This is a genomic window from Shewanella sp. GutDb-MelDb (assembly GCF_002836075.1).
In the GTDB taxonomy this organism is placed as follows: Bacteria; Pseudomonadota; Gammaproteobacteria; order Enterobacterales; family Shewanellaceae; genus Shewanella.
Genome location: NZ_PJBM01000264.1, coordinates 1 through 57671 on the forward strand (window position 1 = coordinate 1; position 57671 = coordinate 57671).

A 57671-nucleotide genomic window follows, 5' to 3' on the forward strand; every position below is an offset into this window, starting at 1 on the left:
GACTCAGCTAATATTAATTACCCTAATAGATATGGCAGAATGCTCGGCTAATTTTAGCTTAGCAGTGCTAACTGCGAAGCCGATGTAACGGATAGGAGTTTCATGGATATCGTATATTCAATCGGGGAACTAGAATCATTTTTGGTCGCGATAATGGTGCTATTTATCGGGCATAGTGTTAATCGCCATGTGGGTTTCTTTAAAAAGTACAACATTCCAGAACCCATTATCGGTGGGTTAGTGGTTGCGGCCATTACCACCGCCTTACATTTTCAGAATATTACCCTTAAGTTCTCTTTGCCGATGCAGAACACCTTAATGCTAATGTTTTTTAGTACGGTGGGCTTGGCTGCAAGCTATAAGCTGTTAGCTAAAGGAGGCAAGAAGGTGTTTATCTTCCTTGGCATAGCCTCCATCTACATTGTTATTCAAAATGCCGTCGGCGTGAGTCTAGCTACAGCATTAGGCTTAGAACCATTAATGGGCTTGGTTGCAGGCTCTATTACGTTATCAGGCGGTCACGGTACTGGTGCCGCTTGGGCACAAACGTTTTCTGACAATTATGGTATGAGTACGCTAGAGTTTGCGATGGCCGCCGCAACATTTGGTCTAGTCATGGGCGGGATTATTGGTGGCCCTGTTGCACAGAGATTAATTGATAAAAACAAACTGGTATCATCTTATGGCATAGGGGGAAATCATCATAAAGATCACCCCGATCTTGTTACCTATGATCAGCTTGAAGAGGACCGAGTCACCGCCAAAAGCGTCATGGAGACCTTGTTTATTTTGTTACTTTGCGTAGTGGGTGCTAGGTGGATTGAGCACTTGGTATCGGTGTTTGAGATCCGCTGGTTAAAAATGCCTGACTTTGTCTATGCATTGTTTCTTGGTGTGGTGATAACCAATCTTACCGAATTAACTCGCGGGTATAAAACCAATAGTGAATGTGTAGATATATTGGGTACCGTTTCTTTATCACTGTTTCTAGCGATGGCATTAATGAGCTTAAAGCTATGGGAGATTTTTGATCTGGCCATTCCTCTACTGATTATCTTATTAGTGCAAACAATAGTGCTCGGATTTTTTGCTTATTTTGTCACCTTTAGATTGATGGGCTCGAATTATGATGCTGCCGTTATTGCGGGTGGTCATTGCGGGTTTGGTATGGGGGCAACCCCAACGGCAGTGATGAATATGGGGGCGTTAGTGTCTCGAAATGGCCCCTCTCCACAAGCATTTATGGTAGTGCCGATTGTGGGTGCATTTTTTATCGATATCGTTAATCTAATTGTGCTGCAGGGCTATATTGGCTTTATCCTGTAATACCAATTCCATTAAATAGTTGGTCATTCAGCGGGAATTTAAATCACTTTAGAGAAGCACGTGGGTTGTAGCTAATAGTTATTCTCGGCTCTAGCATCCTGCTTCGCTCTACCTTCTGCATCCATGCAGGCGTATATCGAAAGCCACATGCGCTGTGTTAAGGGATTTCCTATGCCTTAAACATCAGCCGCACGCAGTGAGCTTCTCAGGAGATTCACTGCTGCGTTGCATGGTCTTAAAAGGGAATAACCATTTCTTCCACAATGCGCCTTGAATTGAAAGCCCTGAGAAAGCTCTGAATTGATCACATCTTTAGTGGAATTGGTATAATTTAACGGATCAATAAAATGGCGGCGAGGGTAATAAATACCCCGCCGCTGGTGCGATCAAACCAATGCAGTTTGTTGCTGGATTTTAGTGTTGGCGCAAGCACATTTGCCATACACGCATAAATCATAACGAAGCTAAAGTCGACTATCGCCCAGGTTAGCGCCAATATAGCTAACTGTGGCCCTTGCGGCAGGGTGATATCGATAAACTGTGGGAATAAAGCAGCAAAAAAGAGTAGATCCTTTGGATTGCTTATCCCGACTAAAAAGGCCTGTTTAAATAGCTGCAGAGGCGCTCCATTTCCTTTTGCTTGCGCTAGCTTGAGGCCTTGCCCATCAGCTTTGGTGAGCAGTAGTTTTATGCCTAGAAAGAGTAAATAAGCGCCACCACACCATTTCAATATCGTGAAGCCATACTCTGTTGCATTTAATAACGCACCTAAACCCGCGGCGGATGCCATCATCAGTATGAGTGCGGAAGTCACGCTACCTAAAGCGGTCGCTAAGCAGCGGCTTTTACCATAATGAATACCGTGCCCCATCGATAACACGGCCATAGTGCCGGGAGAGATAGCAATAAGCAGAATGGCGAAAAGGTACAGCAGCCAAGTATCAAAAATCATAATATTTTATACAATGTCTAGGATCTGGCTGCACTATAGCGGGCAAATTATCTTTAGGCAATGATGCTTAGCGCTGGAAATCAGGGATCACTTTGGGATGACGTCCCTTAATGGAGCGATAGAAAGCGATGATATTATCCATATCTTGTTGGATATCATCGGTGGTGTCTTTGCCTTCAGGAATGACAACGGTCTTACTGCCAAAATCTAACCCCACAGTGACGATGGGGACTTGAGCTTTACTGGCGATATGATAAAACCCCGTTTTCCAACGTGCTACTGGGCTACGTGTACCTTCAGGTGCGAGTGCTAAGCTAAAGTTCGCATTGCTATTAAAGATCTCAACGACGGCATCGACCAAGTTATTATTCTTTCTTCTGTCTACGGGGGTGCCGCCCATTGCGCGGAAGAACCAACCCCAAGGCGGAATAAAAAGCTGATGTTTACCCAAAAAGTTAACCTTGGCTCCCATAGCGCCACGCGCGACTAGGCCAATGACAAAATCCCAATTACTGGTATGCGGACCGACGATAGCGATATATTGATGATCGGTTGGCAATGCACCCGATATTTTCCAGCCGCTGGCTTTGAGTAAGAATTTGAAAAATGATTGAAACATGTAATGAAAACCGCCCTAGCTTTATTCTTAGTATTATTGTTTTCTGTGACTTTTACCAATGAACAGCCATAATGGGTAATAAGATGCCTGAATGGTGTTTGGGTATAGTACACGCAATAGTGTGGAGAGAGTCATGTTTAAAAAAGGGTTCAGCGTTTTACTACTATGTTTAGCATTTAACGCGAATGCGGTACCGACGGATGATATTGCTAATGTTTTGGCTGGACAAGCAGCAGCTTGGAACCAGGGGGACTTAGACGAATACATGCAAGGCTATTGGCATAACGAAAAAATGCGCTTTGTATCTAATGGCAAGTTTCGCTATGGCTGGGAAGAAACCCTTGCTGCATATAAAAAGCATTACCCAGATAAAGCAACCTTGGGTAAGCTGACTTTCACTATCAAAGAAACTAAAATGTTGAGCAATTATGCGGCGATTGTTGTTGGCCGCTGGGCGCTTGAGCGAGCTAAAGATAATCCCAATGGTGTTTTTACCCTGTTAGTAGAGAAGATAGATGATCGCTGGGTGATAACCCATGATCACACTTCTGATTAGTCACTAAGCCTATAGATGGTGGTACACGTCATCACCTAGGGTGTAGAGTGCTTATAAGGTAAAATCATCCCGGCCTAGATCCCTGCCTTTGCCATCATAACGCACTTCAGAAAACTGCACTTTTCCATGCTTGTCTTTCAGAATAATACTGGTTGAACGGGTACCGTACTCTTGGTGGTGAATATAGATCGATGAAAGGTGGCGTTCCCACTCTAAACTTACTCCTGTTTTTGGTAATTCGGCATCTGGAGCCTGTGTCCCGTCCTTCATAATGGCCAACAGCGAATCAATACAGGGGATACTGTTATTGGTTATGTGCGCTTGAATCGCTTGAGTACCGCGTGACATTTTTGGCCATATATCATCAAGTGCGCCGTTACTGATAGAGTGAAATCCAGCCGTAAGTTGCATGAGTTGTTGGCTACGGCTATCAAAACAATATAGCGCCTGTTCATCGCCATATAGCAGGTTAAATGGATTATAGAATGGGCTATAACGTGTTAACCATGGCTCATCTATGCCACCGTCCATTAGCGCATTTAGGACTAATTCCCCGCGGCTTCTCATATCTGACTGAATTAACTCAGGGTCGCGAATATTGGTTAACCCCGCAACCATGCCATGTTGATTAACACCAAGCCAAGTGCCACCCGCCTCTAGATCTTTGCCTGCGAGTAGCTGGTCATGACTGGGCCAGAAATGAGCGGGTTCGGTCGGGCGATGATGAAATTCATCACGATTGGCGCAAATAATCAGTGGGTATTCAGGGTGCGCCTCGAGGGCGACAAATAGAATGCACATAAGCCAGAATAAAATGGAGTGATGAGTACAGACTAATACTCATCCCCAAGAAAAGCTATTCTGGCTTAGTGATGATGACCATTGTCGTGGTTGTGCTCATGAGCGTGCGGCTTCGTTTTAAGTAACATGAGTCGGCTCATAAATTTACGCGGACCTAAGCGAAGTAAGCTGGCTGCAAACAAGGCGGCAACCACCCAAAGACTCATACTGTTGAGTAGGTGTGGTAAATGCCCCAATGCCTGCCATTGCGGTTGGATCCATTCAATAACGGCAAGTAAGCCGAAGAGGAGAACAAACAAGGCCACTCTTTGTGGCCAACCCATTAACTTTAACTGCGCGAAGTTGATAATGGGTGCGGCAATTAATGGCAACATTACTGCTGTTGTCGTCCAGCCGCTATAAGCCAATGAAAGTGATAGTACCGCGGCGCCGAGATTACAAAAACGCATCGGTAAAAACACCAATAGTAATACAGCAACTTGCACTATTGGGTTGGATAAAGGCACTGCTGGATGACCAATTAAGTTGGCTAAAATAAGGCTAAGCACAATCCAAGGCGCACTGCGGTCAACTAAGTGGGCAAAACCAAAACGCACCGCAGAGGTTGGCAATGAGTCATGGGGATCTGTTGGTTCAACTTTGCAGTAAGTTAACAACGCACCTATCAAAACGACTGAAATCGCTTGGATGAGCGCGAAAATAGGTCCGAGCAACAAGCCGGTAATGATGATCGCTTCAGGGCCTAGTAGTCGTTGTAACCAGCGTTGACCGAGCGCCTTATTTTGAGGTGTTAGCCCAAAGTAAAAACGAATGCTCGCAACGGCATAGCTGAGTAATAAGATCGGCGCAATGGTGAGCATCCAATCCAATAGATGTTCAGTTGAATGACTGTGCTGATGATCATTTCCACCAGAGTCCATCATTAGTAGCAGAAAGAGCAGTCCGATACCGAGTAAACTTCCTATCCCCGCGTGGTACTCAAATCGACCCTGTTTATCTGTATTGGGTTGACCATGGGGTTGATGCAACACAACGTGCAATATGGAACCTGTAACAAACGCCTGTAAATAAACCGTATTCTCCAGACTTAGATGCGACAAGAACTGTTCGCCAGCAAAGTAGCCAATGCCCGTTAGCAGCATCATACCGGTCAAAACTAACATCGCCCAACGGCTGCCAACTTGAGGCTTTAGCAGCCACCAGATAGCGACACCAACAGGCAAGCGATGCAAGATAATACCGAGGGCAAGCAGCGGTGAGTTACCGTCTTGCTGGGCCAAAATCATTGCACCGCCATCAGTAATGGTATGCAGCAGTAATCCACCAACACCAAGGATAAGGGTCAGGTTATGGGTGACTTCAGAGTAACGATGAAATAAGCGTTCGCTCAGCGTGGGACCCCAAATACCAATGATGACAAACACAATAGCCAGAAAGCCACCGTGCTCTAAAAGTTCGGGTAAAATATGGATCAGCACTAAGCCGCCCAGTGAAACGAATATGAATCCGTCTAGGCCTTTTTGTAACCCCGTTCCCGATGAAAAAAACCGGTAAAACAAGGGTCCTAATAATAGTGCGATACAGCTAGCTAAGAGATACAGCATAGGGAACCCATTTAAAATCCGCGAGTGCGAAAAAGCGCCACAGTATACCAGTGTTAAGGGTAATTAGCAGAGCGATAAGCCGAATTTACATTGATATATAACTACGGCCAAATTCATGTTAATTCTTAATGTATTGTTGACGAGTGCAAATATTTTATAACTTTTTGTTAGCTTTACTGTAAAACATACTAGAATAATCTTCTTTTCAAGTCATTAGGCGTCACCCAAGCAATGGATACAATGGATACTTTCTCAGCGGCAGTCATGCTATTTCTCATTATGGACCCGTTGGGCAACTTACCCATATTTGCCTCCATCTTAAGGCACATCGAGCCAAAAAAGCGTCGTCGCGTGTTGATCCGTGAATTACTTTTTGCATTAGCTATTATGATGTTGTTCTTGTTTGCGGGTGAAGCGATCCTTAATTTCCTTAACCTACGTTCAGAATCAGTGAGTATTGCGGGCGGTATTATTCTGTTTTTGATCGCCATTAGAATGATTTTTCCACAGCCTGGTGGCGTTGTCGGACTGGCAGCAGGTGAAGAGCCCTTCATTGTGCCAATGGCTATTCCATTGATGGCGGGACCTTCGGTGTTGGCGGCGCTCATCTTGCTCGCTCATACCGATGGCAGCAGAATGATGGACTGGACCGTTGCATTACTTGCCGCGTGGGGATTAAGTGCCATCATTCTATTGTTTTATAAAGTCTTTACTAAAGTGTTAGGAGAAAAAGGTTTAACGGCAGTAGAACGGCTGATGGGCATGGTGCTAGTGATGATATCGGTGCAGATGTTCCTCGATGGCATTGCAAGTTATATGAAGGCACTCTAGCAACAACTCTTATCTTGATTGGTGTCACTTGCCGTTACGCCAATCAACATCGTAGGACTTAATCGTGAAATACAAATGTTGCAGAACAAATACTAGCCTGTAATACTCTGAATACAATATTCAAAAATTATAATAACAATCATGATTACCTGCCTACTGCTTTGTGCTGCAAGTCTGACCTCCATCGATTCTGTTGATTATCAAAATTTGCTGCCTTATCAGGGAGTGCCAACTTCAATGGAGCAGCGAGATAACAAAGGTAACTTGAGCATAGGCTCTGTATATGTCGATCAAGGCGCATGGCATGGTTTTCATCTGCCCAACTCTGCTGAGTACTATGGCAGCTTCACCGGGCCGCTGTTTATTGCGCAAGAGTATAGTCTGCACCTTAGCGATAGTTTGCAACGCTTACAGCTGATCAACGTCACTACTGATAAGTTCTTATCTTTTGATAGTGCCGCCAAAATTGATATTCACAGCCAGCCCGATGGGCTGGTTCAAACCTATACATGGTCAGATATAAAAGTCAGTTTGAAACTGAGTTATAGCGACAACCGCACTGCAACGGTGATGACTGAGCTGACAAATCTTTCAAACCGCGATCAGCAATGGCAGTTAGTATGGCGTGGCCAACCTTTTGCCAGTCATCCAGAACAACCACAACACTCGCTCATTTCTGAGACTGAATCGAGCGCAAATCATATCAGCTGGCACTTTAAGCCGGTGATGCAAACATGGCGTATGCAACTCGCGGATGCCCAATATCAGCTTTGGTTTGACCGTGATATGGCGATTAGAATTAATGCCCAGTCGGGTTATTTGGCCATTGCTGAACCTGTCACGATTGCTGCGAAGCAATCTTATTTATTCAAAAGCGCACAGCGTTATTTTCATAACGAGAAAGAGGCACAAGCGCATACGGATCCCGATTGGCAACTGATAAAGCAACAACTGGCAAATAATCGGCAGCGCTGGCAAAGCCGAATGGACAAGTTATTAGTCGGTGGCGATAAAACTGCCCGCCAACTGGCAGTCAAGAGCATGCAAACCATCATACATAATTGGCGTAGCCCTGCGGGGGCATTACAGCATGATGGTATTACCCCCTCAATCACTTATAAGTGGTTCAATGGTGTTTGGGCTTGGGATACTTGGAAGCAAGCGGTTGCAGTGGCACGATTTGAGCCTGAATTAGCTAAATCAAATGTACTGGCGATGTTTGATTATCAGTACACAGAACACGATAAAGTTCGACCGCAAGATGCGGGAAGCTTGCCCGATGCTATTTTTTATAATCAAGATGCTGAACGTGGCGGCAAAGGTGGCAATTGGAATGAACGCAATGGCAAGCCGCCATTAGCAGCATGGGCGGTATGGCAAATTTATCAGCAAGATGGTGACCGTGAGTTCATTAACAGCATGTACCCCAAACTTGTTGCCTATCATCAGTGGTGGTATCGCAACCGCGATAATAACGATAATGGTTTGGCGGAGTATGGTGCCAATCTTCATCCTGCACACATTAAAGATGGCGAACTCAATGTAGAAGCCATTATCGAAGCGGCTGCTTGGGAGTCTGGTATGGATAATGCCCCAAGGTTTGATGCTGACACTAGCTTAAATGTATGGCAAAACCGTCAAGGTGGCGAAGTCGTAGGTTACTCAGTAGCGCAAGAGTCGGTTGATCTTAATGCCTATCTTTATGCTGAAAAGCGTTTCTTACAAGAGATGGCGAAGGCACTTGAATTAACAGCAGATATCCAAAAGTGGGATGTAGAAGCAGCGCGGTTAGCCAAGCAAATCCAGATGCAGATGTATGATCCTGAATCGGGTTTCTTCTACGATATTCGCTATACCGAAACGGGTAGTGAGTTGATGATTGATAAAGGTAAAGGAGTTGAAGGTTGGTTGCCCTTATGGGCGGGTGCGGCATCGAATGCGCAAGCAAAAATCATTGTTGACCGTCATTTGAATCAACAGCAGTTTGGCACCAAAATGCCATTTCCAACCGTCAGTGCCGACAGTCCTCATTTTGCCGCAGCGCAATACTGGCGTGGCCCTGTCTGGCTCGATCAAGCTTTGTTTGGCTTACAAGGTATCGCTCGCTATGGTTACCACGAGCAGGCGCAAAGATTAGCATTGCAACTTGTGACCGAAGGCGAGGGGATTATTGGACAAAGTCCTATTCGCGAAAACTATCATCCAATCACTGGTGAAGGCTTGCATTGTACTAACTTTAGTTGGTCAGCCTCGGTGCTATTGCTCATCTACGATGCTTGGTTAAGCGGACCTGAGTAAGTATTCATCCTTCGATATTTAGAGCTTCCATCGTTTATGTTAACGATGGAAGCTCTGCAATTTGACTGCGTTATGTTGGGCTGGGCTATATATATTGATACTTATTGGCACTGATTTTGTGACTAGTATTTTTAGCCGTATTCTGTGGTTTAGGTCTTTTACTGCAAACTCTCCTAAAATAGATAGCTAAAGATGAAAACTTATTTGCAACAATGCGGTCTGATTATTAACAGAGTGACAGCATTCGAGTGGGCATAAATGATTATGCAGTACAAAGCAGCAATAAGAGGAGCGCTTGAGATGAAGGGTTTTTTCCAAAAAAGTGCCGTTATTAGCTTTTTACTGAGTGCTTTGGTCGTGATGAATACAGCGTTGGCAGTCCCCATTTATGGCACTACCGCGGATGCTAATATTGTCGATAAAGAGCGTGTTCTTTATTGGTTAATTAAGCGGGGAGAAGTCGCCAGCAGTGCATCTGATACCGAAAAAAAACAGGCTGTTGAAGCTTTTATAGCTCGTTCAAGAGGGGCGAGAAAAATATCGCTACGTGAAGCTCGGTACGAAGCGGCCCGCCTGCAGCAAAAAAAGCAAACAAATAAGTTTGTCAGTTTTACAGCTGCACAAACACAAAGTATCACCAACAAAACCGTTAAAGTGTTGGCGGTATTGATCGATTTCCCCGATCTCCCTTATGACAAAAATGGCTTAAGCAGTAGTGATACCTCTATGTATTACAGCGCTTATACTGCTGAACATTATAACAACTTACTGTTTTCGACCAATGGTTATGCTGGCCCAACAGGGCAAACGTTAATGACAGGCTATGAGTATTATCAGGCTGAATCGGGTGGTAGTTTCTTTTTTACCGGTGACGTTAAAGGCTGGTACCGAGCGGCAAATAACGCGGCAGCTTATGGTGGAAACGATGATGCAGATGATGATATTGGGGCAATAGAGCTGGTTAAAGAAGCCGTGAGTGCCGCCACAGCCCAGATGAGTAGTACTGAATTAGCGACTTATGATGTTGAAGACCCGTTTGACGTTAACCAAAATGGTAACTTAAACGAACCTGATGGTGAGATAGATCATGTGATGATTTTCCACTCCAGTATTGGTGAAGAAACAGGGGGAGGGATGTTAGGCGCCGATGCTATTTGGTCGCATCGTTCATCAATCACTCCGTACACTATCCCAGGAACCAGTATGAAGCTGTCTAGTTATACTATTCAGCCTATCGATGCGGCACTGGGGGTATGCGTACATGAATTCGGTCATGATCTTGGCCTACCAGATGAATACGATATTAGCGCTAAAGGCAAAGGCTCACCCGTCGGTTTTTGGTCAGTTATGGCTTCAGGTAGTTGGTCAGGTGCCATTCGAGGTACCGAACCCACTGGATTTAGCCCTTATGCACGTTCATACCTACAAGGTAAATATCAAGGCAATTGGGTGTCTGAGCAAAAAGTTTTGCTAAACACACTCGACTCATCGGGACTGGATATCGCCTTAGTTGAGGCGGTGAATCATGATCAAGTTAATCAGGTGTCACTGGCTATCCCTGCTGAGGAAGTTAGTTTTACCGCCCCTTATGCGGGGGATTACCAATTTTATTCTGATCAAGGTGACATGATTAATCATGCAATGTCGTTTGATATTGAACTCCCCGTGGCGACACCGTTAACACTATTGATGAAAGCGCATTGGAGTATTGAGTTAGATTATGATTATGCTCAAATTATGGTTGATGGTATTGCGCTGGAAGGGCGTTACACCAAAGCCAGCAATGGAAGAAATTCAGCACGTAACATCATAACGGGCAAGTCGAGTGATTTGGCTGCGGCCGAAGGGACCAATGGCTGGGTCGAGCTCGAGTATGATTTAAGTCCTTATGCTGGACGCAATGTACGCTTAGCAATCAATTACGTTACTGATCAAGCCGTTGGAGATTACGGTATTGTGATTGATGATATCACCATTAATCAAGCTGATACCGTGGTGTTATTCAATGGCGCGGAAACCTTAACGGATATTGCTTACGCCGGTTTTTTACGTGTCACTGATACGCGACCAGGTAAAGATCGTCGTTACATTGTTCAGCTACGGAGTCTCCAAGGCGTTGATAAAGGTTTGAAGAGTCAACGTTACGACCCTGGGGTGGTACTTTGGTTAGAGAACAATGATTACAGTTCAAATGAAGTCAGCAAACATGCAGGCTACAGCTTGATTGGAGTTGTTGATGCCGATCAGAATTTGATTGGCAGTTTAGATTCTGAGTTTCAGATCCGTGATGCTGCGTTTAGCCTCTTTAACCAATCATTTTTCAGCTATGGCGGCTCGTCTGATGAGCATTTATCGGCTAACAAGCTATTTGATGACGCCAGCGATTATACGGCGCCGCTTCAGCCTGAGTCTGGCATGGCATTACCTGAGCTCGGTTTATCGATAGAGGTGATGACACAAGCAGAAAATAGTAGCAGCGCGACTGTGCAGTTTAAATATCGTGGGATGACTGAGCCGTCGACAGAGTTGAGCGCTGTTATTTCTCAAAACCAGCAGGGCGCTCAAGTTACCTTTACGGCAGCTGTCAGTGGTGGTGATGGCACTTACCAATATGCGTGGGACTTTGGTGTCGATGGTGCAACGAGCATTGAGGCGGCGCCTAGCTATACCTACAATAATGCAGGCAGCTATTTAGTCACACTGACCATTACTGACGGCAATGGCGTTGAGTTTACCAATAGCACGACGGTGAATGTTAGCGCAGTGCTAGATGTTGGTTTTACATTAACCGTGAGTGGTCTGTCGGTGACCTTTAATAATAAATCGGTGGGTGGCAGCGGTGAGCTGAGCTATGCATGGCAATTTGGCGATGGCGCGACCAGTATCGAGACATCTCCATCACATACATACGTAGCAGCAGGCGACTATAATGTAATACTCACCGTAACGGATAGTCTAGGTAAAATCGGTGTTATGAGAGGTATGATCAACGTCGCGTCAGCAGTGACAACCACCACGACTCAGAAGAGTAGTTCCAGCGGGGGCGGTTTAGGCATGTTATCGATAGGGCTCTTATGTTTGCTTGCGAGTTATCGCCGTAAAATTATGCTGAGTGGCCGAATAGACATTTGGACTTAGATATTTAAACTTGGACAGTTTGGGCAAGCACTGTATTTGCGTAAAGTGGCTTGCCTTATTACTCTAATCTGAACAATGTAACGGGGATTAATTTGTGAGTGCCGCAATGGCCTTTTGAGCGGCTGGTAGGAATATTTCACTCACAATGAGTTGTTCTTGTTCATGTTGGAAATAACGTCGACGCCCCCAAAGTGCATGGCTGGTATCTTGGTCTAACGATTCGGCGAGTTTGGCTATTTTGCTACAAGCCTCAAAATGTGCAATTTCAATTCTGCCCGGAGTGAATTCATCTTTAGAATAGAGCAACTCCCCTAACGGTCTCGTACCTAAGCCCAGAAAGTCCTGCTGCTTTTTTTCGAGCAAACGTCCAGGGATTAATGTACGAGCAAAAATCCAAGGTACGCCATCCAAGACTAACAATACCTCACGGATCCACACTTGTTGATAATCGGGATACTCGTTGGTCAGCGGTGAAAGGGTGTCTTCACCTAGTACTTTTACTTCGAAATGTTGGCATTGAGCTTTTAGCTTTTCAGTCAAACTACTGGTGCTCAGCAACCAATCTTTAAAAGGCGGCGAAGGCAAATTAGTTATTTTTTCTGGTGAAATCCACTTAATTGATTCACCATAGGGGAAGCTTAACCTAGTCACACTCATCTAATTCTCGGTACAATGTTAGCAAACCGAAGCAGTCTAGCATGCCAGTGTCATCCCTGATAGCCGTTGTCGGCGTTGAACGGGTAGGTTGGCGTGATAAGAAAATAGCATGAGGTTTTGCCTCATAACATATCGACTAGGAGTCAGTTCCACAATGAAAACAATTATCGCGATATTACTCTTAGGTTTAAGCAGCTTTAGTCTGTTTGCTGCGAATGACAAACCGCTAGAGGAATACGCTTATTACGGTTTTGAGCCTGAAATCGTCACTAACTACATATCTAATCGAAATAAGCTGGGCTATGTCAGGCTTAGCGTTGAGTTAATGGTAAAAAATCCTGAAGATTTAGTGAGTTTGGAAAGACACGATCCGTTATTACGAGCCGCGATCGTAGAGATTTTGGGTAATCAAACTGAAGACAAAGTGAAGTCGTTGACTGGTAAAGAGGAAATTAGGCGAGAGTGCTATGAGATGGTCAATCGCTTACTAGAACAAGAAACAGGTAAAGATCTGGTGGTTAATCTACTTTTTACTAAATATCTATACGATTAAAATCACCTTAGCCGATATCGATTTTTACGTCGCCATAGTGAAGTTATGCAGCAGAGTGAACATGAATAAACCGAAGAAAACGCCTACTACGCTAGCATCTGTGATAACTGACAAGCCCGCTCCAAAGCTAAATAAAGGGATGCATCCGCGTAATCTTCACAATGCAGGCTATGACTTTCCCGCGTTAATGAACAGTTATGTCGAACTTAAGCCATTTGTGAGTACCAATGCATTTGGTAATTTATCGATAGATTTTTCTGCGCCTAAAGCGGTTAAAGCACTCAATGCTGCTTTGCTTAAGCATCATTACGCTGTAGATGCTTGGGATATTCCGTCAGGGTTTTTATGCCCGCCGATCCCGGGACGGGCAGATTACATTCATCATGTAGCTGATCTGCTAGCGATAACCAAATTGAGTAAGCAGCGTGTGCCTAAAGGTGAAAAAATTAGGGCGTTGGATGTTGGTACCGGGGCGAACGTTATTTATCCGCTGTTGGGGATCCAATCTTATGGCTGGCAATTTGTTGGTAGCGATGTTGATCCTATTTCAATCAACAATGCCCAACAAATTTTTGCTAATAACCCCGATCTTAGTAACAAGTTTTCCTCTCGATTACAGTGTAACTCCCAACATGTATTTCAAGGTGTTATTGGTAAGGGTGACCGTTTTGATGTCACTATCTGTAACCCGCCTTTTCACGCATCTCTTGCCGAAGCGAATGCCGGGACGACACGTAAACTCACTAACCTTGCCGCAAATCGTGCCGCTAAATTTGGGCAGAAAAGTACAGTTGCAGTACCACAAGATGATTCTGGAGTGCTTAATTTCGGTGGTCAAAAAGCGGAGCTTTGGTGTGAAGGCGGCGAGAGGCAGTTTTTGAGTAGCATGATCACCGAAAGCCAAATGTTTGCCGATCAATGTTTATGGTTCACTACCTTAGTATCTAAAAAAGAGAATTTAAAGCCTGCGCAATCGTTACTGCAAAAAGTTAAAGCGCGCGAGATTAAAGTGATTGAGATGCACCAAGGTAACAAAATTACCCGTATTTTGGCTTGGACATTTTTAACGCTTGAGCAGCAACAGTTATGGCAGCAATATCGGGATCAACTTTAAGCTATTAATGCGCTTTCTTACCGGTGTGTATTTAAAGTTCGAAATAACCGGCTGAACTATTTCAATTATTTCAAAACTTAGCCTAGACTGATAGCAATGTGGTTGAGTTAGTTGGGTTTAGTGGTGAATTTCAAGTTAGAACATCTACTCATAGAGTTGGAGCTATATCTGCAGAAGCCTGAGGTGAGAGCATCTCGGGGGGAGCTAGAACGTCTAATTAGTGATGACTTTATGGAGTTTACCGCAACGGGTTGTCGTTTTGGTAAAGCGGAAGTACTCGCTCGATTACCGGATGAACGCGCCCCGTATATTGAAACCAGCCATTTTGAAGTGCGAGAGCTCAAAGCTGGGTTATGTCAGGTCTTTTATCGCGCCAAGCTAAAAAAAGCTGGTAATAACATCACCAGCTTTTCTATGCGAAGCTCTATTTGGCGTAACCACCAAGAGGTTTGGCAAATGGTGTTTCACCAGGGCACACCCTGTAAACCATTTTGACAGTGGGCTTATTGTCCATTCCAAAGGAGTTTGCCACAATCCGTTAAGTCATACCCACCGAGTGTTGCTGCTAATTGCTTTGTTTGTGGCTCGGCCAGTAAATTGAATAAACGTTGCAGCTGACGTCTGAAGTAAATGCCTTGTGGCATAACAAAATCAAAAGACTCTGTTACCAATGGCACAAAGCTTAAACCACTTTCAAGTGCTACAGATTGACAACCGAAACCGATATCCGCATCACTTCTGGCAATATAACCCGCAAGTTCTCGCTCGCTTTGTGCCACTAAACTTGAGTTTAATTGCTCAAATGCAGCGCCTTGCTTCATTAACCATTGCTCTAAGTGCTGTTGACTGCCAGCACCAGCCTGACGTGCAACCCAGCGCCAAGACTGTTGGGATATTTTGTCCAGTTCTTGGCAACGGTGATGCATATCGGGGCGCATCATTAAGCCTTGTTTACGGGTATAACCATGCACCATCACCCATTGCTGGTGGTTTGCGTAACCTTGCAGTAAAGCAGGGTGACGGATTGCACGCTCTTCAACGCTGCCCCAATGTAAAGTACATACATCAGCATAACCACGAGATAATAGATCTAGCCCCAGACGGGAGCCCGTGGAGCTATAACTGATGAGCTCACTTTTACCGACCTGCGACATCATGCGAGCGACCAACATCGACAGTAAAGGGTCATCACTGCCAGTGATATGCATACGATCTGATAGCATACCGCTGTGGCAAGAGTCCATAATCCAACGGTCAATTAATATTTTAGGAAAGAGCCATTTACCAGTGATTTTAGTCGCAGGGAGAATACGATCATTCGCCATTGAGTAGACTTTTTTCTCATTGAGATCAAGATACTCCGAGACCTGTCTAGCACTCATGTAGATCAGTTCTGTTGGCTCAGTCATTTTCTGTCCTTGTGGCGCAAAATCGTTTGGTCATCATTTGGCAGGTTAAATAGCATCAAATTCAATGTTTTCAGCACCATTATAAACTAAAAAGTGGCGACCTTTAGCGCGAGCTATCATAGTAATCCCCATTTGTTGTGCTAACTCTAACCCCATTTGTGTGGCGCCACTTCGAGAAAGCAGAACGGGTATGCCCATCTTGGCAACTTTAATCACCATTTCTGAGGTTAAGCGCCCAGTGGTATAAAATAATTTGTTGTGTCCGAAATCATGATTAAGCCACATTTCACCAGCAAGTGTATCCACCGCGTTGTGACGACCGACATCTTCAACAAAACCTTTTATCTGGTCGCCTTGGCATAAACCGCAACCGTGCACGGCGCCGGCATTCTTATAAGTTTCGTTATAGGCACTTATATTATTAAGTAAGCTATAAATTGTACTTTGTTTAATTTGTGGTGTTGTCAGATTGATGTCATCGAGGCCAGCCATAAAACTGCCGTATACCGTCCCTTGGCCACAACCTGAAGTGACTGTTTTCTCAGATAGTTTTTCATCTAAATCTTCGATTGTCTCACTGGTAATAATCGCGGCTGAGCTCACATCCCAATCGACAATGACAGATTCGAGCTTACTTAGGTCAGAAATAAAGCCCTGATTCTTGAGATAACCTAACGCAAGAGCTTCTGCTCTGGCACCTAATGTCATCAAGGTTACTATCGGACGCCAGTTTAAATAAACAGTGAGTGGGCGTTCGCAAGCAATAAATTTATCCACTTTTTCGCCCTTCTCATTAATTGCTGTCACTGCAATTGTCAGGGGGACTTCGGTGTTAGTTTTGATTAAAGTTGGGTTGCTCTTGTTTGCTGTCATATAGCCCATCATCAGTTAAGAGAATTAAATGCGTCTAATACTAAGCAATATCTGTACCTAACTTTATAAGAGATAAAGTTAGTGGCAGATCACATTTATTAGCTATCAGTCGCCCTTTTATGTCCTATTGCAGATTGCTATTTGGACAAAATGTCCTAGTCTTGGATGATATTAGTTGATCCAGTTCAAACTATTTTGCCCAAACTGTGTGGCACATAAATTGCTTTGTTAGATAAGTATCTATTTAGTTGGTCTGTCATTTAGGCAGCCATCTCAGGCAAGACGGAGACTGAATGCAACATACCGAAAGCCAATGGCCAATGTACGTTTCTCTTAAAAAGATTGAGACACAAGTCGGAAGATGGACCTCAGTACAGTGGGAAGTCGATCAAATCCTTCCTGCTACCCACGCCGCACCAGAAGGTGCCACTCTCGTCTTGCTAGAACTGCATAAAGACGAACGCGGTAGTTACCGTATCAATATCGACATGGATAACGCTATGTTATACATCGTTTGTGATGAAAACCATGACGGTGACTGGATCCCCGCAGCCCTATCAGCTGATCAAAATGTTGCAGCAAGCTGCCTAGAAGGCGATACCCCGGTGCTTAATATTCTGATGCCACCCGCTATCGCGTGTTGGATTGAAGCGTTTATTACTCGTCATGGTGAAGTCGAAATCAAGGCTCATCGCCGCGCGAAACATGTTAACCGACGCAAGAATGAAGGTCCAAGTACCAATCATTTAGCGGGTAACTCATGAGTGGTTTGCTGTCACGTTGGAACTTGCGTCGACAGAAAGTAGAGCAGGAAGCTGATATAGAGGTGTCTGAAGCCGTTGAGGAACAATCGGTAACAGCTGAACTCGCACCGTCAGAGACGTTAACCACAGCAGAAAGTACTGATGCTGAGGTCATTGAGTCTGGCGAAGAAACACTGCTCACTGCGGAAGACCTTCCAGATCCAGAAAAGATTGAAGTTGGTGGCAGTTTTGCCAGCTTTATGGGCGCCAACGTAGACCCTGCTGCTAAATCTGCTGCACTAAAAGCCCTTTGGAAACAGCCTCATTTTAGTGAAATTGATGGGCTGCTTGAATATGCATTGGACTACAGTAATCAACCTAAGTTGTCGGCTGAAGTATCGGCTGAATTGGCAAAGAAAGTATTCCGTCATGTCGTTGAAGAAAAAGATGATGAGGAGGAGAACGAAATTGAAACAGTTTCAGAGCTTGAGTCAGATGAGATGACCGACGCTGAAAATACTGTTGAAACTGAAGTTGTTAGCGATACTAAACAGGTATCGGACATTTTGGACGTTGATGATGATGAATTAGCCCAAAATGAACCAGAGCACCCAGACGCCATAACAAACAAAGTTGTTTAACGTCAGTATAGAGTGTTTTTAATTCCACAATATTGGTATGTGAATTGCTGTACTTAGGGTAAAGCTGGCGTTAATGATAGACGCATTAAATAAACAGCAACTTATAAGTATAGAAGCAGCCAAAGAACTGTTCAGGAACGCAATGTGAGCAATCGTGAAACACAAGTTGGACTCAAAGAGGTTCGACAACAGGTTCTTGCTGGGACCCAGGTTATTCAAAATCTAATCCCACCGACCGTGAGTTATACCACCGAGGGCAATGTGCTCGTTATCGGGCCAGAAGACTTGGCGCGTCTAGCAGCCGACAAATTGTCCCACATGGGTAAGTGTGCCATTTTGGCAAACGAAGCCATCACTAGCCAAGACGAAGCACATCTAGAGCTCGTCATGACTTCAGCTGAAGATGTTGAGAGCTATTACAACAAGCTTATCGAGATAAAAGGTTTCCTTGGTCAATTCCAAGTTAAAGTTGAACATGAAGAGGGTAGTGCGGATTTAAGTGTTGTTGCTATTCGTAAAGCGCATTTCGACTTGATTCTTGATTTGAGCATGAGTCCTTGTATTAACCTTGAAATGCTACCGCCTGGCTATTTTTATGTTGGCCAAGATCAAGTCAAACTAGCCGAAGCAATTGAGCAGTTACCCGATCTAATCGGCGAGTTCGACAAGCCGCGTTATATCAAAGTTAATAGCGACATCTGCGCACATAATCGTAATGGTAATGAAGGTTGTACTCGTTGCTTGAATTTCTGCCCCGCAGATGCGATTGCCAGTGTTGAGAAAAAAATCGAAATCGATCCATACCTCTGCCACGGTGCGGGTAGTTGTACGAATGCGTGCCCAACAGGCGCGATTAGTTATGACCTTCCGACTCCGCAATCTATGCATACCTATCTGAATCAACTGGTGACTCGTTTTCGCTCGCAAGCGCAAATAGCCCCTGTCGTGTTGTTCCATGATATTGGTAAAGGTGCAGAACTGGTCACTGACCAATTAGCGGGCGATATTATCCCTGTTGAATTGGAAGAGATAACCGTCGCTAGTGTTGATCATTGGATGTCGTCTCTTGCCTGGGGCGCTCGTCAAATCTTGATTCTTAACACTGATGCTACAGCGCCTACACTAACTCAAATGCTGAAGGGTGAACTGGCGTTAGCCAACGACATTCTCGATGAGATGGGGCAACCACGTCGTATTAGCTTAATCAGCGAACATCACTTAACGGAAGCGGGTGCAGATGAGTTATCTGAACTGCTGACTACTAGCGCAAGCTGGCCAGTTATAGTACCTGCAGAATTTGTGGCTACAACCAAGCGTGAAACGATCTATGAGGCTATCGATCATCTCAATAATCAAGCGGCATCAGTCGACACTTGCTTGTCTCAAAGTAACATCCCTTATGGCCGTGTCAGCGTTAATGTTGAGAGCTGCACCTTGTGTATGTCTTGTGTGGCAACGTGTCCTACAGCAGCGTTAACCGACGGTGGTGACCTGCCTTCACTGCACTTTGTAGAGCAAGATTGCGTGCAATGTGGACTATGTGAAGCCGCCTGTCCTGAAAACGTCATCAGCTTAACGCCACAGGTTAATTTAGATAAAGCTGCGCGTCAGGCGCGTCAAACCTTACATGAGGAAGCCCCGTTTGAATGTATTACTTGCGGCACACCATTCGCAACGCAATCCATGGTCAAACGGATGCTAGAAGTGGTAGGAACCCACAGTGCCTTCAGTGCCAACACAGATCGTTTAAAGATGTGTGGCGACTGTCGAGTGAAAGACATGTTTGAAGACATTCTTCAAGATCCTGAAAAGCAACTGCGATAAGAGTTTAGCCATGACCGAATTAGTAAGAGAAGTTTCAGAAAACGATCAGTTGAGAGCAGATATTTATCAGCTACTAGCTGCACTATTACGTCGCCAGCCTAGCACCGAATTATTGCAGTTTTTAGCGGGATTAGAGATTGATGCTAATGACGATAGCGATATGACCAAAGCTTGGGTTGGACTCAAGTTGGCGGCAGAGCAATTCACTTCAGAGCAGCTTGAGGATGAGTATTTTGATATTTTCCTCGGTGTGGGCAGTGGTGAAATCTTACCTTATGGCAGCTGGTTTATGACAGGGTCACTAATGGATAAGCCATTAGCCTTGTTACGTAATGACCTAATGCAGCTTGGTTTCGAGCGCGAAGAGGAAGTGAAAGAACCTGAAGATCACGTTGCCGCTTTATGTGAAGTAATGGGCACTTTGATCCTTGAGGCACCTGGTTACCGCCAGCTCGCTTTCTATCAGCGCCATATGGGTAGCTGGATAGCACGTTTTTGCGAGACGTTAGCTAAAACACCGAGCGCGGCGTTTTATGCCACGGTAGCAGAACTTGCAAAAGCATTTTTTGTTATCGAAGCAAATGAGTTTGAACAGTTAAGTTTAAATATTCCAGTTAACTGCCCAGGCAGCGAAGCGGAAAAGATTGAACCAAGCACTAACGAACTGGCTTCGTAAGCCATTGTCAGTGTAAGGCTGAATTTATGTCTGCTGAGTCTTAGAGTTAGCAGGCATAGACAAAAAAAGAGAGCAATCTCTATATTAAATGAGTGATACGTTTAATCTTTATTAAGCAAATTATCTCAATATCAGTAAAACCAAAGGAGACACTATGAAGAAGCAAGCTTCCGACATGGGTCGTCGTCAACTGCTTAAAGCATTGGCGATCGGCAGTGCCGCTGGCGCAGTGGCAACGGTCAGTGGTCAAGCGCTAGCTGCGACACCTGAAGTTGCCCCCGCTGCGAAAGGCGATGGCTACCAAGAGTCCGATCATGTTCGTAGTTATTATGCGTCGTTACGCAGTAAATAAGCGTTTCGTAGTCAATAATTAAAGGAGAGTGTGTGATGCGATTAACCCGCAAAACAGACCAAGCAGCCACAACTACTAAGGCTGTCTTAGGTTTAAACCGTCGTCAATTCCTCAAGTCTGCGAGTCTCGCAACAGGTGGTATTGCTGCGGCATCAATGCTTGGCGCAGGAATGATGCGTAAAGCAGAAGCAAAAGATGTACCTCACGATGCCCCAACTGAAATTAAGCGTACTATCTGTTCTCACTGTTCAGTGGGTTGTGGTGTGTACGCCGAAGTCCAAAATGGTGTTTGGACAGGTCAAGAACCTGCATTTGATCACCCATTTAATGCGGGTGGACATTGTGCAAAAGGTGCGGCTTTACGTGAAGTAGGTCATGGAGCTAAACGTCTTAAATACCCAATGAAGCTAGAAGGCGGTAAGTGGAAACGTCTTTCATGGGAACAAGCGATTGAAGAAGTGGGACAAAAAGCGCTTGATATCCGTAAAGAGTCTGGTCCAGATTCAGTTTTCTTCATGGGAAGTGCCAAGTTCTCTAACGAACAATGTTATATGTATCGCAAATTAGCGGCAATGTGGGGCACCAACAATGTCGACCACTCAGCGCGTATTTGTCACTCTACCACTGTAGCCGGTGTTGCAAACACTTGGGGCTACGGTGCGCAAACCAACTCAATCAACGATATGCGCAACTCCAAAGTGATGATGTTTATCGGTTCTAACCCTTCAGAAGCGCATCCTGTCGCGATGCAGCATATTCTGGAAGGTAAAGAGCGTGGCGCTAAAATTATTGTTGTCGACCCTCGTTTTACTCGAACTGCAGCTAAGGCTGATGAGTTCGTACATATCCGTCCGGGTACTGATATTCCATTCATCTATGGCCTGTTATGGCACATTTTCGAAAATGGTTGGGAAGATCAAGATTTCATTAATCAGCGTGTTTACGGTATGGAACGTATCCGTGAAGAAGTGAAAAAATATGATCCAGCTGAAGTTGAAAACGTGGTTGGGATACCAAAAGCGCAGATGTACCGTGTGGCTAAGCTTTTAGCTGAAACTAAGCCTGGTACTGTTGTTTGGTGTATGGGTGGTACTCAGCATCACATCGGTAATGCGAACACTCGTTCATACTGTATTCTCCAGTTAGCCCTAGGTAATATGGGCGTGTCTGGTGGTGGTACGAATATTTTGCGTGGTCACGATAATGTTCAGGGTGCAACTGACTTTGGTTTATTATGTGATACTTTGCCAGGATATTATGGATTAAAAACAGGTTCTTGGAAGCACTGGTGTAATGTTTGGGACTTAGATTATGAGTGGGTTAAGAGCCGCTTTGATCAAGAAAAACATTTAGGCCAAGATCCAATGACCTCTGCAGGTATCCCATGTTCACGTTGGCATGATGGTGTACTTGAAGATAAAGCTAATATTGCGCAGAAAGATAATGTTCATATGGCATTTTTCTGGGGACAATCAGTTAACACTGAAACCCGTGGTCGTGAAGTGCGTGAAGCATTGAACAAGATGGAAACAGTGGTTGTAGTGGATCCATATCCAACTATGGCGGGTGTCATGCACGAACGTACGGATGGTGTTTATTTACTTCCTGCGGCAACACAGTTTGAAACTTACGGTTCTGTATCAGCGTCTAATCGCTCATTACAGTGGCGTTCACGAGTGATTGAACCACTATTCGAATGTAAGCCAGATCATGTGATTATGTATAATTTGGCGAAGAAGTGGGGCATTGAAAGTGAGCTCTGTAAGAATATCAAGGTGAATGGTGAAGAGCCGTTGATTGAAGATATGACCCGTGAATTCAACCGCGGTATGTGGACCATTGGTTACACCGGTCAAAGCCCAGAGCGTTTGAAAATGCACCAAGAAAACTGGGGCACCTTCGATATTAAATCGCTTGAAGCACCAGGTGGACCTGCTAAAGGTGAAACCTATGGCTTACCTTGGCCTTGTTGGGGTACTCCAGAGATGAAGCATCCAGGTACACAAATTTTGTACCGTACTGGTCGTGAAGTGATTAACGGTGGCGGTAATTTCCGTGCTCGTTATGGTGTTGAACATAATGGCACCAATATCTTAGCTGAAGGTTCTTACTCAAAAGGCAGTGAGATCCAAGATGGTTATCCAGAGTTTACCGACAAGATGCTTAAGCAACTTGGTTGGTGGGATGATCTAACGGCTGAAGAGAAAGTTGCTGCTGAAGGTAAAAACTGGAAGACAGATATCTTAGGTGGTATTCAGCGAGTGGCTATTAAGCACGGTTGTATTCCTTACGGTAACGCTAAAGCGCGTTGCGTCGTTTGGAACTTCCCTGATGATATTCCATTACACCGTGAGCCACTTTATACACCACGTCGTGACTTGGTTTCTAAGTATCCAACTTATGATGATCGTATGGTTTGGCGCCTTCCTACCCTGTATAAATCAATTCAGGAAAAGGATTTTGCCAAAGACTTCCCACTCGCCGTTACAACGGGTCGTTTGGTAGAGTACGAAGGTGGTGGTGAAGAGACTCGTTCAAATCCATGGCTTGCAGAACTTCAGCAAGAAATGTTTATCGAGATCAACCCTGCGGATGCTGCTGATCGCGGTTTACGTGATGGTGATGATGTTTTCGTTCATAGTCCTGAAGGGGCAAAAATCACAGTTAAAGCGATGGTAACTCCTCGAGTTACCGCTGGCGAATGTTTCATGCCATACCACTTTGCGGGTGTATTCGAAGGTAAGAGCCTTGAGAAGAACTATCCCGAAGGAACAGTACCTTACGTTATTGGCGAATCTGCCAACACTGTAATGACCTATGGCTATGACGTTGTGACTCAGATGCAAGAGACGAAAGCCTCTTTGTGTCAGATCAGCAAAGCTTAATTAACTTGATGAGGAGATAAGCCATTATGGCAGTCATGAAATTCTTATGTGACACCAAACGCTGCATCGAGTGTAACGGTTGCGTCACAGCATGTAAAAACGAAAACGATTCCGCTCTAGAGTGGGGCATTCAACGTCGTCGCGTAGTCACTATCAATGATGGTGTACCGGGTGAAGCGTCAATCTCAGTGGCATGTATGCACTGTACTGATGCACCTTGTATGGCAGTCTGTCCTGCAGATTGTTTCTACCGCACTGAAGATGGCATCGTATTACACAATAAAGATACGTGTATCGGTTGTGGTTACTGCTTCTATGCTTGTCCTTTCGGAGCGCCTCAGTTCCCTCAGAAGACAGCATTTGGTAGTCGCGGCAAGATGGATAAGTGTACTTTCTGTGCCGGTGGCCCAGAAGAGACTCATTCAGATGCAGAGCGCCAGAAGTATGGTGCTAACCGTATCGCCGAAGGCAAATTGCCAATGTGTGCAGAGCTTTGTTCAACTAAAGCACTGTTAGCGGGTGATGCTGGCGTAGTATCTGATATCTACCGTGAGCGTATTGCAGCTAGAGGAAACCCTGGCGCAATATGGGGTTATACCCCAAAGACTGGCGCGTAGGGCTGAATAGGGCTATGCACTTTGGTGTATAGCCCAATTAAGGAGTGAATATGTATATGAAATCACTGCGCAGCTTGTTCGCAATGCTAGTTATCCCTCTGGTTTTTTCTATGGGGTTGGGACTTAGCACATCAGCAATAGCAGCAGATGAACAATCGAGCCAACAGCAAGCGGGTAAAACCAGTGAAGCTGATCTTTGGCGCGCGGTAAGAGCAGGCGACTCAGGCTTTACAACAGCTCAAGGTATTGAGCCAGGTGTATTGATTAACGTTGCGGGTAACCAAGGTAAAGACGTAAGAAACCAGTACTTAACACCAGTGATGGGTATTACTGTTGTCGGTGTATTTGCTGCGTTCCTGTTTTTCTACTTGGTAAATGGTCCTTCTAAGCTGAGTAAGGGCTTTTCTGGAAAAATGGTGCTGCGTTGGACTAAAGCAGACCTGTGGATCCACTGGGTATTAGCGACATCATGTTTGGCACTGATTTTTACTGGTTTAAATATCATGCTGGGTAAATATGTATTGCAGCCTTATGTTGGGGAAGGCTTCTGGGCTGGTCTCATCTATGGTACCAAAACGATACATGATTGGGTCGGACCGATATTTATTGTGTCTTGGATCCTGTGTGTTGTTAAATGGATGCCAATGCAAACCTTCAAGATGTATGACTTAAAATGGTTCCTAGTAGTTGGTGGTTATATCAACTTTGGTCCATTTAAAGGCAAGCATCCTGATAGTGGCTTTGCTAATGCTGGTGAGAAAATGTGGTTCTGGTCATTAACCTTATTCGGGCTATTTATTGCCGCGTCAGGTTTAATGCTAGTATTGCCAGGTTTGGATCTACCACGCGAAGCCTCTATGGCTGCACTGTTAATTCATGCTATTAGTGCGATTATCATCATCGCCTTTACTATCGTGCATATTTGGATGGCGACAGTATTAAGTGAAGGTGGTATGGAGTGCATGGTTTCTGGTTATTGTGATGAAAACTGGGCCTCTCAGCACCACAATCTTTGGTATGACGAAATCAAAGAAAACGGTACCTTAGAGTATAAAGATTAAACTCTGGTTATGAGTTATAAGTCTTAAGCTGTAAGTCATAAATGCCCTTGGCCAAATAAGTCGGGGGCTTTTTTTTGCCTGTAATCCACGAACGATTTTAATGCATTTGATAAGTAATCTCCCCCTATTTCAGATTCTTTCAGAGGCTCTGTTTTGCTTAAAAATCTATCACGCTAAGTTATTCTCCTGCTAAACAATGTAACGCTTAAGTTACTATTGTTATTAACAATTAGTTATGCGCATTATTGCTTTACTTGTACCGCCTAAACACCTCCATTATATAAAACATGATTAAGCTAACACTTTAGTGGTATTGATGATGTTTTCCGCAGCTGAATTGGATTCAGATCAATTTTCCTGCTGCCTTTTTCTCATATATTGTCCGCGAAACTTATGGATGTTTTTAATAACAATCACCTTCTTTTGACTAACTCGTTTGATGATAACACTTGATTAACAAGTGGCCGTGTTATGAGCTCGTAGAAAAAGGTGCCCTGATAATTTCTAATAAAGAATATTCCTTCCATACCAGGAGCAAAAATGAAGAAGCAACAGCCTGATCTGAACCGCAGATCTTTGCTGAAAGCGCTCACAATTGGTGGCACCGCAGGTGTCGCAATCGCCGCAACAGGCGTGAGTGTAGCTCAAGCAAGTGAAAATAATGTCAGCACTAAGAGTGCTAATGGCTATCAAGAAACTGCTCACGTTCGCAGTTATTACAATAGCTTACGCGGCTAGTTTAGGAGAATTTAAGCGATGCAATTAACTCGTAAATCCAACGCGGCACCTACTGTAGAGAAAAAAACTCTAGGTATTAGCCGTCGTCAATTTATGAAGCAAGCTGGTATCACATCTGGTGGTATTGCTGCAGCTTCGTTGTTGGGTACAGGCATGATGCGCCGAGCAGAAGCCAAAGATGTCCCACATGATGCACCCACTGAAATCAAGCGCACAGTATGTAGTGCTTGTGCTGTTGGTTGTGGTTTATACGCAGAAGTACAAAATGGCGTATGGACAGGTCAAGAGCCTGCTTTTGATCACCCATTCAACAACGGTGGACACTGTGCTAAAGGTGCTGCGCTACGTGAACATGGTCACGGTGAGAAGCGTCTTAAGTACCCAATGAAACTTGTTGATGGCAAGTGGAAGAAACTATCTTGGGAACAAGCTTTGAACGAAGTTGGTGACCAGATGCTAGATATCCGTAAGGAATCTGGTCCAGATTCACTTTACTTTATGGGTAGTGCTAAGTTCTCGAACGAAGGCTGCTACATGTATCGTAAATTTGCGGCAATGTGGGGCACGAACAACGTCGACCACTCTGCACGTATTTGTCACTCTACCACGGTAGCCGGTGTTGCTAACACTTGGGGCTACGGTGCGCAAACTAACTCTTTCAACGATATTCAGAATGCAAATGCAATCTTCTTCATCGGGGCTAACCCTGCTGAAGCGCATCCTGTTGCAATGCAGCATATCCTGATCGCGAAAGAGAAAAATAACGCAAAACTTATTGTAGTTGATCCACGTTTCTCTCGTACTGCTGCGCATGCTGATTTACATTGTGATCTGCGTCCGGGTACTGATATTCCATTCATCTACGGTATGCTTTGGCACATTTTTGAAAATGGCTGGGAAGATAAGACGTTCATTCAAGAGCGTGTTTTCGAGATGGAATCAATTCGCGCAGAAGCGAAAAAATTCCCACCAAAAGAAGTGGCGAACATCACTGGTTGTCGAGAAGAAGATGTTTACCAAGCAGCTAAACTGATGGCGGATAACCGTCCAGGTACCGTTGTTTGGTGTATGGGTGGTACTCAGCATCACGTGGGTAATGCTAACACTCGTGCTTACTGTATCCTTCAACTTGCCCTTGGTAACATGGGTGTTAAAGGCGGCGGAACAAACATCTTCCGTGGACATGATAACGTACAGGGCGCGACTGACTTAGGTCTATTGTTCGATACGCTACCAGGTTACTACGGTCTAAAGACGGGCTCTTGGAAACATTGGAGCCACGTTTGGGACCTAGATTTTGATTGGGTTAAGAGTCGTTTTGACCAAAACTCATATCTTGGTCGCATTCCAATGAATACTCCTGGTATTCCTTGTTCTCGCTGGCATGACGGTGTGTTAGAAACGCCTGAAAAACTCGCACAAAAAGATCGCATTCGTATGGCATTCTTCTGGGGACAATCAGTTAACACTGAAACTCGTCAGCGCGATGTCCGTGATGCACTTGATAAGATGGATACGGTTGTTGTTGTTGATCCATTCCCAACAATGGCAGGTGTCATGCACCGTCGTAAGAATGGTGTTTATCTTCTTCCTGCAGCCACTCAGTTTGAAACTGAAGGTTCTGTGTCTAACTCTGGCCGTAGCCAGCAGTGGCGTGAGAAGGTTATCGAGCCATTATTCGAATCTAAGACTGACCTTGAGATTATGTACCGTCTATCTCAAAAGCTCGGTTTTGCTGATGAGTACACTAAGCGTATCGCTAAAGACGCAAATGATGTTCTTGTTATTGAAGACATTACTCGCGAAATTAACCGCGGTATGTGGACGATCGGCATGTCAGGCCAAAGCCCTGAGCGTTTGAAGCTGCATACTCAAAACTGGGGCACATTTAGCAACACAACTCTTGAAGCTCTTGGCGGTCCTGCTAAAGGCGATACTTATGGTCTACCTTGGCCATGTTGGGGTACACCAGAGCAGAAGCACCCTGGTACACAGATCCTTTATAACACAAGCAGACATGTTCTTGAGGGCGGTGGTAACTTCCGTGCTCGTTTTGGTGTTGAGTATAAAGGTAAGAACTTATTGGCTGAAGGTAGCTTCTCTAAAGGCGCGGAAATTCAAGACGGTTACCCAGAATTCACCGCTGACATGCTTAAGCAGCTTGGCTGGTGGGATGACCTAACAGCAGAAGAGAAAGTAGAAGCTGAAGGTAGAAACTGGAAGACTGACGTTTCTGGTGGTATCCAACGTGTAGCAATGAAGCACGGTTGCATCCCATACGGTAACGCTAAAGCTCGCTGTATTGTTTGGACATTCCCTGACGAAATACCAATTCACCGTGAGCCGCTTTATACGCCACGTCGTGATCTTGTGTCTAAGTATCCAACATATGATGACATGCAAGTTCATCGTCTACCGACGCTGTACAAGTCAATTCAAGAGAAAGACTCAGCAGCTAAGTACCCGCTAGGTCTGACTTCTGGTCGTCTAGTAGAGTATGAAGGTGGTGGTGAAGAGTCTCGTTGTAACCCTTGGCTTGCGGAGCTTCAACAAGAGATGTTTGTTGAAATTAACCCTGCTGATGCTGCTGATCGCGCAATTCGCGACGGAGACACTGTATGGCTTGAAGGTGCTGAAGGTGGCCGAATCAAGATTAAGGCTATGGTCACTCCACGCGTTAAGGTTGGTGTTACTTGGATGCCTTACCACTTCGCGGGTCATATGCACGGTGAAAGCCTTGCAGCTAACTACCCAGAGGGCACTGTACCTTATGTTCTTGGTGAGTCTTGTAACACAGCATTGACTTATGGTTATGACCCTGTGACTCAGATGCAGGAAACCAAGGCATCGTTGTGCCAGATCGTTAAAGCGTAATTGCAGAATTAGCTAGGAGAATTGCCAGAATGGCTACAATGAAATTTTTATGTGATACCAAGCGCTGCATCGAGTGTAACGGTTGTGTCACAGCATGTAAGAATGAAAACGACTCTGCTCTTGAGTGGGGAATTCAACGTCGTCGCGTAGTGACAATCAATGATGGTGTGAAGGGCGAAGCGTCAATTTCTGTCGCTTGTATGCACTGTAGTGATGCACCTTGTATGGCTGTTTGCCCTGCAAACTGTTTCTACAAGACTGAAGATGGCATCGTACTGCACGACAAAGATACTTGTATCGGTTGTGGTTACTGCTTGTACGCTTGCCCATTTGGTGCTCCTCAGTTCCCTCAAGGCGGCGCTTTTGGTGCTCGCGGTAAGATGGACAAGTGTACTTTCTGTGCTGGTGGTCCTGAAGAGAACCATTCTGACGCAGAACGTCAGAAATATGGTTCTAACCGTATCGCTGAAGGTAAGCTACCTATGTGTGCCGAACTGTGTGCAACTAAATCGCTACTAGCGGGGGATGCTGGAGTTATTTCTTCTATCTTCCGTGAACGTGTTGCATACCGTGGTTCTAAAAACGCAATTTGGGGTTGATCAACTTAGGTTGAACATCTTCCAACATACTACTTGTTGGCCTGTTTAGTTGGGCCAGCAAGCAGTAACAGAGGACGTATTATGAACAAATGGTTTAAACACATAGGTATCGCTATTGCACTGTTATTCAGTGTGACAGCTTTTGCTCATGACAGTGCAGATCATGCTGATGATGCTAAAGTGGATAATGGCCAAATTTGGTCACAGCTTAAAGCGGGTGCAGAAGGTCGTACAACATCGTTAAGTGAATTCCATGCTCAGCCAATCAACACGTATGATTTACGTGTACTTGAGCTGCGTAGTGACCTATTAGCACCGGCGTTAATGGCCGCGCTATTTGGTATGATCATTATCTTTATCCTGTTTATCAAAGTGAATGGCATCTCCAAGCTGCACGGTGGTTTCTCAGGTAAGTTAGTGTACCGTTGGTCTAAATTTGACGTGTCAATTCACTGGTTAGGCGCTATTCCATGCCTACTGTTAATTTTGACTGGCCTAACACTATTGGCGGGACGTTTCTTCTTCCAGCCATATATAGGTGAAGGTATATGGTCAAACCTTGTCTATGCTGCAAAGCAAGTGCACGACTACATGGCGATCCCGTTCATGCTTGGTTGGGCATTAATGACAACGCTTTGGGCTAAAAATCAACTACCAAAGATGTACGACATTAAGTGGATGATGGTTGTTGGTGGTTACATCAACTTCGGTCCATTTAAAGGTAAGCATCCTGATGCTGGTTTCGCTAACGCGGGTGAGAAGTTATGGTTCTGGGCCTTCGCTTTATTTGGTCTAGTGATCTCTGCTTCAGGTATGTTGCTGCTATTCCCGAACTTGTTCGAGCCTAGCCGTACATTGAGCTTGATTGCATTGGTACTTCACTCTATCAGCGCTATCATCATTACTGCTTTCTCAATCGTCCATATCTTTATGGCTACGGTTATGTCTGAAGGTGGTATGGAATGTATGGTTTCAGGTTACTGTGATGAAACTTGGGCAAGCCAGCACCACAATCTTTGGTTCGATGAGATCAAAGAGAATGGAACGCTTAAATACAAAGAGTAAATTCTTTAGTATCTAAGGCTTGAACGGCAAACACCTCAGTTGATTTATTCACTGAGGTGTTTTTGTTTTAAACGGACAAATGACGAGTTGGTCGATTTATGCGCCTTTGCTAAAACATGACTTACTTAACAAAATGCTCTACATTTCCTTGATAGGAAACGCTAAGTTATAACCAAATCACGTTTTACTGTGATTTAAAGTGTTAATTTTGCTCTCCGCTAGTTCAATTCGGTACATCTCTCTTTATTTTTGAACAGCCATCTTTGATAGGAATTTTTATGTCTTCAATTATTTTGCCCGATAGCGCTCAACCTTATAAAGCTAATATCACCACGCCAGATTGGATGATTAGTAGCATGGAAAAGGTGATGCAGTTCTATGTCGATCGCAATTTAAGGCTCGATACGGTTTCTGCCGAGATGATGCCAAACCCAATTGAAGGTAAGAAATACATGCTTTATGCGCATGTGCCTTTCTGTCATACCTTGTGCTCATACTGTACTTTCCATCGTTTTCTGTTCAATGAAGATAAGGCTCGTAGCTACTTTATCTCTTTGCGAAAAGAGATGGATATGGTCAAAAACCTCGGTTACGACTTCGAGTCTATGTATATCGGCGGTGGTACCACCACTGTTTTAGAAGATGAACTTGCCCGAACCATCGAGCATGCGAAAAAACTGTTCCCAAGTATTAAAGAAGTGTCATGTGAGTCAGATCCACAACACTTAGACCGTCCAGGCTTTAAGCAGCTTGAGGGCTTAGTTGATCGTATGTCTATTGGGGTGCAGAGTTTTAACGATGACATTTTAACCATGACTGATCGGATCGATAAGTTTGGTACTGGTCAGCAGACATTCGATAAAATCATGGCAGCTAAAGAGCTGTTTCCGATCATTAACGTCGATCTTATTTTTGGCTTTCGTGGTCAAACAGATGAAGTGATCCAAAATGACTTAGATATGGCGGCAAAGTTAGACCCACGTCAAATCACCACTTACCCGCTGATGATCACGCATCAAACACGTAAGAGTGTTAAAGGTAAGTTGGCCGCGCCTCAAGGTGACATGGTGCGCCAATATCGTCAGATTTTAAATAGCCTGAATGGCCAATACAATCAGCTTTCAGCTTGGGCATTTGGCAAAACAGATAATGAAGGTTTTGATGAATACGTTATCGACTACGACGAGTATTTAGGCGTAGGTTCAGGCTCATTCAGTTTCTTAGATGACACGCTCTACGTGAACACCTTCTCGTTGAAGAAGTATCAACAGCGAATTGGAAGTGGCCATATGGGTGTTGAGCAGCAAAAAAACTACGGTCGTAAAGAGGTGATGCAGTATCGATTCCTGCTAGGGATGTTCTCAGGGCGTTTATCACGTAAGTACTTCCGTGAGACATTTGGCGTCAACCTAGATACCGCCTTATTTAAAGAGATGACCTCGATGAAGGCTATTGGTGCTATCAAAAATGACCCGATGGATCGTGATAATTTGATTGTTACTGATAACGGTAAAATGATGGGGTTGTTGATGATGAAAGAGTTTTACTCTGGGATGGACAATGTCCGAGCTCAACTGCGTAAACCACTAAAAGAAAGTGATATGTAATCAGTTAATATTGGCTAAGCTAATATTATAAATTGATTTAATTAGGTCCACTAAACTCCTCCACAGCAAATGCGGTAACTACTTGAGAGTATTTACCGCTTTGTTTGTTTACCCTGAAAAATTTCTTATGTCTGCAGCGAAATTAGGTGCTCTAAACGAACGATATCTTCCCTAATTTGTACGATATACGTATCGGTATATCGCATTTTATCAAACTCATAAAGACACGCTTTATAACGTTTGAGACGAGTCTCGAGCGACTCCTGGAACTCCGTGAGTTCATCCATACTAATAATTGAGTCCATTCAACTATCCTATTCCGTTGGGATGTGGCCATGATATACGCAGTCAAGCCGTGACTGTGTAAGTGTTTTAAGTATAGTCAAAATGGGTGGAATAACAGAAAAGATTTATAATTCATTATTACGAGGTTTTTCTGAAGCTTAATGCTGGCGGCAAATGCATATTTAGTTAAAAATGTCGTCAAGTCTCACGCCTGCTTGAGAGATGTCTTACATGAAACGACTATAAAACGCCCAAAATCACTCCAGAGCATTCTTGGGAATGTGAAAATTGAACCGTTTCTCAAGATAAAAGCTAATGACTTACGCATTGGGCTTGGCGCACGAATACAAATCTCTTACTATCAATGTATCGCACTCTATTTATCAGGTTGTCATGGCCAGTATTTTACTTGTCGCAAACTTAAACTGTGATCGTATCTTTAACCTCAATAAACCGCTGAAAACAGGAGGTCGATTTCATTATCAAGATGGCGGCCAGAGGCTTGGTGGCGGTGGTGCTAATACGGGGATCGGCTTAGTTTGGGCTGGACATCAAGTGACGTTAGTGACTGAAGTTGGGCGTGATGACGTCGGTGACTGGTTGTTAGCAGAAGCGAGTACTCAGGGGATTAATTGCAGCTTAGTGCAGCGTCGAGCGGGTCCTACTAACGAAATGCTATTGATGATGACGCCTGATGGTGAGCGAACCATCATTCGTCCCGAGCGACCGACATTTGAGTTACCCATTCCGCCTCAATGGGGGACGATTGACGCTTTTTATATTAATTCATCATCTGAAGGTGCTGCTAGCTGGGCGAAAACGGCGATTAAGCATTGTTGGGTGATAGCCCAATTGGCTAAAGATGAGCGAGCTCGACCTTGCCATATTTTATTAACCTCCTTAAGTGATATGCATGGGCGTTGCGGACAGCAGCCATGGGAGTTTGCCAAGTCGATAGCGGGCGAAAGTTTGCAATATTTTATTGTGACTGATGGTGAAAATGGCGCCACGCTCTACAGTGGATCCGAACCCGTTGATGTGGCGGCAGTGCCGAGTGTGGTGGTTGATACCACAGGCGCGGGAGATGCTTATGCTGCAGGCCTTATTAACGGTCTGGTTAACAAATTAACCATGGTTGAGTCGATGCAAGAGGCTTCGACCTGGTCTAGCTACGCAGTGGCCTGTGAGAGTTCAATCCCAGGGAAAGGCTTAAAAGAGTATTTAAGTGCAGGAGCTCAATCTAAATCGTCATCTTAATGTCACTATTATCAAGTAGCTTTAGCTATGGATTGACGTTTTCCTTAGTTTATTAACCTCTTTTTAAACTGCTTTTTGCCCTGTTCTCCTACAGGGCCATTTTTCTACAATAACCCCCCTCTTATCAATACTAATAATCAATGCGAGCCAAGCGATTTTCAGTTAATATTAACACTTAGTTAACAAGTTAGGCTTGTTTGAGTGGGTTCAATTTAATCGCGTGAAGTGAGCATCGTATATGGGTCATAAAGTGTGGAACGATAAAAAACGGTTTATCTGGACCCTAACGGTTTTGTTACTAGCAGCTTTTGTGGTCACCAGCGGTATCAGTTATCAAGTGGCACATGATTCATTAAGTCAGCAAATCGAAGAAAATACTTTACCGTTAACCAGTGATAATATTTATTCAGAAATACAACAGGATCTACTCAAACCTATCTTTATTTCATCGCTAATGGCGCAAGATACCTTTGTACGTGATTGGACTCTAGATCAAGAGAAATCGCCAGATAAGGTCGTACGCTATCTTAAAGAGATCCAAGAGAAGTACGGTACTGTCACTAGCTTTTTTGTTTCTGAAGCTAGCCGTAATTACTACCATTCGAGCGGTGTTTTAAAACAGATCGATGATCTTGATCCAAATGATGCTTGGTATTTCAGGGTGCGCTCGCTGCCTAAGTCAGAACATTATGAAGTGAATATCGATCAAGATACGGCTAACCGTAATCGAACCGTTATTTACGTTAATTATAAGGTGTTCGACTTTGACGGCAATTTCATTGGAGTTACTGGTGTCGGCTTGGCAGTCGAAAGTGTAAAAAAAATGGTTGAGCTCTATCAAACTCGATATAACCGCAGTGTCTATTTTACCGATAGGCAAGGCAACATCACTTTGCATAGCGAAGGTTTCTCTGGCGGCGATACTTTACAAACTACCCCAGGGCTAGAGATGCTTGCCACCCGCATTTTAACCAGTCCTAGCGCTGCTTTATCATATGAACGAGATGGTAGAACCATTTTTCTAAACAGCCGTTTAGTCGCAGATTTTAAGTGGTACTTATTGGTGGAACAAGATGAAAGCTTAGGCAAACAGAAGCTGCTTACCACCTTCTGGGCTAACTTAGGGTTGAGTATCTTTGTGACGTTGGCCATTTTGATAATAGCCAACATGACCTTGGGTAAATATCAACGAAAACTAGAGTTGATGGCGTCGACTGATAAGCTGACAGGTGCAGCCAATCGTCAAGCTTTTGAAGAGTACTTTGCTAAATCTCTGGCTCGTTCGGTGCTGGATAGCACTCCAATGTCGGTGTTGATTTTTGATATCGACTATTTCAAACGCATTAATGATCTCTATGGCCACAACATGGGCGATTTGGTGATTCAGACCGTCAGTAACATGGTTAAATCTCAACTTCGGGATGAAGACTTGCTGTGCCGCTGGGGCGGGGAAGAGTTCTTAATTCTACTGCCGAATATCGATTTGAGTCGTAGCCACGATATTGCTGAGCGAATTAGAGCTTCTATAGAAGCTCGCGTTATTCGAGTTAATGGCAATGAAATACGGGTAACAGTGAGCGCTGGCGTTGCAGAACATCGCGCTTCAGAAAAGCCTGAAGAGTTGATTAACCGTGTTGATGTTGCGCTGTACCAAGCAAAAGGACAGGGCAGAAATAAAGTGGTATTGTCCTATTAACCCGCTAGTAGAGCTTCTTATTTTGTGTGAGTTGACCTTGTCTGATGCCGAGGACGGTTATCTAGTTAATCAAGATCTAGCAGTCCTAGAATATACTGGTAACAAGACTTTATTTTGAACTCGTCTGGATAATATTCATTATTGTTGATGCAGCTAGGGTATCGCTATCACAATAACGAGTGATAGGATAAAGCATGATAATTAAGAGCATTTTTTGATGACAGCGCAAATACTCATTAAGCAAATTTCAGGTTTATATCGCGGCAATGACCAGACAAAATTTGGCGCCGTGCAAAGTGGCATTGATCAAAAACACGATTGTAAGCAGCTACTTGTTGCTGAAGGAACGGTTGAAGGCGATAGCCAAGCAGATCCCAAGCATCACGGCGGGCTCGACAGAGTATTGCACCATTTCCCTCGAGAGCATTACGGTCAATATCGCCGCTGGGATATGATCACCGGCTTTAAAGATGCTCCTGCGATGGGCGAGAATATTAGTACTGTCGGGCTGGATGAAACCCAAGTCAATATTGGCGATATTGTCCAAATAGGCGAGGTGCTGTTACAAGTGACACAGCCTAGGTCGCCATGTTTTAAACTCAATCTGCAGTTCGGTCACAATGATTTTGCGCTAGCAATGCAACAGAGCGGCCGTTGTGGCTGGTTTTATCGAGTACTGAAGAGCGGCACAATTGATGAGGCTGACACTATTACGCTTATTGAAAGGTGTTCTGATATTAGCATCGCAGAAGCGATGCATATCTATTTCTTGCCCGATTTTGATGCCGTGCAATATCAACGTTTAGCGAATTGTCCTGGACTTGCGGCATCTTGGGTTGGAAGTTTACAGCGTCGAATGGCGAATAATGCCATTGAAGATTGGCAAATGCGTTTATATGGCGTACAACAAGCATAGTTTGTTGATTATATTAATATTTCAAGGAGTGGAATTGTGACTCAAGATGAGAAAAACATGGGGGTAGTGGTACATTTGGCTAGTTTTTCAGGCTATTTGATCCCGTTTGGCAGTATTTTAGGACCATTAATCGTCTGGTTGATGAAGCGAGATGAGCTGCCGTTTGTTGATAGTTGTGGGCGTAACTGTTTGAACTTTAAGATCAGCATGGCGATCTATGCCATGATCAGTGCCGTATTGATGTTGGTTGGTGTAGGGTTCATTCTACTCGGTATTATTGCGATCGTTGATATTGCGTTTACGATTATTGCAGCGATGAAAGCCAGTGAAGGCGAAAGTTATAAATACCCTATGTCGATCAAATTTATCAAACCACGTACATAAATTTAGCTGTTTGAGTTGCCTACCGAGTGACCTCGATAGGCAATGTTATTACTCAGGTTAAACCTTAAAGTTAGCCACTAATGAATCGAGTCGATGCGCAAGCTGGCTGAGTGATTGGCTGGCTTTAGCAGCATCTTCAGCGGTATCTGCAGTGCGCTGGGTAATGTCGTTAATATCACTCACGTTACGATTAATATCTTCAACGACCGTTGATTGCTCTTCAGTGGCGGCTGCAACTTGTATATTCATGTCACTGATTGAACCAATGCGCTCACTAATGCCGGTCAGTGATTGACTCGCTTCGTCCACAGCATTAACTCCCTCAATAGATCGAGAACGGCTTTGCTCCATCGCTTCAACCGCACGACTCGCTTCGGCTTGCAGCTTATCAATCATCACCTGTACTTCATTGGTTGAAGTGGCTGTACGTGATGCTAAATTACGCACTTCGTCGGCAACCACAGCAAAACCACGACCTGCTTCACCTGCTCTGGCGGCTTCAATTGCAGCATTTAGCGCTAACAAGTTTGTTTGCTCAGACACCGCTCGAATGACATCGAGAATACTTTCGATAGATTGAGTATGAGTGGCTAGTGACTCAATGACCTCACCGACTTGTTCGACATCATTGGACAGTTGACTAATGGTTTCGCGTGCTCGAGTCACAACGACTTGACCGTTAGTTGAATCCGTATCTGCGGCTTTTGCTGTATCTGCTGCTTGCGCGGCATTACTGGCAATTTCATTAACCGTAGCGCCCATTTCATTAATCGCGGCAACGACCATAATGGTTTGGTCTTTTTGCAGCTGGCTGTCTTCTAAAGTGCGCTGTGCCTGGTGAGATACATCGATGGCAGAGCAACCGAGTTGCTTACTGGTTTCTGCCACTTCAATCATCGAGGCTTGAATTTTGCTGATAAAGCTATTAAACCCCTTGGCTAGCTGGGCTAATTCGTCTTCTCCTTCAACCGGCAGTCGTTGACGCAGATCGCCTTCACCTTCACCAATATCGCGCAGCATGTCAGCAACTCTGGCGATGGGGCGGCTAACTGAACTGGCGACTAAGCTTGATAACGCAATAAATAATGCTGCAATTACCGCGGTCCAGATAAGAATTTTATAGGCTGACTCTTCGAGCAGTGAAAAAATTTCGCTTTCAGGTACTTGCGCAATTAAGTACCAATCCATTGACGGAATATAGCTGCTAGCAATGAGCATGGCTTCGCCATCGATATCTGTTTTCAATAGGTTGAAATCAGTACGGCGCATAAGGCTTGAAGTGTCGGTACCACGATATAGATTGTTTAAATCCACCTTACCTATTTGTGCTGTGTCTGGGTGTAATTTTACTTGCCCCTTGCTGTCGACCAAATAGACAAATCCTGATTGTTCAATTTTAAATGAGCGTAATAACTGCACCATATCATCGAGAGATTTTCCTAAACCGACTAAGCCTCGACCATTGGGTTGTTGGTAGTTAATAAATAGCTTCACATCGCCATTGTCTTCAGTGAATACATTGAGCATGGACTCTTGGCCGCTGTTCTTGTAATCGAAGAACCAAGCATCTTGAGCCGGGTTTAGCTCTCGCAGAAAACCATCTTGAGTATAGTAAGCCGCGCTTTCTTTATCCGCAAAAGAGGCTTGGGCTAAATCATATTGGCGGGAGATCTCGTTTAACTGGCTCACCAGCAAAGGTTCACCGGCTGCGGGGCGATCCTCTTCTAGCCATTGGAGTAACATTTTATTGTTGGCGAGTTGCTGAGCGGCATTCATTAATGTCGAAATGTTGAGTTCGAGCTTATTGCGGATCTGCGCCAACATATTGGGCATCTCCGAGGTCAACATTCTTTGTTCTACCACTTGTTTAGCGCTTTGTTGGCTAAGCATGCCGACAAGGGCTGTGGAGAGTAATACTGTTAGGGTCACAGTAAGCAGAATTTTCTGTTTAATGGTGAGCATATTCAATTTCATAAAAATTCGATTGCCTAATACAGCCAATATTGATGGCCGAAAGTAGTGGATTGATAACAGACTCGGCACAGTGGACGCAAAACCTATTTTTAGGCTGAGCTTTGTGAAGAGGGATCTGTTTTGTAACGTGTAGGAATAAAGGCAGGTATCTGAATTTCAGTCTGAAATCTGTACTCTTATATTAGCGCGGAGGATTATGTCTATTTTTTGTTATTGGTGCAACTAAAAATGCACACCTTGTGGTGTGCATTTAGTTTTAATATCGTAATCTGCACTGATATCAATTCATTAAGAAGTTGCATTTTATGAATTGAATTTCAATGGCGTTTACATGTTGGGATAGTTAGGACCGCCACCGCCTTCAGGCGTGACCCAAGTGATATTTTGGCTTGGATCTTTGATATCGCAAGTCTTACAGTGAATACAGTTTTGGCTGTTAATCACAAACTTTTTCTCGCCTGCCTCTTCAACAACTTCATATACCCCTGCAGGGCAATATCGCTGTGCGGGTTCATCAAATTTAACCAAGTTGAAATCGATTGGGATCCGCACATCCTTTAAACGAAGATGGCACAGCTGATCTTCCTCATGGAAAGTATTCGACAAATAAACCGACGACAGCTTATCAAAGCTAAGTTTTCCGTCTGGCTTAGGGTAATCGATTTTGCTGTAGGCACTTGATTCCGCCATCTGGGCGTAATCAGGTTTTTCATCTCTAAGGGTGACCGGAAACTTACCGCCAAACCAATTTTGGTCAACAAAGTTAAATGCACCGCCAAGGTATGTCCCAAACTTATGCATTGCAGGGCCAAAATTACGTGAACAATAAAGTTCCTCTTTTAGCCAGCTCTCATCAAATCGGTCTTGGAGACAATGGAGATCTTTGCCTCCATCAACTCCGGCTAGCATCGCTTGTGCCAGTGTTTCTGCAGCTAACATTCCGCTCTTCATTGCGGTATGTGTACCTTTGATTTTGGCAAAATTTAAGGTACCTGCATCACAGCCAATGATCATTCCACCTGGGAAGGTCAGTTTTGGTAAAGAGTTCAAGCCACCTTTGGTAATAGCACGAGCACCATAAGAGACACGTTCGCCGCCAGTGAGCGTTTTAGCAATGACTGGGTGAGTCTTATAACGTTGGAATTCATCAAATGGACTTAAATGTGGATTTTTATAGTTGAGATCAACAATCAAACCAACGGCAATTTGGTTGTTTTCGAGATGATACATAAAGCCACCACCCGACGCGCCTTCAGTTAAAGGCCAACCACCAGTATGCACCACTTTGCCGAGCTCATGTTGTTCGCTGGGAACGGTCCAGATCTCTTTAAAGCCAAGGCCATAATGTTGTGGGGTTTTACCATTATCAAGTTGGTATTTTTCAATAAGCTGTTTGCCTAAATGGCCACGGCAACCTTCTCCAAATACGGTATATTTAGCGTGAAGTTCCATGCCAGGCTCATAGCTACCTTTTGGCTGACCATCTTCGCCAACACCCATGTCACCTACCTGGATCCCTTTAACGCTGCCATCAGCATTAAAAAGCAGTTCGCTTGCAGGGAAACCTGGGAATACCTCAACACCAAGCTCTTCAGCACGCTCGGCTAACCAGCGGCATAGATTGCCAACACTGATGATGTAATTGCCTTCATTGTGCATGGTCTTTGGAACCAAAGCATTCGGCATAAGGCGGGCGTCGGTTGCTGAGCTCAGCATGTGGATCTCGTCGTGAGTGACCGCAGTGTGCAGCGGTGCACCAGACTCTTTCCAGTCATTAAAAAGCTCACCCAATACTTTGGGTTCAAAAACGGCTCCAGAGAGAATGTGGGCTCCGACTTCAGAACCTTTCTCTACCACACAGACCGTGAGTTCTTGACCACTGTCTTTGGATATCTGCATTAAACGACAAGCTGCTGCTAATCCTGAGGGCCCGGCACCCACGATTACAACATCGAACTCCATTGATTCGCGTTCCATCAGTTCATCTTCCTTTATTTCCCCCGATGATTACAGTGGCAAAAAGCTCACGCACTATAAACGGGTGTTTTAATCTTTAACTTCACTTTACCTCAAAATAGGGCTACGGCACAGAGTTTAAACTGTTCTAGTGCAGCTATTTTAAGCACTTTTTTGGGTGATGGTGGTCACACATATTCCACAGGTGCTGCTTTTTAATGCTAATAGTGACGATGAAGCTATGGTTTGTCGCCAAAAAACGCCTATAATCAAGTTTGACGGTTCTCCGAGCTTCTAATCCTACGTCGAGACAGATACGGGTTTTTAGCCGTGGCAATAACGCCACCGGGGTGAGAAAAGAAATGATCTCACCTCCCCTTACTTGGAAAGGTGATCATGTCCCAACTACAAGACAATTTTGGTCGACGGTTTCATTATCTGCGTATGTCAGTGACTGACGTATGTAACTTTAAATGCACTTATTGCCTCCCTGATGGTTATCGTCCCGACGGTAAACCCAAGTTTCTCGATCTCAATGAGATAGAACATTTAGTTTCTGCCTTCTCTGAAGTCGGCACGCAAAAAGTTCGGATCACCGGTGGTGAGCCCTCCTTGCGTAAAGATTTCACCGATATTATTCGGATTGTTAAAGATAACGAAAAAATCAAAACTATCGCCACCACAACCAATGGTTATCGCTTAGCTAAGCATGCCCAAGAATGGTATGACGCTGGGCTCAGACGCATTAATATCTCTGTCGACAGTCTCGACCCGAAAATGTTTTATCAAATTACCGGTGAGAATAAGTTTGATGAAGTGATGCGCGGTGTCGATGCAGCGCTAGAAGCGGGCTTTGAGCGAGTAAAAATCAACGCTGTATTGCTTAAGGGTCTCAATGATAAGGACTTGCCACGCTTTCTGCATTGGATTAAAAGTACGCCCATTGATTTGCGCTTTATTGAGCTAATGGAAACAGGTTTAGGCCACGACTACTTTAAAGCGCATCATTTAGCCGGCGCCGATATCAAAACTCAGCTGCAACAAGAGGGCTGGCAGTTTGATACTCCCTCGGCGGATGATGGTCCAGCACAAAACTTTAGCCATCAAGACTACCAAGGTCGTATCGGGCTTATCATGCCTTATGCTAAAAACTTTTGTGCCAGCTGTAATCGCTTACGTGTTTCAGCCAAAGGTAAGTTACACCTGTGTTTGTTCACTGAAAATGGGGTCGACTTACGTGATTTGCTGCAAACACAAGATCAACAAGCTGAGCTTATTGAGCGTTTACATGGACAGCTCGCACAGAAAAAAGAGACACATTTTCTGCACGACGGCATCACCGGCGTGACGCAGCATCTCGCTTCTATTGGTGGCTAAATTTAGATCTGACGCAAATCTATTGCGTCAGATCCCCGCTATAATCGCCGCATTGACTGCTATTTAGTTAAATTAAAGAGACCGTTATGGGACATTGTACTCAGAGCCAATTTTTGCCACTCAATATTGCTGTATTAACCTTGTCAGACAGCCGTAATATCGACAACGACACCTCTGGTCAGTTTTTAGAAAGTGCACTGCTTGAAGCTGGGCATCACTTGGCCGACCGCCAGATAATTAAAGATGACAAATATCAGATCCGTGCCGTGGTCTCGCAGTGGATAGCCTCAGATAACGTCCAAGTGATTATCACGACAGGCGGCACCGGTTTTACTGACAGAGACAATACACCTGATGCCGTAAAGCCACTCTTTGATCGCGATATCGAAGGCTTTGGCGAGCTATTTCGTCATATCACTTATACCGAGCTCGGCACTTCAACCGTGCAGTCTCGCGCACTCGGTGGCATTGCCAATAAAACCGTTATATTTTGTCTTCCAGGCTCAACCGGAGCATGTAAAACCGGTTGGAATAAAGTGCTGAAAGAGCAGCTGGACGCTACGCATCGCCCTTGCAATTTTGTGATGCACGTTAAGAAAATAACAGACTAACTTATAGGTAACACCCTGTACTAACACAATATATTGCGTTAGCAGGCTATCTATACGGTGTTTTGATAAATATGTTGATTAAGAAGGTTTAACCCTAATGACAAATGCTTTTACTCATATCAATGCAGACGGTAACGCACACATGGTTGATGTTACAGATAAATTAGTAACTGAACGTGAAGCTAGAGCAGAAGCTTATATCGAGATGGCGAGCGAAACGCTCGACATGATCATGAAAGGCAGCCATCACAAAGGTGATGTATTTGCCACGGCGCGTATTGCTGGTATTCAAGCGGCAAAGAAAACATCTGATTTGATCCCACTGTGTCATCCTCTGATGCTGACTAAAGTTGAGGTTGAGCTTGAAGCGCAACCTGAGCATAACCGTGTTTGGATCCGTAGCTTGTGTAAGCTTTCGGGTAAAACCGGTGTTGAAATGGAAGCGTTAACCGCGGCATCAACTGCAGCACTGACGATTTACGATATGTGTAAAGCGGTACAGAAAGATATGGTGATTTCTCAAGTACGTTTACTTGAGAAGCGTGGCGGTAAATCTGGTCACTTTAAGGTATAGAAAGAGATGATAAACGTACTGTTTTTTGCGCAAGTAAGAGAGCTACTTGGCACCGCAAGCATCAAAGTTGAAGCGGCCGAAAATACCCAAACAGCTGAAGGCTTGCGAGCAACATTAGCCGCCACAGATGATAAATGGGCCAGGATTATGGCGTCAGACAAGCTATTGGTGGCGGTTAATCAAACCATTAGCCAGTGGGATAGCGCTATTGAAGATGGCGATGAAGTAGCCTTTTTCCCACCCGTGACTGGAGGCTAATATGATCCGCGTACAAACTGCAGATTTTAGTGTTCCAGAAGAGTATCAGTTAATTAGCCAAGAAAATGGTGATGGCGCTGTGGTCACTTTTGTGGGTAAAGTACGTGACTTCAATGATGGCAGTGCCGTTACTGATCTCACACTTGAGCATTACCCCGGCATGACCGAAGCGGTATTGAATCAAATAGAAGCTGAGGCGCGTGAGCGTTGGCCACTTAACCACGTTACGATTATTCATCGTGTTGGTCGCATGGCTTTAGGTGAGCAGATTGTCTTTATTGGTGTTACCAGTGCACATCGAAAAGCAGCCTTTGCCGCGTGTGAGTTTTTAATCGATTTTTTAAAGACCAAAGCCCCATTTTGGAAACTTGAAGCGGGTGAAGAAGGCGCAAGCTGGGTTGAAGCGCGTGATTCCGATGAGCAAGCGGCGAATGTGTGGAATAAAAAGTAATCGTATTTTAAATTAGGTGTATTAGGGAGTTACTTGATGAAGCTTAGCGTGGTCTTGCTGTCGGTTCTAATGCCATTGTTGCTACTAAGCAAAACGGCGGTTGCGACTGAGGATGTGCCGGCAATAGCGGCAGCATCGAGTATCAAGTTTGCCTTAGATGATGTGGCGAAGCAGTTTAATCAAGATACGGGTGGAAAAGTACGGATCACCTATGGTTCGTCGGGTAATTTTGTTGCCCAGATAAAGCATGGAGCACCGTTTGAAATTTTTCTTTCGGCTGACGAGCGCTACACCAATCAACTTGCGAGTGCCGGCCAAACTCAAGGCAAAGGGATCGTTTATGCGGTAGGCAAGCTTGCGCTTGCAGCCCCTAAAACCTCACCGTTGGTCTTAGATGAAAATCTCGATGGACTTAAGCAGCTCATCGACACTCAAGCACTTAAGCGTTTTGCTATTGCCAATCCCGACCATGCACCTTATGGCGAACGAGCCAAAGAAGCGTTGCAAAACTTAGGTTTATGGCAAAAGATTCAACCACAACTTATTTTTGGTGAGAACGTATCGCAAGCGGCACAGTTTGCGTTAAGTGGCTCAACTCAAGGTGGCTTAATCGCATTATCGCTGGCGTCAGCAGAGCGCTTTAAGAGCCGAGCAAATTATGTGGTTATCCCTCAATCTTTATATAGCCCACTGAAACAACGCATGGTATTGACCCTAAAAGCGGGCCAAACAGCGAACGAATTCTATCACTATATTCAAACCGACAAAGCGCAGCATATCTTTGCTGAGTATGGTTTTGGCAAAGCGGTTAACTAATGGATTGGGAAGCACTTTGGCTATCAATTAAACTCAGTACTGTCACCGTCGTAATATTGGTGCCAATGGCTATTTTAGCCGGACGTTTCTTGGCTTATCGTCAATTTCGCGGTAAGTCTTGGGTCGAGGCTTTGGTTATGGTGCCGTTAGTGTTACCACCGACAGTGATTGGTTATTATCTATTGGTCGGTTTGGGCAGTGAGTCCTGGCTAGGACAGATGCTAGAGCAGCTGCTCGGGCATCAATTAGTGTTTCATTTTTCAGGGCTGGTAGTCGCTTCTATTTTTATCAATATCCCGTTTGCTATTCAGCCTATTCAACGTGCTTTTGAAGCCGTACCCGAAGATGTGCGTGATGCCGCTGCTTGCTGTGGTATGAGCCGCACTAAAGCGCTCTTTAAAATTGAGTTACCTATGGTGTGGCCAGGCGTATTAACGGCAATGGTGCTGTGTTTTTCCCATGTATTAGGGGAATTCGGTGTCGTGTTAATGATGGGCGGTAATATTGCGGGTGAAACTAAAACCATTGCCATCTCTATTTATGACAGCGTACAGGCGTTTGATTTTGCCAGTGCGGGGAATATGTCATTGGTGCTATTACTATTTGCGATTACGGTATTGGCACTGACCACCAGTTTGTCACGACGAGTCGGAGGTAAGCATGTCTCAAGTCGTCGCTGATCTATTTTGTCGAATTAAACAAACCGAACATATCACTATTGATGCGGAATTTACCTGTAAAGCGGGTGAAGTGCTGGCGGTGGTTGGACCGTCGGGTGGCGGTAAGTCAACGCTGTTGCGGATGATAGCTGGCTTAAATAAACCGCAGTCTGGCGAGATCCGTTATGGACAAACCAGCTGGTATTGCGATAAAAAGTCGATACAGCTGAGTCCACAACAACGGCATTTAGGCTATGTGCCGCAGCACTTTGGTTTGTTTCCCAATTTAACCGCGTTAGAAAATGTGATCGCGGCATTAGACCATATTCCCAAATCTGAACGTGCGACGCGGGCTAAAGATTGGTTAGAGCGGGTTAATCTACATGGGTTACCCGACAGACTGCCAGCGCACCTTTCTGGCGGTCAGCGACAACGGGTGGCATTGGCGCGTGCATTAGCACGTGAGCCCTCAGTCTTGCTGCTTGATGAACCCTTTTCTGCTGTGGATAGAGAAACTCGTGAGCGCTTGTATTTAGAGCTTGCTCGCTTGAAAGAGCAGTTAGCGATCCCAGTGATTATGGTCACTCATGATCTTAATGAGGCATTGCTATTGGCTGATAACATGATTTTGATCAGCCAAGGAAAAATGTTACAGCAAGGCCATCCACGAGAAGTGCTGACTCGGCCGCGCGACGAAGCCGTAGCAAAGCAGATGGGATTGCGTAATATCTTTGACGCCTATGTTATTGCACAGGAGGAAGAGCGGCAGATCACTTGGCTTAAGTTTGGTGATCATCTTATCGCCAGCACTTACTTTGAGAGCCTAAATGTTGGCGCAAAAGTGCGCTGGGTGATCCCCAATCAAGGCGTTAGATTTAATTCGATTAAAAAAGGCCGTTTGTGCCGTAGCTTTAATAAGCTCGATATTACCATTGATTCGATGCTAGTGATGGGCGAAACGGTACGAATTCTGGCGAGTGTTGTGGGCGTAAAGCATAAAATTAACGCCGAAGTACCATTACACTTAGCCCAAAAGCTGGAACTTGTAGAGGGCGGCGAAACGACGGTGGCGCTAAAATCTGAATTGATCCATATTTTGGAACCTAATACCGAATAAACGGTTTAGCAATAAACTCCAACGTATGATCAAAGTTTAATCTTTACGTCACCTTGGTGTTATGTGTTTTGTCATAGTATGACTCCTAATCTAAACGAGGTGTTTATCCGATGACAAAATTGTTAACCGGTTCAATTATTCTTTCTGCTGTATTAACCTTGCCTGCAGTGGCTGCTTATAATGGTCCTGGAGTGGCAAGTCATGCTACAACGGCTGCTGATGCAGCTAAAGCAAAAGACGATACACCCATTGAGTTGACGGGTTATCTAGTCAAAAGTTTAGGTGATGAAAAATACCTGTTTCGCGATCAAAGCGGCGAGGTAGAGGTCGAGATAGACAATGCATTGTGGCGTGAAATAGAAGTCACTAGCGACACCAAGGTCACATTGATTGGTGAAGTTGATGATGAATGGAATGGCATTGAAATAGAGATCGACAGTATGCGTCTGGTTTCTCAATAATTGTTTATTAGTATGATTTAGCGTTTTATTTTTTGGAGGAGCCATGGCTCGTTGGCTGGTGGGATTGTTATTAGTATCAGGTAGTGCATTGGCAGGCCAAGGTCTGTATCCGCTCATGTCGACGGGAGATTACCCATCGCCGATAGAAATGATACAAAAGCTAGAGCTACTGCACCCTGGGGTGATCTCTGAATTTGAAGCAGAGCTCGATAATGGAGAACTCATTTACGAGTTTAAGATGATCGATCCGCAAGCAAAAACAATTACTGAATATGAATACCGTGCAATTGATGGCAGCCTTAAAGTGCGTGATATTGGGCGTTTAAAAAATGATGATAAGGACGAACTTGCTGGCATAATGATGCTGCAGCAAAGTGGGTTAACATTTTCTGAAATGTTAACCCTTGTTTGTAAAGACAGCACGGGGCATTTGGTCAAGGCAGAGGTCGATAATGACCTTGGAATAAGCTATATAGAGTTAGAAATGTTAGATGCCGAAGGTAAACGAAAGTTAGCCTTCGATATGGAAAATAAGCAATTACTACCACTGCTCAAATGGGATTAAAGCATGAAAATACTCATGGTTGAAGACGATGCGACTACCATCGAATACGTTGTAAAAGGATTTATTGAGCAGGGGCACAATATTGAAACGGCCACCGACGGTCACCAAGGATTACTGCTAGCGACCAGCATGAAGTATGACTTGATCATTTTAGACCGCATGCTACCCCAACTTGACGGGCTTAAGCTATTAGCAGCATTGCGTGCGACGGGCAGCCAAACACCAGTACTTATTTTATCGGCATTGAGTCATGTGGATGAACGCGTTAAAGGTTTACGCGCTGGTGGCGATGATTATATGACTAAGCCATTTGCGTTTTCTGAGCTATTGGTGCGTGCCGAAAAGTTGATGCAACGCGGTGAGTCACAACCCATGGTGACCAGCTTAAATGTTGGCCCATTGGCGATTGAGCTGCTGACCCGAAAAGTCACATTGGACGGGCAAGAGATCTTGCTACAGCCTAAAGAGTTTCAGTTACTAAAATACCTTATGGAACATGAGAATCAAGTCATAAGTCGTACACTGTTATTTGAAGCAGTATGGGATTATCACTTTGATCCACGTACCAATGTTATCGATGTACATATTGCTAAGCTTAGACGTAAGTTTGAAGAGTTAGGCCATGGTGAGTTGATTGAAACCGTCCGAGGGGCTGGTTATCGCCTACGCCAAGGGCATTAAGCCATACCAAAGTAGTGCGTGGCGCATTACGATTATTTTCTCTGCATTGGTGACGGTGATTATTGGCACCTTGCTATTGGGGATGTATCGTCAGTTGATTAATGAACAAGAGTTTCAACTCGATCAACACCTCAATGCCGAGAAAACCCGCTATCAACAGATGGCACTCACGCTTGATAGGCACAGTTTTGCTACGCAAGTCCGCAGTGCCGACCCTAAAGTCGCCTTAATCGTATGGCGCAACTCCTTCGATCTTATTGGCTCATTAAGCATGATCCCTAAAGACATGCCTATGCTGCCCGAAAAACGTGAGTTTCCCGTTTTTAAGGGCGGAGCCGATAAATTGCACATTCTTACTGGTGGCATGGTGATGACACGTTATGGCCCGGTATTGGTTGCGACTCGAGTGGATCAGTTAGGGACGTTAATCGACAAATTCACCAATGCGGCGATTACCGCGTTAATGTTAACAGTTGTATTAACGTTAGCGCTTGGCTATCTGTTTTCCAAGGCTATTTTGCGGAGATTAGTGCAATATAATCGACTGAGTGAACAGGTGGAACAAGGGCAATATTCGACGCGATTACCTGTTAGTTGGCGGCAAGATGAGTTTGATATGCTGGCACAACAATTTAACCGAGTGTTAGATACTTTAGAAAAAAATCTCGCGGCGGTGCGCGGCGTGACGGACAATATTGCACATGATCTGCGTACACCGCTATCTCATTTGCGTATCGGCTTAGAGCAGTTGCCAGAAAAGCCTGAAGAGGAATTAGCTGAGGGTTGCGCTATCATCACTGAAGAACTTGATCACTGTTTGGCGACATTCGACGCCATGCTGTCGCTCACTCGAATAGAAGAGGGCCAGCAAACATTAGAACTACAGTCACTGAGTTTGCAACATATCTGCCGAGATCTATTTGAGATGGCAGAGGTGATGGCCGAATATAATGGCCAGTCGCTTAAATTAATGGCCGGTGAAGAGTTTAGCGTTAGCGGTGATAAGTATTTACTTTTCCAGGCATTATTTAATTTGGTCGACAACGCGATTAAATACTCAGGTGAAGGTGCAACGATCATTATTTCGCAAAACCGCAATGTTATTTCAATTCAAGATAATGGCCCAGGGATCCCCGCAGGCTCACGCGATAAAGTCTTCGAGCGCTTAGTCCGCTTAGATCCAAGCAGACATCATAAAGGTACCGGTTTAGGTTTATCTATGGTTAAGGCGATTCTGTCGCGCCATAATGCTAAAATCGCCTTAATGGATAACCAACCGGGGCTTAAAGTGCAAATTACTTTTTGATACCCATACCTGTTGGTTGTTAAAACATTTTGTCTGTTTGGTAGGGTTTTCTCTTTATGTATCAAGTTATTGCTGACGAAGCCGATTTTATTATTATCAATAAATCGGCCAACGTCCATTTCCACAGTCAAGATGGTTCCGCTGGGGTTGTTGCTCAAGCTGAGCTAGATCTGGGTATAAAACTGTATTCGGTACATCGATTAGACACATTGACGTCTGGCTTGCTCATTTTAGCCAAGTCATCAGCTGCAGCAGCTGAATTTACCCGTCAATTCAGTGAACACAAAATTCAAAAGTACTATTTGGCACTGGCACAAGGCAAGCCCAAAAAGAAACAAGGTTGGGTCATTGGCGATATGGCCAAGTCACGCCGCAGCATGCACAAATTACTGCGCACCACGGTTAACCCTGCAATCACTCAATTCTTTTCACAATCGGTAGCTGACGGTTTACGCCTTTATTTACTTAAACCGTTAAGCGGTAAAACTCACCAGCTTAGAGTGGCATTAGCCAGTATTGGAGTGCCAATTTTAGGTGACGAACTCTATGGTGGTGCGGCATCAGATAGAGGCTATCTGCATGCCTACAGTTTGTACTTTAACTATAAAAATAAAGCCTACCAGTTCAGTATGCCTCCTCAATCCGGTGTTGCTTTTAATAGTGAAGCATTTTCTAAGCAGTTAGCACTGTGGTCGCAGCCCGAAAGTTTGAACTGGCCTAAAGCGAAGTAAATTTACTTGTCTTTCAACGCTAAGTTTGAAATATGCAGGACTTAAGGAATATCTAAGCTTACACATTCACAATCTAGTGGATTACGAGTAGGATAGTGCCCTGAAAAGTTAAGCCTTAATCGGCGTATAATTAACACTAAACATGAGTAGATAATTGTGCATAAACGAGCCATATACCCAGGAACATTTGATCCCGTGACTAATGGTCATGCTGATCTTATTGAGCGTGCTGCCAAATTATTTAAACATGTTGTTATTGGCATTGCTGCTAACCCCTCTAAAAAGCCGCGCTTTACGCTGAGTGAGCGAGTGGAACTATTAAAAATAGTGACAGCACATTTAGATAATGTGGAAGTGGTTGGTTTTTCAGGGCTGCTGGTGGATTTTGCCAAAGAGCAACGAGCTAGTGTGTTAGTTCGAGGCTTGCGAGCTGTTTCAGATTTTGAGTATGAATTCCAATTGGCGAATATGAATCGCCGTCTTAGCCCCGATCTAGAAAGTGTGTTTTTAACCCCAGCAGAGGAGAACTCGTTTATCTCTTCGACTCTGGTTAAAGAGGTTGCTCATCACGGTGGTGATGTGAGCCAGTTTGTCCATGCTGAAGTTGCTAATGCACTAATGAATAAAGAAAAAGGTTAAGACTCCGACCATGATAAAGCGTGTTTTATTGATCAATATTAGGCTGTTGGCACTATTTGCCGTTTGTTATTCTGCCATCATTAGCGCAGCCCCTTGGGTGGATACATCCGATATCTATTTACGAGCCGATATTCAAGCATTGGCCGATGCAGGTGTGATTACGGTCCCCGTCAATACCTATCCGTTAATGTGGTCGGGTATCGGTGATGATTTGGCTAACATTGAGCCATCAACACTTTCGCCTGCCTTAGTGGACGCATTCTCTCGGGTGAACTTCAACTACCGTAATGCCGTCGGCAATCGTGGCAATACCCGTATCAAGTTTGCTGCTGCCAGTGATGCCGCGAGATTCCAACATTTTGGCTCTGATTATAGAGAACAAGGTGAGGCGACTGCATCATACGAGTACTTGGGCGATAGATTTGCTTATAAAGTTTCCACGTCAGCTAACTACGATCCTGCCGATGATAAATCGCTACGTTTCGATGATTCCTATCTTGCGATGGTCATGGGTAACTGGATGGTGACACTTGGCGCGGTTGAGCAATGGTGGGGACCTGGATTTGACTCTTCACTGCACAAGTCCAATAACGCCAGACCAATGCCTTCACTGATGTTGAGTCGCAATAATGCTCAAGCATTTGAAACACCTTGGTTATCTTGGATTGGGCCGTGGAACTTTACTGCGGGTGTTAGCAGGATGGAAGAGGAGCGTGCAGTCCCCAACACGCTGATGTGGAACTTGCGTGGCTCAGTGCGTCCGTTTCGTCAGCTAGAGCTTGGTGTGTCTTGGACAACCCAGTTCTGTGGTGATGGGGAAGAGTGTTCTTTTGAAAGTGCCTTTAAATCCATTACCGGTCAAAAAGATTGCCGTAATGAGGGAGCCGGCGGCTGTACCAATTATGGTAACCAAATAGCAGGCTACGATATACGTTTTAGTGATACTTGGTATAACGTCCCGTTTGGCCTTTACTACGAAAGAACTTGCGAAGATTCAAAGGGCTCCATGCCTTGGGATATCGTCGATTGTGGCTCTATGTTTGGCGCAGACACGCGTTTCAACTTTGATGGTCAACAGTACAAGTTGTTTTTTGAATATACCGACACCATGGTTTTTTGTGGTGAAGATGAAAATGCATTTAACTGTTTTTACGAGCATTCAACTTACAAAAGTGGTTCACGTTATTATGGCCGTGCACTGGGTAGCACTTATGACAGTGACGCCAACGTGTATGTATTAGGTCTAATTGGCCAATTCGCCAATAGCAAAGGCTTTACCTCTTTACTGCGTTACGCCCAACTTAATAAAGATGGTGCTAATGCGAATATCGATTGGGCTCCTCAGCCTCCCAAAGAGGATTTGTTGATGCTAGAGCTTAGCTATCGCATGCCGATGTGGCAGGGCATGATGAGCGTAGGTGGAACGGTATCTCAATCGGAATTTGAGACGCAAGACAAAGAAACAGACGCGACGTTATTTGGTGCTTATGAATACCGTTTCTAGCGGTTTGACTGACGTCTGTTGTATTGCGATACCCCGTGAATATTAAACTGGCCGTGAGGTTGCTTGGACTGTTATTTATCGCCATTTTAATCGGCGTTGCAGTGCAACAAGGTTTTTTTCAGCGTTTAAGTGATAGTCAGTGGGTTACTGATTACGTCGAACAGCATGGTTCGACGGCCGTCTCTGAGCTGGTATTAATGGGAGCGCTGTTCTCCTGTATTGGCGGGCCTAGGCAAGTACTAGCATTTGCTTTTGGTTATGCGCTCGGTGGTATAAATGGTGCAATCTTTGCCACTATCTCGGCCTTAATGGGCTGCATTATTTTATTCTATTTTTCCCGCTTTGTTTTTCGTGAGCAGATTAAACGTCGCTTCGAGCAAAAATTAGCACGGCTTGAAGCGTTGATCATCCACAAAACTTGGCTTAAAGCGTTGATGTTCCGCTTGTTGCCACTCGGCAGTAATTACATTACCAACCTCTTAGCAGGCACCACTTGTGTTAGTCCATGGCAGTTTTTTGTCGGCAGTGGTATTGGCTTTCTGCCACAAATGTTCATTTTTAGTTTTGCAGGGGCTGGGGTTAGCCTTAGCGATGAACATCACTTGCAATTGAGCGTGGGTTTATTTGCCGTGGCGCTATTGATTGGCTTATACCTTTATCGCACCCGACTCGGTAAAGAGCTTAAACAGGCGGTTAAAGAGCAAGATTGAGTGCCGTGATTAGCGCTGCTGGCAAATACTGCAAAACACGGTCGCGCGTTGACCCAGCTTCACTTCACTGAGCAAGTGACCACAATGAGTACAGGTTTTGCCCCCTCGCCCATAGACATGTAGCTTTTGCGCAAAATATCCTGGTTTGCCATCGGCATTAGTAAAGTCTTTTAACGTGGTGCCACCTTGCTCAATGGCGCGGGCGAGAATTTGTTTTACTTCAGCGACCAGAATCGTTATCCGTTCGGCGTCCACTTTACCCGCCTCGGCTTGTGGATGGATCCCCGCCGCAAATAACGCTTCATTGGCATAAATGTTACCCACACCCACTACAATATGATTGTCCATCAAACACAGCTTAATCGCTTTTTTCTTATTCTGTAACGCCGCGATTAAATAATTAGCATGAAAACCTGACTCAAGCGGCTCAGGCCCTAATTTCGATAACAACGGATGGGCCTCTTCTGGTAGTTCGCTCCATAACCAGCAACCAAAACGCCTTGGGTCGTTATAGCGCAGTACTTTACCGCTTGCGAGCACCAAATCGATATGGTCATGCTTTTCGACCGGACTGTTAGCGGACAGTATGCGTAAACTGCCAGACATACCTAAGTGGACTATGGTGGTGCCAGCGTCGGTGTCGATCAGTAAGTACTTTGCCCGACGGCGAACATTACGGACAGTTTGACCAATAATCTGTTTAGCAATCTCAGGCACTGGCCAGCGAAGTGATGCATTTCTAATAATTAAGTCGGTGACTTCATTATCAACTAAATAGGGTGATACACCTTGTCGAGTGACTTCAACTTCAGGTAATTCTGGCATTTAGGCTCTCTTGTTTTACGCTGTGAGATCTCGATGATTGATTATACTCATCGTATTAATGAGCTTGCGCACGAATGATGGGGCTGAGTTGTTCTCGTAAGCTGGCAGGAATTTGATACCAGTTGCCGGCGGGAGACTTTAGTAAGCCTTGGCTGCTAAATAGCACCCAGACTTGGGCCGTATCGATATCGTCGATTTGGATCACTAACTCTATTGGCTCACCTACCGTTTCAGGATTATCAACGAGGGCGGATATATGCACCAGCTCCCATGCATTAGCCCATTCGAGGCAATTGAGTATCTCTTCGCTACATTGCCAACCTGATTGACGTTTCTGCAACCAATACTCACCCAGTTGTAATTGCGATAATGGTGCAGATTGATCGAACAGCGCTTGCGTTTGCAACGGTTTCACACGGCTATTATCATCGACCACAGTCAGTACTGAGATCATAAAAATAGAAGCTAGAATGATAATGGTATTCCATTTTCTTCTGGATAGGGCCATGGCGATAATGATAATTAAGTGATGCAGTGAGTGTATCTATTCAGTCGAGCTTTCACAAACCTTAGAACAGATGAGCGGTTAGTAAAGCAGATTTTTTAGAGGATCTAGCCGATGTGGGAATGAGTTTTACACTAATACAGTATGGATAATGCAATTAAAGTGTGAAAGAACAGCAATCATAGCCTATACCTAGTGGGTGTTTAATTTGAATAACCACAGTATTTATATGGAGATGGATATGCCCTCAATATACAGGATATTGATTCCCACAATTTTTGTTTTTATTTTGGCTGCTTGTGGCGGCGATGGTGATGGAGAGCCCGTTTGTCCTTCGAACGTGCCATGCGGATTACTTGATAATAGTGATGCGGCCCCTACATCAGATGATGCCATTACCTACAATGTCTCCTTGAGTATTATTGGTACCGGGGGGGATGAGGTCTCATCAATAACTGCAGTTGCTCCTGGAAAGCTAGTGGCTGCAGTTGACGGTATAAGTGACCCAGTTATTGTGACTTTCAGTAGCAGCTTAGGTGACTTGCCCATTACTACCGCAGTGACTGATGAAAATGGTAATGCGACGGTAGATATATTAGCCGGCACCACATTAGGAGCTGGCACGGTTACGGCATCTTTGGTGACTGGTGAACAAGACACCGCTATTTTGGTCATCGGGGCAACTAACTTAGTGATGGGCAGCGGCGAACCCCTGCAGGAGGGAATTGCGGAGGTTAGCACCGATTCATTATCAGCTGGTGGGACCGTGAGTATTTCGGTGATGATTGTTGATGAACAAGGTATGCCATTCACTCAACCCGCCGATGTTTACTTCTCTTCAGCTTGTGCTAAAGCTTCGACCCCCTTAGCTGAGCTGACCTCACCGGTAACAGCGATTAATGGCTTAGCCACCAGTCTATACCTCGCTACAGGATGTATAGGAAATGATCCTATTAGCATTACCGTCAATGTAGGGGGATCGAGTCTTTCTGCTTCAGCGTCAATCAATATACTTGCTCCAACCGAGGGCAGTATTAGTTTCGTTTCGGCAGAGCCTTCATTAATTTCGATCAAAACCACAGGTGGTTTAGAAACTTCAGTGGTTAAGTTCCAAGTATTTGACACGACTGGAACCCCTGTTAGCAATAAAACGGTGAGTTTTAGTCTTAATACCGAGATGGGCGGAACCTATTTGAGCCACTCACAAGGGATTACCGACAGTAGCGGTATGGTACAGACTGTAGTGAATTCAGGTGCGGTTGCGACCACTGTCCGTGTCATGGCAACGGTTGATGCTAGCGATCCGCTGCTTATCACTCAATCAAGTAAATTGATTATCTCCACCGGCATCCCAGATCAAGATAGTTTTACGTTAAAGGTCAAAAATTTAAACCCAGATCTTTTTGAAAGAGTTCCTGTCACAGCATACCTTGCGGATGCATTTAATAATTTCGCGCCAGATGGCACCGCGGTTTACTTCACTACCGAAGGTGGTGCTATCGATGATTCTTGCTTTACGCTAGATGGACAATGCACTGTGGAGTGGCAGGAGCAAAACCCTAGACCTGTGAATGGCCGTTCAACTGTTACTGCTTATGCCCTCGGTGAGGAATCTTTCCCGGACTCAAATGGTAATGGCCGCTTTGATGCTGACGAATTTCCACTATTTCAATCGGTTGGCATAGATAGTAATCAGTATGATATGAATGAAGTTTTTAACGATTACAATGAAAATAAGGTGTACGACAAGGATGCATTAGAAGAGCTAATCGATTTTAATAATGATGGTACATTTACTCGTCGAGATAAGCTTTATAATGGGGTGTTGTGCAGTGTTCCTGTTCACGATGGCTGCGCTGATGGTTTGAGTGATAGCAAATCTATCCACATAAGAGGTAGCGTAGTCATCGTTATGTCTGGTAGTTCGGCTGTTGCAGCTAATGTTGTCGTAATTGATAGTGGGATAGATAACGATGATCAAGTATTAGATATTTCTGGGGCAGACGTTGGTCAAGCATCTTTAACGATTACCGATAGTAATGGTCAGCAGATGCCATCGGGCTCAGTGGTAACCTTTACATCTTCTGTCGGAGAGGTCGTAGGGCAAAGTAGCTTTACCTGGCCAAACACTAATGAAGCTGGTGGGCAGAGTTATGGCATCGCGGTGAAAGGAACTTCCCAAGCTATTACAGGGGAGCTGGTTGTTATGGTTAAAACCCCTAATGGACATGAGTCAACGGCCGCGATTATTCCAATAAATATCACTCCATAATCTCGAGAATAAAAAGGCACATTAAGTGCCTTTTTTATTTTAAATCCACAATTGAATTATCCACCTGTGGCGTTCATAAACCGCAGGATCTGGGTTTCACCGTTAGGGTCGAAATGGTGTTCTTTCGGTTTATGCTGTATCCCGTCTAGAATAGCGACTTTTAGTTTTTCGATATCAGCAGGAAACTCTCGTAAAATAGCTTTTAAATCGACAGAATTCTCATTGCCTAGGCAGAGTAATAAACGGCCTTCAACCGTGACGCGGACTCGATTACATTCGTGGCAAAAATTATTGCTGTGCGGTGAAATAAAACCAACGTGGATATCACTGCCCGGCATAGTGTAGTAACGAGCCGGGCCGCCAGTACGGCGGTTGGATAGCTGCAAGGGATAACGCTGCTGAATGAGCTGCTGAACCTCCTCACTGCTGCAATGGCGACTGCGCTTGCGCTCATCAATTACGCCTAACGGCATCTCTTCGATGAATGCGATGTCGAGTTCTCGCTCACGACAAAACTCAATCAGATCCAGTACTTCATCATCATTTTGGCCACGCAAAATAACCGCATTGACCTTTATCTTTTTAAAGCCAGCGGCGCGTGCAGCATCAATACCTGCAATGACTCGGTTGACCTTGCCGTTACGCGTCAGCTCAGTAAACAGATCTGGTTTTAGCGTATCTAGGCTAATATTGAGGCGGTTAAGCCCTGAGTCATGCATCTCTTGCGC

At 44.6% G+C, this 57671-nt stretch carries 55 protein-coding genes and 1 riboswitch (1 of these 56 running past the window's edge); of the genes, 42 read left to right on the plus strand and 13 right to left on the minus strand.

Going from position 1 to position 57671, the window contains the following annotated elements; translation table 11 throughout:
* Positions 1-102 precede the first annotated feature (102 nt).
* Positions 103-1326, plus strand: coding sequence for a sodium/glutamate symporter (gene gltS, locus CXF82_RS21080; protein ID WP_101090131.1), 1224 nt, complete (start codon positions 103-105; stop codon positions 1324-1326).
* Positions 1327-1657: 331 nt separating this feature from the next.
* Here the strand turns inward: gltS and CXF82_RS21085 are convergent, their stop codons facing one another.
* The gene (locus CXF82_RS21085; protein WP_101090130.1) at positions 1658-2278 is read right to left on the minus strand and encodes a LysE family translocator; all 621 of its coding nucleotides are present in this window, start codon (positions 2276-2278) and stop codon (positions 1658-1660) included.
* 67 nt (positions 2279-2345) lie between these two features.
* Entirely contained in the window at positions 2346-2897 is a 552-nt protein-coding gene (locus tag CXF82_RS21090) for a lysophospholipid acyltransferase family protein (RefSeq protein WP_101090129.1), read from the minus strand.
* 133 nt (positions 2898-3030) lie between these two features.
* On the opposite strand from CXF82_RS21090, the gene CXF82_RS21095 reads away from it, so the two are divergent.
* The gene (locus tag CXF82_RS21095) at positions 3031-3453 is read left to right on the plus strand and encodes a YybH family protein (protein WP_101090128.1); all 423 of its coding nucleotides are present in this window, start codon (positions 3031-3033) and stop codon (positions 3451-3453) included.
* A gap of 51 nt (positions 3454-3504) precedes the next feature.
* On the opposite strand, the gene CXF82_RS21100 is transcribed toward CXF82_RS21095, so the two are convergent.
* Complete coding sequence (locus CXF82_RS21100; RefSeq protein WP_101090127.1) at positions 3505-4254, minus strand: NRDE family protein; 750 nt, start codon at positions 4252-4254, stop codon at positions 3505-3507.
* 65 nt (positions 4255-4319) lie between these two features.
* A complete protein-coding gene (locus CXF82_RS21105; RefSeq protein WP_101090126.1) occupies positions 4320-5858 on the minus strand; it encodes a metal transporter in 1539 nt (512 codons plus the stop codon).
* Between the two features lie 240 nt (positions 5859-6098).
* On the opposite strand from CXF82_RS21105, the gene CXF82_RS21110 reads away from it, so the two are divergent.
* The 3 genes from CXF82_RS21110 (at position 6099) to CXF82_RS21120 (ending at position 12125) form a co-directional block, all read left to right on the plus strand.
* The gene (locus tag CXF82_RS21110; RefSeq protein ID WP_101090169.1) at positions 6099-6689 is read left to right on the plus strand and encodes a YhgN family NAAT transporter; all 591 of its coding nucleotides are present in this window, start codon (positions 6099-6101) and stop codon (positions 6687-6689) included.
* 141 nt (positions 6690-6830) lie between these two features.
* Positions 6831-8987: an MGH1-like glycoside hydrolase domain-containing protein gene (locus CXF82_RS21115; protein WP_102044896.1), complete on the plus strand. Its 2157-nt coding sequence runs from the start codon at positions 6831-6833 to the stop codon at positions 8985-8987.
* A 300-nt stretch (positions 8988-9287) separates the two neighbouring features.
* On the plus strand, positions 9288-12125 hold the full coding sequence (locus CXF82_RS21120) for an immune inhibitor A domain-containing protein (protein WP_102044897.1): 2838 nt from the start codon (positions 9288-9290) through the stop codon (positions 12123-12125).
* Positions 12126-12212: 87 nt separating this feature from the next.
* On the opposite strand, the gene CXF82_RS21125 is transcribed toward CXF82_RS21120, so the two are convergent.
* Entirely contained in the window at positions 12213-12782 is a 570-nt protein-coding gene (locus CXF82_RS21125; protein WP_101090123.1) for a chorismate--pyruvate lyase family protein, read from the minus strand.
* A gap of 154 nt (positions 12783-12936) precedes the next feature.
* Here CXF82_RS21125 and CXF82_RS21130 point away from each other — a divergent pair, with 154 nt between their 5' ends.
* The 3 genes from CXF82_RS21130 (at position 12937) to CXF82_RS21140 (ending at position 14944) form a co-directional block, all read left to right on the plus strand.
* Positions 12937-13335: a flagellar basal body-associated protein FliL gene (locus CXF82_RS21130; RefSeq protein WP_101090122.1), complete on the plus strand. Its 399-nt coding sequence runs from the start codon at positions 12937-12939 to the stop codon at positions 13333-13335.
* A 61-nt stretch (positions 13336-13396) separates the two neighbouring features.
* Positions 13397-14449: a 23S rRNA (adenine(1618)-N(6))-methyltransferase RlmF gene (rlmF, locus tag CXF82_RS21135; protein ID WP_102044898.1), complete on the plus strand. Its 1053-nt coding sequence runs from the start codon at positions 13397-13399 to the stop codon at positions 14447-14449.
* Positions 14450-14572: 123 nt separating this feature from the next.
* Complete coding sequence (locus CXF82_RS21140) at positions 14573-14944, plus strand: nuclear transport factor 2 family protein (RefSeq protein WP_102044930.1); 372 nt, start codon at positions 14573-14575, stop codon at positions 14942-14944.
* An 8-nt stretch (positions 14945-14952) separates the two neighbouring features.
* On the opposite strand, the gene CXF82_RS21145 is transcribed toward CXF82_RS21140, so the two are convergent.
* Both CXF82_RS21145 and CXF82_RS21150 read right to left on the minus strand, forming a co-directional pair.
* Positions 14953-15858 (minus strand): helix-turn-helix transcriptional regulator, encoded by a 906-nt coding sequence (locus CXF82_RS21145; protein WP_101090120.1) that lies wholly within the window; start codon positions 15856-15858, stop codon positions 14953-14955.
* A 45-nt stretch (positions 15859-15903) separates the two neighbouring features.
* Positions 15904-16731, minus strand: a complete 828-nt coding sequence (locus CXF82_RS21150) for a formate dehydrogenase accessory sulfurtransferase FdhD (protein ID WP_232775011.1) — start codon at positions 16729-16731, stop codon at positions 15904-15906.
* A gap of 293 nt (positions 16732-17024) precedes the next feature.
* Between CXF82_RS21150 and CXF82_RS21155 the strand changes: the two genes are divergently transcribed.
* From CXF82_RS21155 to CXF82_RS21215, 13 genes are all read left to right on the plus strand, one after another.
* Positions 17025-17495: a DUF3305 domain-containing protein gene (locus CXF82_RS21155; protein WP_101090118.1), complete on the plus strand. Its 471-nt coding sequence runs from the start codon at positions 17025-17027 to the stop codon at positions 17493-17495.
* Positions 17492-18115, plus strand: a complete 624-nt coding sequence (locus tag CXF82_RS21160) for a DUF3306 domain-containing protein (protein ID WP_101090117.1) — start codon at positions 17492-17494, stop codon at positions 18113-18115. Before CXF82_RS21155 ends, CXF82_RS21160 begins: the two co-directional genes overlap by 4 nt.
* A 144-nt stretch (positions 18116-18259) precedes the next feature.
* The gene (locus tag CXF82_RS21165) at positions 18260-19939 is read left to right on the plus strand and encodes a 4Fe-4S binding protein (protein ID WP_102044899.1); all 1680 of its coding nucleotides are present in this window, start codon (positions 18260-18262) and stop codon (positions 19937-19939) included.
* Positions 19940-19949: 10 nt separating this feature from the next.
* On the plus strand, positions 19950-20615 hold the full coding sequence (locus CXF82_RS21170) for a TorD/DmsD family molecular chaperone (RefSeq protein ID WP_101090115.1): 666 nt from the start codon (positions 19950-19952) through the stop codon (positions 20613-20615).
* Between the two features lie 154 nt (positions 20616-20769).
* Positions 20770-20967 (plus strand): twin-arginine translocation signal domain-containing protein, encoded by a 198-nt coding sequence (locus tag CXF82_RS21175; RefSeq protein ID WP_101090114.1) that lies wholly within the window; start codon positions 20770-20772, stop codon positions 20965-20967.
* Between the two features lie 35 nt (positions 20968-21002).
* Positions 21003-23852, plus strand: a complete 2850-nt coding sequence (locus CXF82_RS21180) for a formate dehydrogenase subunit alpha (protein ID WP_101090113.1) — start codon at positions 21003-21005, stop codon at positions 23850-23852.
* A gap of 26 nt (positions 23853-23878) precedes the next feature.
* Positions 23879-24469: a formate dehydrogenase FDH3 subunit beta gene (fdh3B, locus tag CXF82_RS21185; RefSeq protein WP_101090112.1), complete on the plus strand. Its 591-nt coding sequence runs from the start codon at positions 23879-23881 to the stop codon at positions 24467-24469.
* A 50-nt stretch (positions 24470-24519) separates the two neighbouring features.
* The gene (locus CXF82_RS21190; RefSeq protein ID WP_101090111.1) at positions 24520-25530 is read left to right on the plus strand and encodes a formate dehydrogenase subunit gamma; all 1011 of its coding nucleotides are present in this window, start codon (positions 24520-24522) and stop codon (positions 25528-25530) included.
* Between the two features lie 540 nt (positions 25531-26070).
* Positions 26071-26268: a twin-arginine translocation signal domain-containing protein gene (locus tag CXF82_RS21195; RefSeq protein WP_101090110.1), complete on the plus strand. Its 198-nt coding sequence runs from the start codon at positions 26071-26073 to the stop codon at positions 26266-26268.
* An 18-nt stretch (positions 26269-26286) separates the two neighbouring features.
* The gene (locus CXF82_RS21200; protein WP_101090109.1) at positions 26287-29142 is read left to right on the plus strand and encodes a molybdopterin-dependent oxidoreductase; all 2856 of its coding nucleotides are present in this window, start codon (positions 26287-26289) and stop codon (positions 29140-29142) included.
* Positions 29143-29171: 29 nt separating this feature from the next.
* Entirely contained in the window at positions 29172-29741 is a 570-nt protein-coding gene (gene fdh3B, locus CXF82_RS21205; RefSeq protein WP_101090108.1) for a formate dehydrogenase FDH3 subunit beta, read from the plus strand.
* Positions 29742-29822: 81 nt separating this feature from the next.
* Entirely contained in the window at positions 29823-30806 is a 984-nt protein-coding gene (locus CXF82_RS21210; protein WP_102044900.1) for a formate dehydrogenase subunit gamma, read from the plus strand.
* A 278-nt stretch (positions 30807-31084) separates the two neighbouring features.
* Positions 31085-32413, plus strand: coding sequence for a coproporphyrinogen III oxidase family protein (locus CXF82_RS21215; RefSeq protein ID WP_101090106.1), 1329 nt, complete (start codon positions 31085-31087; stop codon positions 32411-32413).
* Between the two features lie 125 nt (positions 32414-32538).
* On the opposite strand, the gene CXF82_RS21220 is transcribed toward CXF82_RS21215, so the two are convergent.
* Positions 32539-32718, minus strand: a complete 180-nt coding sequence (locus tag CXF82_RS21220; protein WP_101090105.1) for a hypothetical protein — start codon at positions 32716-32718, stop codon at positions 32539-32541.
* A 373-nt stretch (positions 32719-33091) separates the two neighbouring features.
* Here CXF82_RS21220 and CXF82_RS21225 point away from each other — a divergent pair, with 373 nt between their 5' ends.
* The 4 genes from CXF82_RS21225 to CXF82_RS21240 all read left to right on the plus strand — a co-directional run bounded on the left by CXF82_RS21225 (position 33092) and on the right by CXF82_RS21240 (position 36951).
* The gene (locus CXF82_RS21225) at positions 33092-33955 is read left to right on the plus strand and encodes a PfkB family carbohydrate kinase (protein WP_101090167.1); all 864 of its coding nucleotides are present in this window, start codon (positions 33092-33094) and stop codon (positions 33953-33955) included.
* Between the two features lie 238 nt (positions 33956-34193).
* A complete protein-coding gene (locus CXF82_RS21230; RefSeq protein ID WP_101090104.1) occupies positions 34194-35651 on the plus strand; it encodes a sensor domain-containing diguanylate cyclase in 1458 nt (485 codons plus the stop codon).
* 217 nt (positions 35652-35868) lie between these two features.
* Positions 35869-36567: an MOSC domain-containing protein gene (locus CXF82_RS21235; protein WP_101090103.1), complete on the plus strand. Its 699-nt coding sequence runs from the start codon at positions 35869-35871 to the stop codon at positions 36565-36567.
* Between the two features lie 57 nt (positions 36568-36624).
* Positions 36625-36951, plus strand: coding sequence for a DUF4870 domain-containing protein (locus CXF82_RS21240; protein ID WP_102044931.1), 327 nt, complete (start codon positions 36625-36627; stop codon positions 36949-36951).
* Positions 36952-37008: 57 nt separating this feature from the next.
* Here CXF82_RS21240 and CXF82_RS21245 read toward each other — a convergent pair whose 3' ends face one another.
* Positions 37009-38925 (minus strand): methyl-accepting chemotaxis protein, encoded by a 1917-nt coding sequence (locus tag CXF82_RS21245; protein ID WP_102044901.1) that lies wholly within the window; start codon positions 38923-38925, stop codon positions 37009-37011.
* Positions 38926-39252: 327 nt separating this feature from the next.
* Positions 39253-40902: an electron transfer flavoprotein-ubiquinone oxidoreductase gene (locus CXF82_RS21250; protein ID WP_102044902.1), complete on the minus strand. Its 1650-nt coding sequence runs from the start codon at positions 40900-40902 to the stop codon at positions 39253-39255.
* 251 nt (positions 40903-41153) lie between these two features.
* A riboswitch (molybdenum cofactor riboswitch) is annotated at positions 41154-41290 on the plus strand.
* Between CXF82_RS21250 and moaA (CXF82_RS21255) the strand changes: the two genes are divergently transcribed.
* The 16 genes from moaA (CXF82_RS21255) to CXF82_RS21330 all read left to right on the plus strand — a co-directional run bounded on the left by moaA (CXF82_RS21255) (position 41278) and on the right by CXF82_RS21330 (position 53341).
* Positions 41278-42258, plus strand: a complete 981-nt coding sequence (moaA, locus tag CXF82_RS21255; RefSeq protein ID WP_101090100.1) for a GTP 3',8-cyclase MoaA — start codon at positions 41278-41280, stop codon at positions 42256-42258. Its footprint overlaps the riboswitch before it by 13 nt.
* Positions 42259-42344: 86 nt before the next feature.
* The gene (gene moaB / locus CXF82_RS21260) at positions 42345-42869 is read left to right on the plus strand and encodes a molybdenum cofactor biosynthesis protein B (protein ID WP_102044903.1); all 525 of its coding nucleotides are present in this window, start codon (positions 42345-42347) and stop codon (positions 42867-42869) included.
* Between the two features lie 97 nt (positions 42870-42966).
* Positions 42967-43443, plus strand: coding sequence for a cyclic pyranopterin monophosphate synthase MoaC (gene moaC, locus CXF82_RS21265; protein WP_101090098.1), 477 nt, complete (start codon positions 42967-42969; stop codon positions 43441-43443).
* Between the two features lie 6 nt (positions 43444-43449).
* On the plus strand, positions 43450-43701 hold the full coding sequence (moaD, locus tag CXF82_RS21270; RefSeq protein ID WP_102044904.1) for a molybdopterin synthase sulfur carrier subunit: 252 nt from the start codon (positions 43450-43452) through the stop codon (positions 43699-43701).
* 1 nt (position 43702) lies between these two features.
* On the plus strand, positions 43703-44152 hold the full coding sequence (moaE, locus tag CXF82_RS21275; protein ID WP_102044905.1) for a molybdopterin synthase catalytic subunit MoaE: 450 nt from the start codon (positions 43703-43705) through the stop codon (positions 44150-44152).
* Between the two features lie 36 nt (positions 44153-44188).
* A complete protein-coding gene (gene modA, locus CXF82_RS21280) occupies positions 44189-44968 on the plus strand; it encodes a molybdate ABC transporter substrate-binding protein (protein ID WP_102044906.1) in 780 nt (259 codons plus the stop codon).
* Positions 44968-45648: a molybdate ABC transporter permease subunit gene (gene modB, locus CXF82_RS21285; protein ID WP_101090094.1), complete on the plus strand. Its 681-nt coding sequence runs from the start codon at positions 44968-44970 to the stop codon at positions 45646-45648. Before modA ends, modB begins: the two co-directional genes overlap by 1 nt.
* The gene (locus CXF82_RS21290; RefSeq protein ID WP_101090093.1) at positions 45629-46744 is read left to right on the plus strand and encodes an ABC transporter ATP-binding protein; all 1116 of its coding nucleotides are present in this window, start codon (positions 45629-45631) and stop codon (positions 46742-46744) included. The genes modB and CXF82_RS21290 overlap by 20 nt, the downstream gene beginning before the upstream one ends.
* A 110-nt stretch (positions 46745-46854) precedes the next feature.
* Positions 46855-47205 carry a NirD/YgiW/YdeI family stress tolerance protein gene (locus tag CXF82_RS21295; RefSeq protein ID WP_101090092.1) on the plus strand — a complete coding sequence of 117 codons (351 nt, stop codon included), beginning with the start codon at positions 46855-46857 and terminating at the stop codon, positions 47203-47205.
* 43 nt (positions 47206-47248) lie between these two features.
* On the plus strand, positions 47249-47770 hold the full coding sequence (locus CXF82_RS21300) for a hypothetical protein (RefSeq protein ID WP_101090091.1): 522 nt from the start codon (positions 47249-47251) through the stop codon (positions 47768-47770).
* 3 nt (positions 47771-47773) lie between these two features.
* Positions 47774-48451 (plus strand): response regulator transcription factor, encoded by a 678-nt coding sequence (locus CXF82_RS21305; protein ID WP_101090090.1) that lies wholly within the window; start codon positions 47774-47776, stop codon positions 48449-48451.
* 49 nt (positions 48452-48500) lie between these two features.
* Positions 48501-49757 (plus strand): sensor histidine kinase, encoded by a 1257-nt coding sequence (locus tag CXF82_RS21310; RefSeq protein ID WP_180961134.1) that lies wholly within the window; start codon positions 48501-48503, stop codon positions 49755-49757.
* A gap of 56 nt (positions 49758-49813) precedes the next feature.
* Positions 49814-50488: a TIGR01621 family pseudouridine synthase gene (locus CXF82_RS21315; RefSeq protein ID WP_101090089.1), complete on the plus strand. Its 675-nt coding sequence runs from the start codon at positions 49814-49816 to the stop codon at positions 50486-50488.
* 156 nt (positions 50489-50644) lie between these two features.
* The gene (gene coaD / locus CXF82_RS21320) at positions 50645-51127 is read left to right on the plus strand and encodes a pantetheine-phosphate adenylyltransferase (protein WP_101090088.1); all 483 of its coding nucleotides are present in this window, start codon (positions 50645-50647) and stop codon (positions 51125-51127) included.
* A gap of 10 nt (positions 51128-51137) precedes the next feature.
* Positions 51138-52631, plus strand: coding sequence for a capsule assembly Wzi family protein (locus CXF82_RS21325; protein WP_102039953.1), 1494 nt, complete (start codon positions 51138-51140; stop codon positions 52629-52631).
* 35 nt (positions 52632-52666) lie between these two features.
* A complete protein-coding gene (locus CXF82_RS21330; protein WP_232775012.1) occupies positions 52667-53341 on the plus strand; it encodes a TVP38/TMEM64 family protein in 675 nt (224 codons plus the stop codon).
* Between the two features lie 9 nt (positions 53342-53350).
* Here CXF82_RS21330 and mutM read toward each other — a convergent pair whose 3' ends face one another.
* A complete protein-coding gene (mutM, locus tag CXF82_RS21335) occupies positions 53351-54166 on the minus strand; it encodes a bifunctional DNA-formamidopyrimidine glycosylase/DNA-(apurinic or apyrimidinic site) lyase (protein ID WP_101090086.1) in 816 nt (271 codons plus the stop codon).
* A gap of 55 nt (positions 54167-54221) precedes the next feature.
* The gene (locus CXF82_RS21340) at positions 54222-54674 is read right to left on the minus strand and encodes a hypothetical protein (RefSeq protein ID WP_101090085.1); all 453 of its coding nucleotides are present in this window, start codon (positions 54672-54674) and stop codon (positions 54222-54224) included.
* A 238-nt stretch (positions 54675-54912) separates the two neighbouring features.
* Here CXF82_RS21340 and CXF82_RS21345 point away from each other — a divergent pair, with 238 nt between their 5' ends.
* Entirely contained in the window at positions 54913-56943 is a 2031-nt protein-coding gene (locus CXF82_RS21345) for an Ig-like domain-containing protein (RefSeq protein ID WP_102044907.1), read from the plus strand.
* A gap of 56 nt (positions 56944-56999) precedes the next feature.
* On the opposite strand, the gene moaA (CXF82_RS21350) is transcribed toward CXF82_RS21345, so the two are convergent.
* Positions 57000-57671, minus strand: the 3' portion of a protein-coding gene (gene moaA / locus CXF82_RS21350; protein ID WP_102039950.1) for a GTP 3',8-cyclase MoaA. It continues 315 nt past the right edge of the window; the window shows 672 of its 987 coding nt (coding positions 316-987); the start codon falls outside the window, past its right edge; the stop codon is at positions 57000-57002.

What these genes read in the sequence shown, in the direction of transcription:
- CXF82_RS21325 (WP_102039953.1), top strand. Translation starts at nt 51,138, where the DNA reads ATGATAAAGCGTGTTTTATTGATCAATATTAGGCTGTTGGCACTATTT.
- moaB (WP_102044903.1), top strand. Translation starts at nt 42,345, where the DNA reads ATGGGACATTGTACTCAGAGCCAATTTTTGCCACTCAATATTGCTGTA.
- CXF82_RS21345 (WP_102044907.1), top strand. Translation starts at nt 54,913, where the DNA reads ATGCCCTCAATATACAGGATATTGATTCCCACAATTTTTGTTTTTATT.
- CXF82_RS21145 (WP_101090120.1), bottom strand. Translation starts at nt 15,858, where the DNA reads ATGACTGAGCCAACAGAACTGATCTACATGAGTGCTAGACAGGTCTCG.
- moaC (WP_101090098.1), top strand. Translation starts at nt 42,967, where the DNA reads ATGACAAATGCTTTTACTCATATCAATGCAGACGGTAACGCACACATG.
- modA (WP_102044906.1), top strand. Translation starts at nt 44,189, where the DNA reads ATGAAGCTTAGCGTGGTCTTGCTGTCGGTTCTAATGCCATTGTTGCTA.
- CXF82_RS21130 (WP_101090122.1), top strand. Translation starts at nt 12,937, where the DNA reads ATGAAAACAATTATCGCGATATTACTCTTAGGTTTAAGCAGCTTTAGT.
- moaD (WP_102044904.1), top strand. Translation starts at nt 43,450, where the DNA reads ATGATAAACGTACTGTTTTTTGCGCAAGTAAGAGAGCTACTTGGCACC.
- rlmF (WP_102044898.1), top strand. Translation starts at nt 13,397, where the DNA reads ATGAATAAACCGAAGAAAACGCCTACTACGCTAGCATCTGTGATAACT.
- gltS (WP_101090131.1), top strand. Translation starts at nt 103, where the DNA reads ATGGATATCGTATATTCAATCGGGGAACTAGAATCATTTTTGGTCGCG.
- CXF82_RS21200 (WP_101090109.1), top strand. Translation starts at nt 26,287, where the DNA reads ATGCAATTAACTCGTAAATCCAACGCGGCACCTACTGTAGAGAAAAAA.
- CXF82_RS21180 (WP_101090113.1), top strand. Translation starts at nt 21,003, where the DNA reads ATGCGATTAACCCGCAAAACAGACCAAGCAGCCACAACTACTAAGGCT.
- CXF82_RS21210 (WP_102044900.1), top strand. Translation starts at nt 29,823, where the DNA reads ATGAACAAATGGTTTAAACACATAGGTATCGCTATTGCACTGTTATTC.
- CXF82_RS21150 (WP_232775011.1), bottom strand. Translation starts at nt 16,731, where the DNA reads ATGACAGCAAACAAGAGCAACCCAACTTTAATCAAAACTAACACCGAA.
- CXF82_RS21220 (WP_101090105.1), bottom strand. Translation starts at nt 32,718, where the DNA reads ATGGACTCAATTATTAGTATGGATGAACTCACGGAGTTCCAGGAGTCG.
- moaA (WP_101090100.1), top strand. Translation starts at nt 41,278, where the DNA reads ATGTCCCAACTACAAGACAATTTTGGTCGACGGTTTCATTATCTGCGT.
- CXF82_RS21120 (WP_102044897.1), top strand. Translation starts at nt 9,288, where the DNA reads ATGAAGGGTTTTTTCCAAAAAAGTGCCGTTATTAGCTTTTTACTGAGT.
- fdh3B (WP_101090108.1), top strand. Translation starts at nt 29,172, where the DNA reads ATGGCTACAATGAAATTTTTATGTGATACCAAGCGCTGCATCGAGTGT.
- CXF82_RS21235 (WP_101090103.1), top strand. Translation starts at nt 35,869, where the DNA reads ATGACAGCGCAAATACTCATTAAGCAAATTTCAGGTTTATATCGCGGC.
- CXF82_RS21190 (WP_101090111.1), top strand. Translation starts at nt 24,520, where the DNA reads ATGTATATGAAATCACTGCGCAGCTTGTTCGCAATGCTAGTTATCCCT.
- CXF82_RS21105 (WP_101090126.1), bottom strand. Translation starts at nt 5,858, where the DNA reads ATGCTGTATCTCTTAGCTAGCTGTATCGCACTATTATTAGGACCCTTG.
- CXF82_RS21305 (WP_101090090.1), top strand. Translation starts at nt 47,774, where the DNA reads ATGAAAATACTCATGGTTGAAGACGATGCGACTACCATCGAATACGTT.
- CXF82_RS21090 (WP_101090129.1), bottom strand. Translation starts at nt 2,897, where the DNA reads ATGTTTCAATCATTTTTCAAATTCTTACTCAAAGCCAGCGGCTGGAAA.
- modB (WP_101090094.1), top strand. Translation starts at nt 44,968, where the DNA reads ATGGATTGGGAAGCACTTTGGCTATCAATTAAACTCAGTACTGTCACC.
- CXF82_RS21295 (WP_101090092.1), top strand. Translation starts at nt 46,855, where the DNA reads ATGACAAAATTGTTAACCGGTTCAATTATTCTTTCTGCTGTATTAACC.
- CXF82_RS21100 (WP_101090127.1), bottom strand. Translation starts at nt 4,254, where the DNA reads ATGTGCATTCTATTTGTCGCCCTCGAGGCGCACCCTGAATACCCACTG.
- CXF82_RS21290 (WP_101090093.1), top strand. Translation starts at nt 45,629, where the DNA reads ATGTCTCAAGTCGTCGCTGATCTATTTTGTCGAATTAAACAAACCGAA.
- CXF82_RS21245 (WP_102044901.1), bottom strand. Translation starts at nt 38,925, where the DNA reads ATGAAATTGAATATGCTCACCATTAAACAGAAAATTCTGCTTACTGTG.
- mutM (WP_101090086.1), bottom strand. Translation starts at nt 54,166, where the DNA reads ATGCCAGAATTACCTGAAGTTGAAGTCACTCGACAAGGTGTATCACCC.
- CXF82_RS21160 (WP_101090117.1), top strand. Translation starts at nt 17,492, where the DNA reads ATGAGTGGTTTGCTGTCACGTTGGAACTTGCGTCGACAGAAAGTAGAG.
- CXF82_RS21115 (WP_102044896.1), top strand. Translation starts at nt 6,831, where the DNA reads ATGATTACCTGCCTACTGCTTTGTGCTGCAAGTCTGACCTCCATCGAT.
- moaE (WP_102044905.1), top strand. Translation starts at nt 43,703, where the DNA reads ATGATCCGCGTACAAACTGCAGATTTTAGTGTTCCAGAAGAGTATCAG.
- CXF82_RS21230 (WP_101090104.1), top strand. Translation starts at nt 34,194, where the DNA reads ATGGGTCATAAAGTGTGGAACGATAAAAAACGGTTTATCTGGACCCTA.
- CXF82_RS21155 (WP_101090118.1), top strand. Translation starts at nt 17,025, where the DNA reads ATGCAACATACCGAAAGCCAATGGCCAATGTACGTTTCTCTTAAAAAG.
- fdh3B (WP_101090112.1), top strand. Translation starts at nt 23,879, where the DNA reads ATGGCAGTCATGAAATTCTTATGTGACACCAAACGCTGCATCGAGTGT.
- CXF82_RS21195 (WP_101090110.1), top strand. Translation starts at nt 26,071, where the DNA reads ATGAAGAAGCAACAGCCTGATCTGAACCGCAGATCTTTGCTGAAAGCG.
- CXF82_RS21170 (WP_101090115.1), top strand. Translation starts at nt 19,950, where the DNA reads ATGACCGAATTAGTAAGAGAAGTTTCAGAAAACGATCAGTTGAGAGCA.
- CXF82_RS21175 (WP_101090114.1), top strand. Translation starts at nt 20,770, where the DNA reads ATGAAGAAGCAAGCTTCCGACATGGGTCGTCGTCAACTGCTTAAAGCA.
- CXF82_RS21340 (WP_101090085.1), bottom strand. Translation starts at nt 54,674, where the DNA reads ATGGCCCTATCCAGAAGAAAATGGAATACCATTATCATTCTAGCTTCT.
- CXF82_RS21125 (WP_101090123.1), bottom strand. Translation starts at nt 12,782, where the DNA reads ATGAGTGTGACTAGGTTAAGCTTCCCCTATGGTGAATCAATTAAGTGG.
- CXF82_RS21300 (WP_101090091.1), top strand. Translation starts at nt 47,249, where the DNA reads ATGGCTCGTTGGCTGGTGGGATTGTTATTAGTATCAGGTAGTGCATTG.
- CXF82_RS21215 (WP_101090106.1), top strand. Translation starts at nt 31,085, where the DNA reads ATGTCTTCAATTATTTTGCCCGATAGCGCTCAACCTTATAAAGCTAAT.
- CXF82_RS21240 (WP_102044931.1), top strand. Translation starts at nt 36,625, where the DNA reads ATGGGGGTAGTGGTACATTTGGCTAGTTTTTCAGGCTATTTGATCCCG.
- CXF82_RS21095 (WP_101090128.1), top strand. Translation starts at nt 3,031, where the DNA reads ATGTTTAAAAAAGGGTTCAGCGTTTTACTACTATGTTTAGCATTTAAC.
- CXF82_RS21250 (WP_102044902.1), bottom strand. Translation starts at nt 40,902, where the DNA reads ATGGAACGCGAATCAATGGAGTTCGATGTTGTAATCGTGGGTGCCGGG.
- CXF82_RS21225 (WP_101090167.1), top strand. Translation starts at nt 33,092, where the DNA reads ATGGCCAGTATTTTACTTGTCGCAAACTTAAACTGTGATCGTATCTTT.
- CXF82_RS21110 (WP_101090169.1), top strand. Translation starts at nt 6,099, where the DNA reads ATGGATACTTTCTCAGCGGCAGTCATGCTATTTCTCATTATGGACCCG.
- CXF82_RS21315 (WP_101090089.1), top strand. Translation starts at nt 49,814, where the DNA reads ATGTATCAAGTTATTGCTGACGAAGCCGATTTTATTATTATCAATAAA.
- CXF82_RS21085 (WP_101090130.1), bottom strand. Translation starts at nt 2,278, where the DNA reads ATGATTTTTGATACTTGGCTGCTGTACCTTTTCGCCATTCTGCTTATT.